This window comes from Hahella ganghwensis DSM 17046 (assembly GCF_000376785.1).
Classification (GTDB): domain Bacteria; phylum Pseudomonadota; class Gammaproteobacteria; order Pseudomonadales; family Oleiphilaceae; genus Hahella; species Hahella ganghwensis.
The window spans coordinates 1-41,016 of sequence record NZ_AQXX01000081.1; the positions used below are offsets into that span (position 1 = coordinate 1).

A 41,016-nucleotide genomic window follows, 5' to 3' on the forward strand; every position below is an offset into this window, starting at 1 on the left:
AGGTCTTGCTGAAAATCCATAAAAAATCCGATGATGTTTCCATCATTGGATTTTCTATTAAGCCCTGCGCTAACTCAAACACTTAAGTGAACAGCATTGCCCTTTTCAGGGGCTTTTTGCTTTTCAGCGTCAGATCACTATCAGGGGCTAGTGGCCGCCCACAGGAGCCGTCGCACCACGGGGAACCCGAATATCTTCAACCAGATGCTGAATATGCTCAGGAGGCTCAGCCGTCAGCTTCGAAACAACGGTGGAAATCACAAAGTTGAAAATCATACCCAGTGTACCGATTCCTTCAGGAGAGATACCGAACCACCAGTTATCAGGCGTATTTCCAGCGGGATTGATGAATTTGAAGTACACGATATAGCTGAAGGTGAAGATCAGACCGGTCAACATACCGGCAATCGCCCCTTCTTTATTCATCCGCTTATAAAAGATCCCCATAATAATCGCAGGGAAGAAGCTCGCTGCCGCCAGACCAAAGGCGAATGCCACTACCTGTGCCACAAACCCGGGAGGATTAATACCAAAGTAACCCGCCACAGCAATCGCACAGGCCGCTGCGATCCGTGCTGCCAGCAACTCCTTTTTCTCCGATATATTCGGCATGAGATTGCTCTTCAACAGGTCATGGGATATCGACGTGGATATAACCAGCAGAAGACCTGCAGCAGTTGATAACGCTGCGGCCAGACCACCAGCGGCAATCAAGGCAATCACCCATCCAGGCAATTGTGCAATTTCCGGATTGGCCAATACCATGATGTCGCGGTCTACATACAGCTCATTGCTATTGTCAGTTGGCGCATTCGTCAACACGCGCTGACCGTGGTCGCCCCGGGCATCTCCGTCGAAAGTCGGTTTGCCGGCAAAGGCTGCGCCTGCTGTATAGGTGATCTTACCGTCACCATTTTTGTCTTGCCACGCCAGCAGTCCCGCGTTCTCCCAATTCTGGAACCAGCTCGGCAACTGTTGATATTCACTCTCGGACACCGTCTCAATCAGGTTAACACGGGCGAATGAAGCAACCGCTGGAGCAGTGGTATACAAAATGGCGATAAAGAACAACGCCCAACCGGCAGACAGACGAGCATCACTCACTTTCGGCACTGTAAAGAAGCGCACAATCACGTGAGGCAGACCCGCTGTTCCTACCATCAAGGCAACCGTAATGGCAAAAGTATCTATGGTCGATTTTGTCCCCGACGTATATTCATTAAAGCCAAGGTCCATCGATATCTGATTCAATTTGTCCAGAAGATAGACATCCGTTCCCTCCACAGTACTTCCGAAACCAATTTGTGGGATTGGATTGCCAGTGACCAGCATAGAAATGAAGATAGCAGGAATCATATAGGCGATGATCATGACACAGTACTGGGCAACCTGTGTGTAGGTAATCCCCTTCATTCCACCAAGAACAGCGTAGATAAACACAATCCCCATACCAATGATAACGCCAGTATTAATAGGCACTTCCAGGTAGCGGGAAAATACAATCCCTACACCGCGCATCTGACCGGCAACATAGGTAAACGAGATAAAAATAACGCAGACAACTGCCACCATACGGGCCGTCTGGGAATAATAGCGCTCGCCAACAAATTCAGGGACAGTGAACTTACCAAATTTGCGGAGATAGGGAGCCAGACACATGGCCAAGAGGACATATCCGCCGGTCCATCCCATCAGATAAACTGCGCCGTCGCGTCCGATAAATGAAATAATGCCCGCCATCGAAATAAAGGAGGCAGCAGACATCCAGTCAGCACCGGTTGCCATACCGTTGGCAATGGGATGAACCCCCTTGCTGGCAACATAGTATTCACTGGTAGAACCGGCGCGCGACCAGATCGCAATACCGATATAGAGGGCAAAAGTTGCCCCGACGAATAGATAGACAAGGGTTTGGGTATCCATTGGAGGCTCCTTCAGTCTTCGTGAACATCATGTTTACGATCCAGCACAGACATCCGCCAGACGTATACAAATATCAGAACCACAAAGGTATAAATTGACCCCTGCTGGGCGAACCAGAAACCAAGGGGAAATCCTCCCACCCTGATTTGATCCAGCTGATCAACGAAGAGAATGCCCGCCCCGTAAGAAACGGCAAACCAGATGACAAGTAAAGTTATAAGCAGTTTTAGATTGTCGCGCCAATAGGCAGCTTTTGGGGATGGATTACTAGCCATTACGACTCCTCCAGATTTGTTATTTTTGTATGCCTATTCACAATAGCACCGTCTTTAAAATGGCAAATCTAGACCTTGGTATAAGGAATAATACCTATATAATTCAAGAGGATAGAAAAAGTGAGTTGTATTTTTTTACATTTCAGACGTGACAATTAGACTTAAGTCTATCCGCTCCTCTCGCTTTTTATAAAAGATCATGGGAGGCTATATCCGGTCGTCACATTGGAAGATTCAAGCGCTACATGATTAATGGCTTTTTACTGTTTATTGTCTCCATAGCCTATATCGCCATACTGTTTGGTATTGCCTATTTCGGAGACCAGAATACCCGGGTATACGCTCAGGAGACCCGACGCCGTGCCATCTACAGCCTGTCGTTAGGCGTCTACTGCACGTCCTGGACATTTTACGGTGCCGTGGGGAGTTCCGCCCAGGATGGATTGGGGTTCATGCCGATTTATCTCGGCCCCATCATTGTGCTGATTTTCGGCGCGCCCTTGATCGCCCGGATCATTCGAATCAGTAAACGACACAACACTACCTCGATCGCCGATTTTATTGCTTCCCGCTACGGCAAGTCCCAGACCCTGGCAGTCATCGTGACACTGATCGCATTGGTCGGCATCGTGCCTTACATCGCCTTACAGCTAAAAGCCGTCTCCATGGGGTTCAATGTCCTCACAGAAGGCGGTCAGGTCAGGAGCATTGCCCAGACGCCCTATATCCAGGACTCTGCACTTTACGTCGCGGGGATCATGGGGTTGTTCACCATACTTTTCGGTACCCGCCATATCGATGCTACGGAACACCATCGTGGTCTGATTCAGGCAGTAGCATTTGAATCGATCGTCAAACTGGTGGCATTTGTCGCTGTTGGTCTGCTGGTCTCTTTAATTCTGTTCGACGGCTGGGGAGATATTACCGCCCAATTACGTGCAACCAATCAGGCTGCGGTATTCAGTTTTGATGCGATTACACCCAGCTCATTCATTGTCCAGACCCTGCTGGCCGGTATTGCCATCGTCTGTCTGCCCAGGCAGTTTCACGTCACCGTCGTGGAAAACTATGAACCTCGAGACATCTATACTGCCCGCTGGGCATTGCCGGTTTATTTACTGGCACTGACCATCTTCGTCATCCCCATTGCTGCCGCCGGCATATTGATTTACCCCAACGGCACCATTGATTCCGATATTTTTGTTCTCAGTATTCCCATGGTGGCGGACTACGAATGGCTGGCCATGCTTGCCTTTATCGGCGGCGGCTCTGCAGCCACCAGTATGGTGATCGTGTCCACCGTCACCTTGAGCACCATGGTCTGCAACGAGATTATCGTGCCTCTTTTACTACGCATACAGGCCCTGGACCTCTCGCGTAAAAAGAATGTCCAGTTCTGGCTACTGACGATCCGCCGGGTCACGATACTCGTCAACCTGCTCGCCGCCTATGGTTATTACCGACTCATGGGTGATTCTTTCTCACTCGCGTCTATCGGCCTGCTTTCATTTGTCGCCGTCGCCCAGTTCGCCCCGGTTCTGATCGGCGGTGTGCTCTGGCGTTATGGGAATCGCCAAGGCGCGATTGCCGGTCTGCTCAGCGGTTTTGCCATCTGGATCTATACACTCTTGGTGCCGACTATTCTGCACGCCACCAACGCAGATTCCACTTTGATTACTGAAGGTCTGCTGGGAATAGACTGGCTGCGCCCCACGGCATTGTTTGGCCTTGAAGGTTTTGACCTGATTACACACGGCACTATCTGGAGCCTGGCCTTCAACATTGTGCTCTATTTTGTTGTCTCTGCCATTACCACGCAGAGGGTCATTGAGCGAATTCAGGTCGCCTCCTTCCTGGATAGCGCTCAAAGCGCCGAAGCCAGCACCACCACCTGGGTCAGCGAAGCCACGATTGAAGATATCAGCGCCCTGTCGGAACGCTTCCTTGGCGCCGAGAGAACTCAGGAAACGCTAAAAGAATACTCGCGCCGCAACCGAGTCAGGCTGTTGCCGAATCGACCCGCCTCAGTTGATCTCATCAAACATATCGAAAAACAACTGGCCAGTGCCATTGGCTCATCAACAGCCCGCGTCGTTCTCAATTCCGCCCTCAAGGGGCAGGACATGCAGATCGAAGATGTGGTCAGCATTGTTGACGAGGCCTCTCAGGTCATCAAGTTCAACCGGGAGCTGCTGCAATCAGCCATCGAGAACATGAACCTGGGAGTTGCCGTGGTGGACGACGCCCTCAATCTGGTGGCCTGGAACAGCCGCTATGTGGAGCTGTTCAATTACCCACAGGGCTTTACCCGGGTCGGACGTCCAATAGCTGATCTGATGCGCTATAACCTGTTAATGGCACATGTCCCGGCCAGACGCGCACAGAAAATCATCTCACGGCGCCTGGAAATGATGAAGTCCGGTGAAGCGCACGAATATGAGCGCACCCGCCCTGATGGAACTGTCTTGCTGATACAGGGTAGCCCAATGCCCGGCGGCGGCTTCGTGACCACCTTCTCAGACATTTCTGCAATGCGCCGTACCGAACTGGCATTGAAAGAAACCAACACCTATCTGGAACAACGGGTCAGAGAACGGACAGAGGAACTCTCCAAACTCAACAAACAGCTGGTAAAAGCCAAGTCCACGGCAGAAAACGCCAACTTGAGTAAGACCCGCTTTCTTGCCTCTGCAAGCCATGACCTACTGCAACCCCTGAATGCCGCCCGTCTGTTTACTTCAGCTCTGGCGAACAAAGTGAAAAACGAAAAGGCATACAATGAGCTGGTTTCCCATATCGACCACTCCCTCAATGCAGCCGAAGAAATTCTGAGCACCCTGCTCGACATCAGTAAACTGGATGCCGGCGCTCTGGAACCCCATTACTCGGTATTCAATATCAATGAATTGCTTGGTCATCTGAATACCGAGTTCACAGTAATCGCAGCCGAAAAAGGTCTCGGATTACGGACAGTACCCTGTAATATTTTCGTCAACTCGGACCATCAGTTACTCCGAAGAGTTATCCAGAACTTCCTGACCAATGCGATTCGCTATACCCGCAGCGGCAGAATCCTGCTCGGTTGCCGCCGCCGAGGTTCGAACATCAGAATCGAGATCTGGGATACCGGCCCCGGTATTCCGGAAGATCATCTGACCTCGATCTTTGAAGAGTTCAAACGTCTAAACCAGAGTACCGAAAAGAACGGTCTGGGGTTGGGTCTCGCTATCGTCGACAGAATTTGCCGAATACTGAATTACCAGGTGGAAGTCAAATCCACCCTGGATAAAGGCAGCATGTTTTCGGTGACCGTACCGATAGTCAGCAAACCGGTGGAACCGGAGGTTGCTCCCCAGAAGGTCGCCAGAAGCCTCGGCAGCTTGCAGGGTGCCGTGGTGTTCTGCATCGATAATGAACCGGTGATCCTGGAAGGTATGCGCGCGTTGCTGGGAGGATGGGGCTGCACCGTATTTACCGCGTCAAACCCGAACGAGGCAATGACCACCTGCATGGCCAATCCCCCAGAAATTATTCTCGCCGACTACCAGTTGGATAACGACGACAATGGCCTGGACACCATGGACATGCTACGCCGCAGCCTGGCCAGAAATCTTCCAGGCATTCTGATCACGGCCGTCAATAATGATGAAGTCAAAATGGAAGTCAGACAACGTGGCTATCAGATACTCCACAAGCCGGTGAAGCCTGCGGCTTTGAGAGCCATGATCAATAAGGAGTTGAGTAAAAACCGAGAGGAAACTTGATTGGGAGTGTGGGTAAAATCCATCAGATAAAGATCGGCGCACTCGAAAGTTCCGCGCGGGAGTCGATAACCACTATGACATGATGGTCATCGCTATAGTGCTTGAGTTTATACTAAGCAACAGGCCCAGGTGTTTCCATCACAGTAAGAACTGGAGGATTCGGAGGTTATTCTAGAGCATCAACGTCTTTAACACGGGCACTTGGTAAGAGCCCTCTCATGATTTAGCTGGTAATCTGTTTCAAAAATAACACTCAAGTTAAGAAACATTAGGCCTCCCAGCCAAGACGCGCTTAACAAGGGCATGCTGCTCTTTCCATTCCTGGGAAGCCTTGAAAACGATACCCTCAATACTTTTAATCTCCTCGGGAGCCCAATCGGAAAGCTCAAGTGACTCTTCGCATTCATGCAATTTTCGAAGATATGCCAGCAAACGCTCTGTTGTCAGCCCTTCAAGATCGTCCAAAGAAAGTGGTTTGATGCCTCTAGCTTTCATCATATTCAAAACTTATAACGCCAAACTGTTGAGTTTTACGGTGTAGCTGGGTCGAAAAGCTTCTACCGGTTTCTTGTTCTACATTAGTTTGCCAATAAAAGCTTTCTGTGAACTTCATGAATTTCATTGTAACTTGGAATGCGTGCAGGTTTATTCAAATACATATAGGCTGCTCTCATATGTGCCGCGCACCTTCTAGGCTCTAAGCTGCCAATACCAGTACCAAGCCCGGGACAAATCAGTGACTTTATTTTCTTATTCGGATTGTTGAAATTGTGAATTTTGACTTCGTTTAGAACAGCTCTAAAAGCGTAATAGGCACTTTCTATTTTCCATAAGTAAAGACTCTATAAATAAGAGCACTCTACTGGGCTTAATTTTTCTATCACTTCAAATCGCTTTCCGTCAGGTTCAATAATGCCGAACGAACTCCAGTTGAATCGATAAGGCCTACCTCGAAGGCATAACGGTTCCTTTGTTATGACAACACTTTCGATTAATTGCTCGATATCCAGCGTATCTGAGATTGGAATAATCGTCTCGCCATTAAGGTCTTTACCTTTGCTTTTTTCGATGGTCAGATGATTGCAGCTTTCACAAGCAAGCATCTCGTATCGGGCGCTGACGACTGTTTCTTCAAGTTGAAGTTTAGATACAGCAAACAACCCAACAACGGCTAGCGTGGCTATTCCCAAAACAATGATTTTGATTTTAATTATTTGATAAGCCCTTGAATTGCATCATGAGAGTAGAATTCCTCGTCCCGCCAGGAACCCCATCCTTCCTGTATAGCAGGATGGTCATCAGAAAAGATACCATCACTGATCTTCAAACGTTGTTAGCAATACTTTTACCTGAGACGAAGACCAAACGTCAGTTGGAAAAGCCTGTTCTGTGTTGGTCCAAATCACAATAATACTTGTATGCGGGACCAGCTGTATCTGATTGCCAACCTTCCTGTATTGCCTTGTTGATACAAGACTCGATAAGTTTTGGCGTTACTGAATTCGGGTAGCTGGAGATAGCAACATCCGGGCGCTGCCATTTGAACTCAATGGACAAAGTAGAACCCTGTTTTCCATAAAGTTCTACCGCTGCCAACATCTTTCCGCCCTGACATGCTTGTGTATATGTCGGCCTGTCACGAACAATCCAGCGGTAGCACTTGCCATTTACTAAGACTTTTCTAGCTCTTTTTATGGGCAAGCTCATGCTCTCTCATTTTCACAATACGCTAAATACTAAAAGGGAACGCAATTGAGGGGCGATTAGGACCATCAGATGCAACGATAAATTTAAAGGAGGGCCCACAGTGTGAAGCAGCAGGTAATGCTTTAATTAGCTATCGCAAAGTCAGCGCCCAAGCACTTGGCCGACTGGAACAGGCACTTCATCTATGAATCAATGCCCGTTCATTCTGCGATTCAGCAGTCAATCATGCTGGATCAGCTCTGCGACGCCTGCTCGACTTCCATTTGCTGTACCGCGATCACAGCCTGGGTTCGGTTACGTACACCCAGTTTGCGGAACAATGCAGTGATATGCGCTTTGACAGTGGCTTCGGAGACATCCAATTCGTAGGCGATCTGTTTGTTCAGCAGCCCTTCCGTCAACATTCCCAGTACTCTGAACTGTTGAGGCGTTAAGGTCGCCAGCCGTTCGGAGAAGTCGGTGTCCTCGACTCTGATAGAATCAATCTTGGCAGCGACTTCCGCCGGTAACCAGACTTCACCGGTGAGAACCTGCTGAATGGCTTTGGATATCTCATCCAAGGCTGAGGACTTGGGAATAAAACCAGAAGCACCATAATCAATGGCACGGCGAATAACCTGCAGGTCTTCACTTCCACTGACAATCACGACAGGTAAACCCGGGTATTGCCCACGCATGAAGACCAGACCTGAAAATCCATGCGCGCCCGGCATATTTAAATCCAGCAGGACAAGATCAGCATCCGGGTTGGCTTCCACCGCGTTTTGCAACCCGGCAATACTATCCACTTCAATGACTTCGACTGACTTAACGGCTTGAGTCACCGCCTGTTTTAGGGCGGCTCTGAAAAGGGGGTGATCATCTGCGATGATGATCTGTTGTGACATTAGCATGAGCCCTCACTTATCCTGCTCATCAAGTTCGATTCGATTATATGACCCTGGTGGCCCGTGCAGAAAAACGCCTTGCCAGAGAAAAAATGGTTTTGAAGAAAGCGACTGAGTTTTCCGCACATCCCACTAGGCTAACATATATTAGCCCCACCGGGACTTTGCACTTTCCGCTATATCTGGCATTTTAGCGCGCGTTCTGCCTTTTTACCTACTTTTTAACTGAAATCTCAGTTAAGCACTCAGGCCAGCGTATCAAGTAGACAGAAAACCACTTCCACCCGCCCCAGATGGAGCACCATGCCGTCCTGCAGTTCAATCTCTGTCAACTTGTTTCCAGCCATTTCGATACCATTGGTGGAGCCCAGGTCCTTCAGTGTCCAATGACCACCCTCATAAGAAAGCACCGCATGGGTATCTGACACACTGGGATCACTGATAACGATGTCTGCGCCCTCACCTCGCCCAATTTCCCAACGTGGATCAGACGTTTCCAGTGAGAGTCCGGTCACTTTCGCTTCCAATTGACTTTTGAACACCACCAATGCAGCACTGTACAGAGTACTGCTACCTGCCAACGCAGAGGATATGGCTTTCTCAAGACTGGCCCGACTATGACTGGCTTCAGAACGACGGAACTCTGTCAGCCTGTCACGATCCAGTGGAGACCAACCTGGAGGCAGAGGGTAACTTTGTTGCAACTGGGTGGCATCCGGATCTTCTTCATCCTCTTCACTGACCACAAGAGAATCCACGTCCGAAGAATCCGCCCCCAAATAACTGGAAATAATAGTGTTGTCTGATTCTTCCTCACTGGAAATCAGAAATGCCTCACTACTGAATTTAACGACATCACCAGGATTCAGAAGCGTAGCCTCCGAGATACGGCGGTTATTTACCGTGGTGCCATTGGTGGAATGTAAATCCTCGACAAACAATCCTTCTTTTCGAACGACCAGTCGGGCATGTTCCCTGGAGGGAAGCCCTTGCTCAAGTGCAATATCACAGGTGTCGCTCCTGCCAACCAACATGGACGGGCGGGATACGGGGAAATCCTTTCCATCATGAACTCGCTTAAGATGGAATTTGGCCAACATATCAGGCGGATCCTCAGTTTTGCCTCAAGTACTTTGAGTCATCTGTTTCAACAGACCTTAGCTTAGCCGGATTCAACCTATTACCCAAGAACTTGCCCGGGATATTTTCATCTAGCTTTTGGCACTTTCCGTACCTGTAGCGGAGATCGACATACCTTGTAACGAGGACAAAAAGTCTGCAACGAGGATCAACAAAGTCTGTAAGAAGGGTGAATACGAGAACCACCAGCCATTAAGCATCATCCTGGGAAAAACGCCAGAAGCCTGCGCAGCCACCGATGAGGGGGTGACGCCTCATCGGTGATTTACACTGAAAATTTTCAGGCTGCCTGACTCTGTTGTTGCTCGATCGTCGTTTTTTTCAGTTTGTAAACCCGACGTGGCTTGAGGGCGTATCGATTCAGTCCGGGAATATGCACTTTTCGAAGGTACATGCCCCAGTCATACTGCGAGGAATCAACCGGAAACTCTTTGGCGTCGTATTCTCCCATCCGTTTGGCCAGAGCCAGCAATTTGGCATTGCTGAAGGTATAAGACGGCGAGGTGTAGAAAGAGAACACGATTGACAGCTTGCGAGTGGCTTCCAGATTGGACAACATCCGCGAGCTGGGTTCGCGCCCCAAGGCTTCCAGTAACTTGAAACCGACTTTGATCGCGTGATAGCCAACCGTCATAACCGTGTTGAACACAGGACTTGGAATCATCATGAATGACTTCTGGGGCTTACGGATAAACAGTCGGTCATGCACCTCATGTTTTTCTTCCGCTTCTGCCTGAACATGGCCGATCACATCCTTGAGCCTGATGGGGTTCGCTTCACTGCTGCTGCACTGATAAATACGTTGCTGGTAAGGATCTAACAGCGCTTCGGCCGCAGACAGGATAATACTGTTGGACACGAGGTCAGCAGGAATAATATCGATGATCCCCTCACGCTTGCCGGGGAAGAAATTCACTTTCTCGCGAGCGTAGGCAAGAATAATCGCATCGGCAACCTTGACCCCTTCAATCCAACCCGGCACAGGTCCTTCAAGGGTACTTTCTACGATGGATGGCCTCAAAATGGTGAGCGTTTTACCATACATCGCCTTCATCAGAAGTTGCTCACCCATCCACTTGGTGAAGGTGTAGGTGTCGTTCCAACCGTAGCGATTGGCTTCTGCAATTCCCAAATCCACCAGTTTTTTCTCGCGCTGTTCATCATCGTTGGTCGATGCAACCACTTCCTGAACTTTGGACTGAAGAAGCTCGATTAAAGGCTCGACTTCGAAGTAACCGAATTCAGAACGCTCAACCGGCTGCCCCGCAGGGATAACGTTATCCTCCTCCATGACGCCTTTGTTATATCCGTTCACATAACAGGTTGACACTTGAACAATGGGAAGGTCTCCACCGGCCTGTGACAGTGCAATCATATTATTCAGGCACAGGGTGTTGATTTTCAGCGCTTGGTCCAGGGGTTCCCGAAAATTCACACTGGCAGCAGAATTGACAATGATATCGATGTTCCCGGCCAGTTCCTGGAACTCACTTTCGGATAATCCGAAATTCTTTTCCGTCATTTCACCACTGACAAAGCGTAAGTGCTCATCACATCTGGCCTGAAATAGCTGAGCATCCTCGCTCTTAAGGGTTTCGAAAATGGAAGACTGGGCGATCTCATTGGCAAAACGTTTCTCGGCAGTGGGATAACTTCGGTTGCCACGGACCAACAAATAGATTTTGCCGATATCAGGTACACTGCGAAGCAGCTTTTCCAGTACAACCTTGCCCACAAACCCTGTGGTTCCCGTAATGAGCACATTTTTTCCCGCAAGAGCGGTGAGTGTTTTGGATTCAATCATATCCAGTTGGCTCCTGTTTTCCATGAATGTTGTAAAGCCGATATTTCTAAGTGACTTTCCCTTTTTCTTTACTGCCTTTCTTTAATAGAGTGTTATTCCTTCACTTTGCCGTTTCGAGCTTGAGCTCTATCAGCCAGACCTGAAAACCATTTAGAAATATCATCTCGCCCGGGGACCTCTACTACCTAAAATTGACCCCAATTTGATAAAAATATTTACATTTGGTTACAAGGCAGAACGTGACTGGTTTCGCAATAACTGCTGTTTTCGAATTCCAATCCGCTCTCCGTGATAAAACTCACAGCAAAAATCTGACCAGCTTTCCAAAAGCTCCGCAGATTGTCTTACAATCTGTTTTTAAACCATTCGCATGTCAGGTGTAGAACGTCCTTTTTCTGGGTATCCATATGACCCATATGGCCGTTCTCCGGAAGAATGTGCAGTGCCTTCTCACCACGCAGCCGGCTAAATAACATTTCAGCCGTTGCCGGTGGATCCACTTCATCCAGGGCACCATGTATCACGCAAACCGGACTGGTGATTCTGTGCACTCTTTTCAGGGTGTCGACCTGAAAACATTCCAGTGATCCCGGCAACGGTAGACGCGAATACGCGCTAATAATGTAAGGGTCTTGTATGACGGCACGATTAACATCATCGTCTACTGCCGCCCTCACCTGACTGAGAGCAAAACCCAACGGGAGTTGCAATTCTCTAAAACCAAGCATCGTTTTGCAGGTTCCCAGCAAACTGGCAACCCGGAAGAAAGGGGCTTCATACCACTTGAGAACGCTTCTGACAGTGGCATCCAGGGTGACCAGGGCTTTGAACGGAAGGCCCTCTGCGGCCGCTTCCAATACGGCAGTACCGCCAGAGGAAAAACCAAACGCACCGATGGCTCCATGCACCACATCGGTGCGTTGCTGGAGATATTTTAGTGCACAACGAAGGTCCTCAACCCACTCTTCCATCCTAACGTGGTAGCGCTGCCCCTCCGACTCGCCATGTCCGTGCATATCCAATACAAGACTGCCAATCCCCTGACCGGCTAATGTTTCTGCAAGCTCAAAAAAATGTTCTTTGTAATCGAAAGCGCCATGACAAATGACGACAACAGGAGAAACCTGTAACTGGCGGGGTAAGAATAAGCGGCCGACGATGCTCGCACCGAGAGACCTGAACTGGATCGTTTCCTGTCTGGGCATCTTTTTGAATCGTGTCCTTGTGGAATGGTGGAATTTGAAGATTCCGAAAATCTGCGCAACCTTCACCGGAGAACCCCGGAAAAAGCCAACAGATGAAAAGTCCTTTTATACAACTCAAAAACTTCAGGATCTGTTGACGTTTTCCTGTCTTGAGAACCCGAGGAGGAGAAGTTTACTCGGAAGTGATTTCAATCAAAAGAGCAAGGCAAATTAATTTTGTGAAACAGGGCACAACCGACCACTTGATTGTCCTACAATCCAATTCATTTTGATGAATTTCATTGGGTTATTAAGCATTTTCGTTAACTTCTGCAAACCAAAAGTGCGGCCTGACGCACAGTCTTGTAACAGTCAGTAAACTACCATTTCGACACAACACGAAAAACAAGAACAAAATTCTAAATAACAAAAAAAGCAGGCAAGAGATCATGACAACAGAAGTCGTAAGCGTGAAAGAATCCGGCAAAGACAATGGCGTCTCCAAGGACAAATATCGCCTGATCGGACCGGTCTATGACTTTCTCAGTGCACTTTACAGCGGCAAGTCGATTCATCAGTGCAAAATCGGCATGCTCAATTCAGATCAGGTTCGTCCCGGAGATAAAATACTTTTCGCTGGTGTCGGTCATGGTAAAGATGCCATTCATGCAGCGGAGCTGGGAGCCGAAGTCACCGTCGTCGATCTCTCAGCCACCATGCTGAGAAAATTTGAAGAAGGCCTGCAGGAACAAAATAAATCCCATCTTCCCATTCGGCAGGTTCATGCCGATATTTTCAAATTTGACGAGCTCGAAGAGTTCGACATGGTTGTCGCCAATTTCTTTCTCAATGTATTTGAAGAAGACACCATGACCAAAGTCCTGGAACACCTGATCGCCTTAACGAAAAAGGGCGGTAAGGTCGTCGTGGGCGATTTCGCCTTTCCTACCGGAAATCTGGTTTCACGCCTATTCAAAAAGACCTACTGGTATCTGGCGGTCTCCCTGTTCTGGCTATTCGCCAATAACGCCATGCACAGTATCTATAACTACCCCGAGCATATGAAAAAGCAGGGACTGATCATCCGTGACCGGAAATATTTCAAGCTGCTTAATGTCAATTGCTATTGGTCGGTCCTCGGCTACAAATCACTGTAATTACAAAACACTCACATATAACGATAACAACAGACGAGGTGTGGTATGACTGATCAGGCACTGGTCCTCGACCGTTACAGCGACGTCAGACAGGGTAACTTCAGCTTCTCAGAGCGTGTCAACTATCTGAAGGAATTCGGACGGCACTCGCAGTCCTTCTCTACCCTGCAACCGGGAATGGATTTTTTTGATCTGGAAGGCATTGGCTACGTCGGCTTTATGCGCAAGTGGGGTAATGTTTTTGTACTGTCAGATCCAGTTTGTGCAGCTGAGAATTTTGACCTGATATTGACTGAATTCCATAAAAAGTTTCCCCGTGCCAGCTATATCCAGGTCAGTAAAGATGTCGCAGATATACTGCACAAGCGCTTTGGTCTCTATGGCACTCAGTTTGGTTCAGAAAGTCGGATTGACCTGCAAAAGTGGAGTCTGACCGGGAAAAAGAAGCAAGTATTGCGCACCGCGATCAATCAGGCTGAAAAACACGGCATTACCGTCAAAGAACGTTTCAGCGATGATCACACCCGGGAAATTTCAGAAGCCTGGATTAAAACGCGGAAGTGCAAAAGCAACGAAATTCGGTTCCTTATTCGTCCAATGAATATGAACTACAAGGAAAACGAGCGTCATTTTTACGCTTATCAGGATGGCAAGGCCGTTGGCTTTATCTACTTTGACCCGGTCTACGACAAAAACAAAATTGTCAGCTACGTGCCAAATATTTCCCGTGCTTCGGCAGATTTCAAACAAGGTATTTTCTATACCCTGATGACTCATGCCATGGAGGTATTCAAGGAAGAAGGCGTCACCTACCTGGATCTGGGTCTGGTTCCGCTGATGCTGACCCGGGAAACAGAACCTCAGGAATCACGGTTACTGAAAAAGCTGCTTCACATGGTCTACGAAAAAGGAAATTTCCTGTACAACTTTAAAGGATTGGAATTCACCAAAACCCGGTTCCGAGGAGAGGTATTTAAAACCTATTGCTGCCACAGCAAACCACTCCCCATGATAGAGTTTCTGGCCATGTTCAAGCTGACCCGATTGATTTAAACCTCGAAGAAAGCCACATAATAAAAAATAAAATAACAAACCCTAGCCCGCAGGATTGCGGGCCTTATTTTTTATAGCAGTGTTCTTAAAGAGCCACTTTTCTTCATCGTTTCCCTATTGGCAAAGTCATGGCCTGATGAAACCCCAGTTTTGCCACCCCCTCACGCCACTGATTGTCCAGGTTCGCCAGAGTTGTCGCCGCGATATGAACAGGCTCTGAGCCAACACTTATCGGGTCAGCCCGATTTCCCAGAAGATCAGCCACCCGGCGGGCAATCGCCTTTCCGGAGTCCACCCAGGCAACCTGTGGAGCCAGTTGAGTCAGATAAGGTTTCAGTAGAGGAAAATGCGTGCAGCCCAGCACCACTTGATCGCACTCTGCCACGAGCACTGGCTCTATTTCCCGGGCAATAGCTTCCGCGCTCACGTGACGCTCACAGAGTACATCTTCTGCCAAGGCGACCAGAACATTAGAGCCAACCCTGACCACCTGGCAATCGGATGCATGAAGTGTTATGAGATTATTCAGGTAGTCGCGCGCAACCGTTCCCGGTGTCGCCAACAACCCAATGCGCCGGTTCTGACTGGCGATAGCCGCAGTCTTGATTGCGGGCACCACTCCCACAACCGGTACAGAGTACAGACGACGTATTTCCTCCAGCACGATGGTGCTGGCCGTATTGCAGGCAACTACGATGACACCCGGCTGAAGTTGAGGCACCAGCGTTGCCAGTATCTCAGAGACGCGTTCAACCAGCGCCCCTTCAGTTTTGAGACCATAAGGATAAGCAGCAAAGTCAGCCAGATAAAACGTATCAAGTAAGGGGGTGAGATGGCAGATTTCCTGCCAGACGGTCAGCCCTCCGCTCCCGGAATCGAGTACCAAAGCGGGCCGGTTCAGAAAAGGTAAAACATCGGCCAACTCTGTGGAATGCGGAATCAATCAGACATTCCTCCTGCAGATTGCGTCAATCACCTTGCTGACGAAGATCATCAACAACCGCCCGGATCAACTTACCGGCAATCGTCTGGGGCGGAGCGATGGTTGGCAGTCGATCCACATCAAACCATTGCGCGTCCCGTAGTTCGGTCGAATCAATCTGTAGCTCGCCGTCCAGGTAATCCGCCACATAGCCCAGCATCAACTGATGGGGAAAAGGCCAGGCCTGAGACAACTGGTATTGGATGTTATGGACCCGGATACCCGCTTCTTCCATGACTTCTCTTTCCAGTCCTTCTTCTGCACTCTCTCCGGCTTCAATAAACCCGGCCAGACAACTGTACATATCAGTACGATATCTGCTGGATTGTGCCAACAGAATCTGGCGCTCTTTTCTGATGACAGTGATGATACAGGGAGACACTTTGGGATAAGAGAGATAACCACAACCGGCACAGGACATTGCTCTGTCCGCGTCGTTGAATTCAAGCGTATGACCACACCGGCTACAGAAATTCTGGGTACTCAGCCAGTATCGCAACTGGGCAGCGGCATTGATCACTTTAAACGACGACTCCGGCGCCCTGAGCAGGTAATCACGCAACAGGATGTCCTGCCAGCCGTCCGGAACCGATTCCAGCTGCACAACCCGGAAAGGAGAACCATTCAGCTCTCCCAGTAATAATGCCAGTTTTGGTTGAACCGGAAGGGTATCATAGGTCCACGGGAAATGGGCCGCCGGATCCGCCAGCACTTCCGGTTTCACCAGCAGACGATCTTCAAGAAAATAGACCGAAAGAGTCTGAGGGCTGTCAACGCCCGCCACCATGGCAGGATGATATTTAAACGTTATCGTCACACTATCTCCTTAAGGTCTGTTGACACCAACAGACCCGGCACGGGCTATTGTAAAGCTGCCAGCGTTGCAGCTGTGGCGTTAGAAAGGGCCTCAAGCGACCCTTTGACTTCTTCTCCAGAGTGCTACAACCAGCGCGATCAGGGTTAATGCCAGAGGAACCAGCACAATATTGATTAACTTGAGCTGGCGTCCAAGGTCTTCAATGTTCTGATCCAGGCTGTGTTGTACATCTCTCAACGCCTTACGAATTTTGAGTTTCTCTTCCTGGAAACTCAGCAACGCCTGCTCCTGCTCCGGAGAGAGCAACGCACTGCTGGCATCTGCCCGCGCCGATTGCAGTTCCGCCAGTTTGGCTTCGGTCTCTTCCAGGCGGGTTTCCAGCTCCCGTTGTTGATCGGCAAACTTTTCTTCCGCTTTACGGCGAATTTCTTCGACCACTTCGAACGGACGTGAGAAACGACCACGAGAACGGATGTTAATCAGATCCGCGTTACCCGAGAGATTATCCAGCGCATTCACCAGTAAGTCGCCGTTGTTCGCCCAGGGACTGGCAATTCTCTGTCCAAAAAATTCCTGGATCTGGACCCACAGACGATCACTCAGAATATCGGTATCAGCAAACACCAGGACATTCAGATTGTCCGTTTCCTTGAGCTCGGACATCACCTTGCGTGTCACTGTTTCCGGTTCTGAGTTTTGCTCTTCAGCGTCGGCCTCTGCAGACACTTCGCTACTCTCCGCTGACGCAACATCTTCTTCAGGCTCAACCACTTCCTCGATTTCGATACCATCAGGAAACGCGGTTGCCGCCTTGCCTTCAATACGAGCGGCGATGGTGTAGCGGTCCCCACTGGGGCTGAATTTGTCGAACAACGCATCAGGGTTCGCCAGAGAGTTAAACAGCGACACTTCCAGTGCACTGGATTCACTGCTTGAACTCATCAGTGGCGTGATCGTGGTGGTGTGGCCTTCCACAGTATCTAGAATTCCGGCCGTTGATATATTGATGGACTCCAGTCCTGACAACACCACATCTTCCGCTGCCCAGTCGTCCTCGGTCATACCTAACAACGCAAGATGTCGGGTCGGCGTTCTCTGCGGACCAACTCCCACGACCATGCTGTTGTCGAAATCAGCCAGAACAGCCCCCTCTCTCAATTGAACACCCCAGGCTTCAAGGAGAGGCCCCAGATCTGAGTTGCGCGGCTGATTGGCAGCCATCATGGGCATGGATGGTTGATCCTGTTCCGCAAATGGATCCACAAACGCCAGGATACGGCCACCTTTAAGTGCAAACTGATCAATGGCCAGTAGCGCCTGGTCAGACAGTTTCTTGGGGTGGACCAACAGTAGAACGTCAATCGACTCATCAATCTTATCCACATCGCTGGAGACCCACTCCACACTGAAAAGATCCTCAAGGTACTGCATGAATACCCATGCCGGGCGTTGTCCCTGACTATAGAAGTCCATACCGCCGTTGATTTCCAGCCCGGAAAGAACACCCACGACGGGCTGTTTTTGCCGGTTCAGACTATAGATCAGCTTGCTCAGGTCATATTCCAGGAATTGCTCTTTATCTGGCTGAAAGAAAGCAATGACTTCTTCGGTGACGTTTAATTCCGCAGAACCTGAGTCAGGAGAATCCTGCTCAGTAGACTCGGAGGATACCTGTTCAGCCTCCGCCGGGTCTTCTGAAGCAGCATCTTCAGACTTCACCTTTCCGACCAGACCAAAGAACACATTCTCACCGGACACACCCACAGGAATGGACTGAAGCCCCGCCAAGGTGGCGTTATCCTCATCTTCGGAAAACGGTGCCGGGTCAATCACATTCAATGTGATCCGGCCGTCAGCCAGTTGTTCAAACTCCTGCAGCAGCTCCTGTACCCGTTTGGCATATGCCCGTAATGCAGGTAAATCTTTGGAAGCCTGATCAGAGAAATAGAGGTTGAGTTCGATATCCTGATCCAGGTTTTGCAAAATTGATCTGGAGCCATCGCTCAGTGTATAGAGCTTGTTCTCAGTAAGATCCCAGCGCAGGCCAGTTAATCCGGAGGACATTAGCAGATTGAATATGACCAGCGCGGCAACGGCGACAATGACGAAAATTCCAGTACGTTTCATATTCTCCTTACCTCTTCACTGTATGCCGAACCAGATGAGCAGTCAGCCAGAGGCCAAATACCATGATGGAAATGAAGTAAAGTGCATCACGGATATCGATGACGCCACGAGATATGGCTTCAAAATGCGCCATAAAGCTCAGGCCGGCCACCAGATCCAGAACCCAGTTTGGCGCCCAGACTGAAAAGGCGTCCAGCACCAGAGGAAACCCTGCCGCAACCAGAATAAAACAAACCACCAGAGTCAGCACAAAGGCAATGACCTGATTCCGGGTTGCCGCAGAAAACATCGACCCCAGAGCCAGAAAGCCCCCAGCCATAAACCAGCTGCCAAGATAACCGGCAAATATCGCACCGTTGTCCGGCTCTCCGAGGTAATTCACCGTCACCCACAATGGAAATGACAGTATCAGCGCACAGCCGAGAAATACCCAGGCAGCCAGAAACTTGCCCAGAACCCAGGCAAAAGGTGATACCGGAAGCGTCAACAGCAACTCAATTGTGCCGCTTTTACGCTCTTCAGCCCAAAGACGCATGGTTAACGCTGGCACAAGCACCAGATAAAGCCAGGGCATAAAATTGAAGAATGAGTTGAGATCCGCCTGACCGCGTTCAAAAAAGCGCCCCAGATAGAAAGTAAAGATTCCACTGAGTACCAGAAAAATTACGGTGAACAGATAAGCCAGCGGTGTGGACAGATAGCTCATCAATTCACGTTTAAATATCGTCGTCACCGTGTTCATGCGGCATCCTCCATCGTCAAGCGACGGAACACATCATCCAGACGCCCTTTCTCCACATGCAACTCCTCCACATCCCAGTTGTGGTCGTGGATCAGTTGATTAACAGCATGCAGCGCCTGCTTGCCCGGTTCTGTATAGAGCAGATACCCCTGGCTACCGCATTCTTCAACTTCGGTAATTTCAGGCAGCTTCCGCAGAGCCTCCAGCGGCTCATATTCTTCGCTGAAGCGCACATACACAGCTTTGTGGTAACGGGACATCTGAGCCAGTTCCAGCGGAGTTTTATCTGCGACAATCTTACCTCTGGCAATGATCACCACTCTGGAGCACAAAGCGTCCACTTCTTCCAGGATATGCGTGGAAATCACCACAATCTTGTCCTTGGACAGATTCTGTATCAGTTTGCGTACTTCATGCTTCTGGTTAGGATCCAACCCGTCAGTGGGCTCATCAAGAATCAGTACCTGCGGATCATGAATCAGCGCCTGAGCCAACCCAACCCGACGTTTATAGCCTTTCGACAGCGTATCGATTGGTTGCCGCAGTACTTTCTGTAGCGAGACCTGTTTGACCACCTCATCGAACCGATCATTCAGACGTTGTCCTGACAGTCCGCGGATCTGCCCGACGAATCGCAAAAATGCGGTGACCGTCATTTCTCCGTACAACGGAGCCCCTTCCGGCAGGTAACCCATGATTTCCTGGGCTTTTTGCGGATCGGACAATACATCCGTTCCCATCACGGAAATACTGCCTTTGGTCGGCTGGATGTATCCCGTGATCATGCGCATGGTGGTGGACTTTCCGGCACCGTTAGGTCCAAGAAATCCCAGCACTTCACCGGGTTTCACTTCAAAAGAGATACCTTTTACGGCATGGAGATTGCCGTAGCTTTTTTCCAGAACTTGGAGTTTGATCATGTGACTAAGCTTCCCGTTTAACGAGCTGCAGGTTTTATTAGTATTAGGGTCTGTTGCAGACCTGATATTCAGATGAAGAACTCCCCTGAAATCACCCTCTTCCAGAGAGGTCCAAGGAAGCAGCGAAAAGAATAAGTAGTCAATTGTAGGTTTGCAAGAACCTATCGAAAACAATCTATTACAGTGTAGCAAGGTTCCTTGTCGGAATCCGAAAAAACCTGGATAGTCGACTAAAGTGAGATTTGCCCCGACCTCCTCGCGAACTACACTTGTCTTCAGGTTATCCGCCCCAACGTCAACTTGACAAGGCATCGCGAGGCGGCGACCATTCGCCAGGGTCTGTTCATAATACCAATAGCAGAACAGACGCCATGTTAACCGAGGCCTGAATGCCTGACCTTCCCTTCAACCGTTGGATAAATCAATGTTTGGGATCAGTTCCTTTTTCTTTACCATTCTTCGCAAAATACTGTTTTTATGGGTTCGTACCGATGTTATCGGCAATAACAGCAAAGACTTGGGTATCGACCCCAACAAACCGGTTGTTTACGTCCTTCAACACAGCTCTCTGAGCAATCGCCTGGTACTGGAACAGGAATGCCTGGAAAATCACTTTCCTTCTGCCCAGCAGCCTTTATCCCTGGGTGAGGATACCATTAGACGCAGTCATTTCTTTATTTACGAAAAACAGGGCCAGCCCTTTCGCAGACGCTATCGCCCGGTCATTAACGAAAGACTGAAACACCTGGCAGCCGCTGCCAAAAAAGATTCATCGCTGGATGTCCAGATTGTTCCGGTTTCACTGTTCTGGGGCCGGGCGCCGGAAAAAGAAAAATCACTGTTCAAGCTGATGCTTGCAGATACCTGGTCTGTCGCGGGACGTATCCGACAGTTCTTTGTCATTCTTTTCCACGGACGCAATACCTTTGTCCAATTCAACAAGCCGATTTCATTACGGCAGATAGTTGACGAGAGCGAGAGCAAGGCAATTGCCACGCGCAAACTGGCCCGAGTGCTCCGAGTACATTTCCGTCTGATGCGACAAGCCATCGTCGGTCCTGATCTGTCCCACCGCCGGACTCTGGTATCCTCATTGATTCGCTCCAATGCGGTAAAAGAAGCGATCAAGGAAACCGCCAGAAAAGAAAAAATCCCCCCACTCAAAGCCAAGCAAAGAGCCCGCAAGTACGCCGATGAGATCGCATCGAACGTCTCCATCGCAGCCGTCCGGTTTCTGGATATTCTGCTGACCTGGGTCTGGAACAAGATCTACAACGGGGTCAAGATCAACAACATTGAGACCGTCAAGGAAACCGCGCAAAAAGGGGCCATCGTCTACGTTCCCTGTCACCGCAGTCACATTGACTATCTATTGCTGTCCTATGTTCTGTACCGTAATGCTTTGATGGTTCCCCACATCGCCGCCGGTATTAACTTGAATATGCCGATTGTCGGCCCGATTCTGCGTCGGGGCGGTGCGTTCTTCATGCGCCGCAGCTTCAAGAACAACAAGCTGTATACTGCCGTGTTCAATGAGTACATGTTTTCCATGTTCACCCGCGGCTATCCTGTGGAATATTTCGTGGAAGGAGGTCGCAGCCGGACCGGGCGCACCTTGCCCCCTAAAGCAGGTATGCTGCTGATGACTGTCCGCAGTTTCCTGCGCGATTCAAAAAAACCGATCTATTTTGTTCCGGTTTATGTGGGCTATGAAAAGATTCTCGAGGCCCGCTCCTATCTGGGCGAGCTGAAAGGCGCCAAAAAGCAGAAAGAAAATGTGTTCGGCCTGTTTAAATCCCTCCGCAGCCTGCGCAGCTCTTTTGGACAGGTCAGCGTTAACTTCGGTACGCCTTTCGCATTGGAAGACTCCCTGAATGCCATCCAAGCAGACTGGAGAGATCACACATACACACAGGACTCCCGCCCGGAATGGCTGCCTTCTGCCATTGACGCTCTATCCAATCAGGTTGCCACCAGTATCAACAATGCGGCAGCGATTAATCCGGTAAACATCGTGGCCACACTGTTGCTCGCCACCCCCAAACAGGCCATGGATGAGAGAATGCTGGGCGATCACTGCGATGCAGTCGTCTCCCTGATGAAACAATTCCCCTACAGCGATGTCATGAGCTTCCCGGAAGGCAAAGGATCCGACTGGATCACCTACATGGAATCCATGGGCCTTGCCGTAAGACAGAAACAAAAACTTGGTGACATCATTGCCCTGGAAGGTGCCAGCGCCATTCTGCTGACTTACTATCGCAACAATATTTTGCACTTGATGGCGTTACCGGCTCTGGTCGCCAGTATGTTCCAGAACAACAGCACCTTGCGCCGAGACAAACTCGTATGGCTGGTGAGTACAGTTTACCCCTATATCAAATCTGAACTTTTTCTGCGCTGGTCAGAGGAAGAAGTTGAGGCGGTCATCGAACGCTGGATTGATACCCTGTGTGCCAATAATCTGCTGTTGAAAGACAACGACAACCTTTACAAGCCTATTGCCGGATCCAGAGAGTTTGTATTGCTGGATGCCCTGGCGAGAACCATCATTCCAACCCTGGAGCGTTATTACATCGCTATCGCGATACTGCGCAGAAACGGGCGAGGCACGATCACAGCCAATAAACTGGAAGAACAAAGCACCATGATGGCAGAACGGATGTCGATCCTTTACGGCCTGAATGCTCCGGAGTTCTTTGACAAATCCCTGTTCCGTAATTTCATCAATAATCTGAAACGCAATGAAATCATTCAGATCGATGACAACGGCAATATTGTCTATGACGAGAATCTGGATAATGTTGCAGAGGATGCCCGCCTGGTGCTCAATGCAGAAATGCGTCAGAGTATCCTTCAGGTTGCTATCGAAGCAGAGAACAAGTCTGAAGCCAAAGAACCGCCTCCGGTGGATAAAGCCGCAGGCCAGAACTAATTTCTCCTGCTTTCTCCGGCCGGGCCTGCCCCGGCCGCTTTCCGCTTTCCGCTTTCCGCTTTCCGCTTTCCGCTTTCCGCTTTCCGCTTTCCGCTTTCCGCTTTCCGCTTTCCGGAAAAAGTGACTTGATGCTATAAATCAGTGCAACTTCACATTACCGGAGTTTCATCTGCGTATAATCTGGTGAGGCTGGTGATTTTGAAGTCCCCCCAGCCTCTCAAATCTCGTCCTGATTGCCGTACAGGGACAATAAAAATAAAAACTTTACGGAGAAGAACATGACTCTGGCCCCCCAACCACAGGCATTGGGTATTTCAGAGCACCTGCGAGTACTGATTATTGACGACCATCAGCTGGTTGCCGAAGGTCTTCGTGCATCGTTAAAACAGCAGGACCTTCATCTGGAAATGGAGATAGCACTGAACTGCGCCCGTGCGACAGAGGTTCTGGCACAGGACCAGAACTTTGATCTGATCCTTCTGGATCTGTCGCTTCCCGACAGTAAGGGTCTCAGATTCCTGCGCAAACTATCTGAGTTGGGGGTAATGATACCCGTCGCTATCCTGTCCGGCTCTGAAGATCCAGAAGACGTTGATCTGGCCCTTGCCAGCGGAGCCTGTGGCTTTATCAGTAAATCCAGTAGCGGTCAGCATATTTTCAGGGATATTTCGGCCATTCTGGAAGGGAAGCTGGTAACCCCCACTTTCTATCCTCGTTATCGACGTCGCCAGCCTCTAGACCTCCAGGTCGATATACAGGCAATCACTCCCAGGCAGATGGAAGTCCTTCAGTTACTGGCACAGGGACTGCCCAATAAGAAGATCTGTTCTCAGCTCAATCTGACAGAAGATACAGTCAAAACCCATCTGAAATCTTTGTTTATGCATCTGAACGTCCATAATCGAACCGAATGTGTTCGGGTAGCGGAGAAGTGGAACCTGATAGATTAGAAATCAGTATTTCCACATCAGGCGGAAACCCTTCCCCGGCGATCTGCGATACGGCCCAGTTGATGGCGTATCGCCCCCAGAAGACGGGCTGGTGTCACAGGCTTGGCCAGAAACACCATGTCCATATTCCCTTCAGAGAGATGGCGCACCTTCTCAACATCTGCTGACAATACGATAGCAGGAACAAAGTATGGCGCCCCCTGGCGGACCCTCTTCACGACACTTAACCCCGTTCTGTTATTGCCTAACCGATAGTCGGTCAACACCAGATCCGGGCTTTCCTTGCTTTCATTCTGATCCAGGAAATCGGAGAACTCTTCATACCCCTCCATTGCTTCCACGATGGCCCCGCATTTACGGATAAACCCTGCCAATGCCTCTCGGTTACTGGCATCATCTTCAACCAACCATATCCTGACCCCCTGCAAAACTAAGGCTTCCTTGGCAGAATGACTTTGTCCCCTATCCGCCGTTGTCAGTTCCGCCGCCGGCAACACCAATCTGAAGAGCGTACCCTTCGCCTCCTGACTATCAAGATGCAGAGAAATATCCAACAAATCGCATAACTGTTTGACGATCGCCAATCCCAGACCAAGACCACTGGCGGGACGCCCATTACTCCTCCGCACCTGCTGAAATTTCTGAAATACTCTTTCCTGGTCTTCCAGCGGGATTCCTCTGCCGTCATCACGAATGGTCAGTACGACGTTGCCTGGCGATACTTCGTTGTTTTTTATGGCCAATTCGGTGTTATCGATAACCAGTTCAGTGCTTACTTTGACCAATGAAGCTTCCGCATGTTTAGCAGCATTAGATATCAGATTACGGATCACTCTTTCCAACAGCACAGCATCAGAACTCACCCCCGTACCGGCCGGCACATTGCAATTCATACTCAGACCGGGCTCCTGATTCATCGCCTGCTCGTCAAGAATCCTGTCGACCACCTCATGTAGATCGAATGTACTGATGTGGGGCTTGATCACACCAAGATTGAGTCGGGAAATATCAAACAGCCCTCCCAACAGCCCGTTCAGCTGATCCAATGATCGTCGCAGCTTCAATCTGATCCTGGCTGATTCGTGGTCATCGGGAGGCGGCTCCGGCATTCCTTCCAGCAACAGGTTCATGGCATTCAGGGGTTGTCGGAGGTCGTGACTGGCAGTGGCAATAAACCGGGTTTTGGCTTTATTTTCACGGTCCGCCTCTATCTGGCGAAGGTGTAATAGCTGATGATTCAGAAAGCTCCCCCGGAGGTTGTGCTCCTGAATATAAGCGCCCACTGAGCCGATCAGATTCGCCCCGGCGAGAAAAAACAGATTCAGGTACAACTTTTCTGGCGGCAGGCCGGCGATAATTTCAGCCATGGCATACAAAATAAATATAAGCCATGAGGAAGCCACCACGTGACGAAATGGAATCGACATGACGAAATAGCCGTAACTCAACACAAGAAACAGGCCGTCGTATGGCACCATCACGCCATTGGAGTGAGCAATCAGAATAATGGCCACTACGGCAAATCCACAGACGATATAACTCAGGGTATAAACGGAGAAAAACATCTGGGGAGACTGCGTCTTAAAGTTGATGATCGTGGAGATAATGATGACCGGGGCCACCAGGAAAAGCCTTATGGGGATGGTCCAACTAGCTACTTCAAATGGAAAAATGAGGTAGTCCAGTAATGAGTAGACGACAAAAAAACCCAGAGCGACCAGGTTAACAATACCCAACCGCCCTCTTAACCGATGAAACAGGAAATCTGCAAACAGCGGTTCCAGTGTCTTCCCGAAATGAAGGTTGTAGTATCCGGATTGACGGGTATGGATGATGGCTTGTTCGTTCATATCAGCTCCAGACGAGCTGATATGTTAGCACCATACTTTGGCGCTCACTGTGGCCTAATTCCGGATTTTGTATAGCGACAAGCTTCCCGCCCCAACAATGCTTGTTGGGGCTTGGAGCGGTTGTGACTGAGTCGTGCAAGTTTTCCCGTATCGTGCAGGCAGACACTTCGAGGCGAACCTACATCATCATTCGGTCTCTCATACGCGCTTTCATACGGTCTTCCTCTTCAGCAAAAAAGAACGTTCTGAGTGATTCCACCTGCGCCTCTTGATCTTCCTCGCTCAAGCCTGCCGCCAGAACCTCATCACGCTTGACCTGGTATTGGCCATAACGAAAATTAAAGATTCTCCGCTCCTCCCATCTATCGGTGATTTCTTCAACTTCCTCAGGTTCATATTCCAGCTCTTTCAAGCCTTTACGCACCTCTTCCTGACTTGTGGCTTTCTGTAGCAATGCCATGGCGTGCTGTGCCCTGGCCGCTGAAAATGCCAGTTCATCGTCTACCGTTCTCAGATCTTCAGGTAGCTGATATCGTTTTTCAGCAATCAACTGTTGCTTTTGCGCCATGGAAAGGTTTGGGTCCCGTTCAATGGTCAGCCTGGCCAGGGTAAAGTCAGCGTATGCTTCCTCCTTGCCAAAAAAGGCTTCCACCGTCTCATCCTTCATCACGTCCCGCCGGATCTGTTTCAATTCCGTCAAGGATTCGCCGAGCATTTTCAGATGATACTCTGGAGTCTGCTGGTCGGCGGGAATCAATGGTTTCTGCATCAGGTCCAGCGCCCTTTGCTTGTATTCCAGATACTGGTCCATCAGGATCATGGCTTCATTGGCCGCCAGAGGGGGCAGGCTGGTCCGGGCCAAACGTTCACTTTCAGCCAGAGCCTGTTCCGGCGCCACTTCTCCGACAGTATTGAAAAAGTAATCAAAGAAATCCTTAACATCGATACTCACGACCAGATGACCTGATTCATCCACTCTGAGTTCACCGTCAATATCGGTACCGGCAAGGCTCGAAGCAAAAGCTTCTCCGTCATACTGCTTGGGAGTCACCCCGGGAAAATCGTCAAAGTTTTCCTCTTCATCTTCCTCGGCAGCGTCACTGGTTTCAGAAATAATCACCGACGTGTCGGCTTTGGCTGGCTCAGCGGCTTTATCCGTCAGACTCTGTTCTGCAACTCCGGTGCCGACTTTCGCTGCAGCATCAGCAACGTTTGGACGATCCTGCCATAGCCAGCAGGCTGTAAAAATCAGCAGCGACGTCACTGGCAGAAATAATGAGGATATTCTTGGCGGTTCAGTTATCTGTGTGCTCATGGATCCCTCCAAAAAACCCGGCGCACCTCAGATGGCCGGGTTCGGTGATAATGGCAGATGGGTTTACAATCCTGCTTTCTTCAGGCGATTAGCCTGGGTCCGATACAGCGACACAGGATTGGTCCACAAAGACCTTACAGAAAACAAATGGTTGATGGCGTCCAGGTGATTCATCGCATAGTGAGTACCAATCACTTTGCCCAACTTACTGGAACAGGCAGACACAAAACCGTCATTCCTTTCATGCCCGTACACCAGAGAGGTCACTCCCAGAAATGCATCGGAAGGATCCAGAAGGTTGGTGACAGCCCGTTTGCCCGTCCATGAGTAGAACTTCACCAGATCATCCCCATACCAGACTTCCTCTTCCCCGGTTTCACAGTTGTCAGGACTGACGCCTTTCCACTCCAGGTCATTGTTCAGCTCCAGCATGTCAGGTGTCGTCAGAGCATCAAGTGCATGCATGCCATCCTGAGGATTACTGTTACCGGCCAACACATCAACCAACCCACCCATGGCTCTGGCAATCGCATCCACACCGCCTTCGATCGGCGTATTCGGCGGAATAACACCTCGGACAATATCTGCCACTTTGGATCCTTTGTTCACACCAGCGACGGAAGTCACCGATGCCACATGGCAGGAGTTAAAATGTGTTGCTACACGAGCCGTCGGCGCGCCCTGACCATGGGCCATGATATTGACCTTGGGGTATCCCAGACAGTCGATATACTCTTCCAATTGCTGGCCTCTGTCCCAACTGCTGTGAACGAATGAAACATTCGCCACCTCAACCTTGGCCCCGGAACGGGCAAGGTTATAGGGAATGGTATGGAAATAGCCGATCAGGCCGCCAAGATTGTCAAAGCCGGCAAAGCCATGCACCAACAGAATCGGATATTTTGTTTCTGTATAACCTCCCGCCTGCGCGGCGTTACCAGCCATCAACATACAACACGAGGCTGCTGCAACCAGCAGTTTCCCCGTAAGACTGCGCGGCTTCAGTTTGTTCAAATTAAACGTCTTATTCGCAGCCATCTTCCCAGAACTGGGTTGTTGCTCCCGGCGGCAAAACAGTTGCTTGGTGAGTAGCGATTTCATAAAAGCTCTCCAGACTTATTCCTTTGTCAGGTATCCGTTATCAGAATGCGTGGCTGATACTACGAGCAAGCAATCTGGAAGCAATTATGACAAAACCGTCATTTCTTAAAATCGACTTAAGGGACGATATTTCAGGCAGCACATCGGCCGAAGGATGATAGCCTTTTTCCCTGAAGCAGTAGGCTTGGACTAGGCCCCGTAACGCTACTGAGCATCGCATTGCCACGAAGTTCTCAGGGAATTAAGGCTAATACAGGGCTATAGAGACATATCTCGTAATCTGGCTTGTATTAGTTCTTCTTCCGTAGGAAAAAACTGTTCCCGTAACATTACCACCTGCTTTTCCTGATCTTTTGTTGCTAATCCGGAAGACATGACCAGCTCTCGTTGTTTCATATACTCAGAATAGCGGGTTTCAAACTGGCGTTGAGCCTGCCAGTGCTCAACCATATCCTGAATCTGGTGATCACTGAAACTCAGCGACTTCAGTTCTTTGCGTAACACTTTTTCATTGGTGGAGGTCTGCAGCAGCTCGGTTGCCTCGCGCGCCCGAACGGCAGAGTTTTCCAGGTTTTCATCGACAACTCTGAGCTCCCGGGGTAGCTGCTGACGTTTTTCCGTCAACCATTGTTGTTTTTGCTCCACGGTCAAATCAGGGTTTTGTTGAATGGCCAACTTTTCCAGCGTGTAGTCTGCATAGGCCTCTTCCATTCCAAAAAAGGCATCGACCACTTCCTGATTCATAACCTGCCGACGGATCTGTTTAAGTTGGTCCAACGATTGGGTCAGAACACTCAGGTGGTACTCCGGAGTCTGCTGATCTGCCGGTAACAATGGCTGCTGCATCAATTGCAGCGCTGCCTGCTTGTATTCCAGGTATTGATCCAGCAACTCCAAGGCCTGCGCTGCCGCAGCGGGAGGCAGGTGCCCCCTTGCCAATCGTTCAATCTCAACCAGGGCTTGCTCTGGTGTGACTTCCCCTACGGTATTGAGAAAATAATCAAAGAAGTCCTTCACCTCAATGGAAACAATCAGGTTTCCTGCCATATCCGATCTCAATTGTCCGTCGATATCGGTTCCCGCCAGACTTCCGGCAAAGGCCTCACCTTCATATTTTTTCGGAGTCATGCTTTGGAAACCTTCGGCACTCTGAGATATTTCAGACTGAGTATAACCGGCGACAACAGCGCCCTCAGTAACTGTCCCCCCTGACGCCAAAGCCTCGACATCACTGACTTCACGCTGAACATTATCTTGATGGGAAACAGATAGATCCGGGGCACGCTTTTGCCATAGCCAGACGGCGACCACTAGTAACATTACACCGCTTAGAATAACGAAAACCTGAACAGGCAACTGATTGCGATTCACTATTTGCATACGGTTTTTCTCTTTATACAGGCTTCTTTTGCGACATTCGACATAACAGAGCTTGGGTCTGTTGACGCTTCTGATAGCGCACATCCCTGTGCGGCAAGGCCTTGTCTTCCTTGTACCTGTGAGGAACTACAGACCCCGATTTTTCAACCGGTTGGCATGGCTCCGGTATAACGACACCGGATTTGTCCAGAGAGATCTCACGCCAAACAAATGGTTAATCGCGTCAATGTGATTCATTGAATAATGAGTGCCAATCACATTTCCCATCTTTGTAGCACAGCTTGCGACCAGCCCGTCATTGGCCTCGCCACCAAACACCAGTGACGTCACTCCCAGGAACCCGTCCGACAGATCCAGGATGTTGGTAATGACATTACTTCCGGTCCAGGAAAAGAATTTCACTTTATTGGCACCGTACCAAACATCTTCAGACTTTGAGGAGCAATAGGTCTGACTGACTCCCTTCCAGTTTAATGCCGAGTTCAGATCCGTCGTTCCCTGCGTTGTCAGCGTTTCCAGTGCGGCGATACCGTCCTGAGGATTGTTACTACCGGATAACAGATTAATCAATCCTCCCAAAGCAACAGCAATCGCGTCAGCACCACCTTCCACATGAGAACCTGGTGGAATAACACCACGAAGGACATCAGCCACTTTAGACCCCTGGTTCACCCCGTTAATGGAAGTGATGGATGCCACTTTTGATGGATTAAGATGCGCCGCGACCCGGGACGTAGGCGCTCCCTGACTGTGGGCCATGATATTCACCTTGGAATAGCCGAGGCTGTTGATGTAATTCTTTAACTGAATACCTCGCTCCCAACTGCTGTTCACAAAGGAAACATTTGCCACTTCAACCGTTGCGCCAGAGCGGCTCAGGTTATAGGGAATGGTATGAAAATATCCAATCAGGCCGCCGAGATAATCAAATCCCGTCACACCATGGACTAGCAGGATAGGATGTTTGGTTTTGGTATAGGTGTCCGCCATGGCAGTCGATCCAAACAGGATCAGACCGCAGGACAGAACTGCGGTGAGTAGTTTTTTCATTTAGTGCTCTCCAGTTTTGTTTTTTTTGTCAGGAATCTTCGCTGTAACTGCGAGCGAACACTGGTGGCACTATATCAAAGCGTTTGACGGTGAAACTCACCTGAATGGGTGATTCTTAACCAAAATTGTCAGCCGTTTGGGTGAGTACAATTGGATAGATAGATAGAAAATAAATAGATCGTAGATAGAGAATAAATAGATCGAAAGTAAAAATCCTGTAGAAAATAGAGTAGAAAACCTGCTCGGTATCACAATTCATTCAAGCAACCGCAATAGCATCACAGATGAATTTTCAGAGGGCTTTGGCTATTGCTTTGTTTCCGGGGAAGACTTTATTTCCGCGGGTACGGTTGTTTCCCAGGGGGACTTGGCATTGGAAGAAGCCAACTTACGTTTCTGGTAGTCGGTCGGCGATTCGCCACTCCATCGTTTGAAAGCTCTTCCGAATGACGCAACGCTGTTATAGCCCAGCTGATAACCCACCTCACTGACGGAATGCACTCCCAGTTTCAGTATCCTTTTGGCCCGGCGGAACCGTATACCGTCACTAATTTCCTGATAGGTGGTGCCTTCCAGATTTAACTTCCGCTTAAGAGAGCTGGCACTCAGTCCAATCGCTGTAGCGGCCTGCTGCAGGGTCGGCCAACTGGTCCATTCATTTTCTGAAACCAGATACCAGTTGACCTTACTGCTATAAGTCCCCTGGTGCTTATCCATCCGATAAATATTGTCTACCTGGGTGAGAAATAGATGAAACAGCCCCTTGTTTGGCGCATTTGTCGATAGTTCTACGACGTCTTTTCCAATCACCAACTCATTATGTGGCTGATCAAAATTTGGCACGATGCCGAAGATCCGCTTGTATTCGCTTAGTGAGGTCATAGGCTCATGGGCAAAATTCACTTCGCGAAATACAATTTTATCCCGGTGTTGCCTGGCAACCAAATCTCTCCCCAGTTGAATAATGGAAGCGAAATGAAATTCCACCGACTGATAGCCGGCAGGATGGGACAACATGAAATCCAATGCGTATCGAACCACCGAACCGGTTTCGGTCATCGTGTTGGCCGCCGCCTCATTCATCATGTGACAATACCGGCAAATCAGCGACAACGCCTCTTTCAGATTGGAACAATTCATGAGCAGGTGGGCGAATATTCCATAACTGGTCAGATGGCAACTTTCACCAATATGCAGTCCCAGCACCGGATCGTCACATAATCGTGCGGCATCCTGCCAAAAGTCCAATATGGCGGAGAGGGATAATTTATTATTGTCAGACCCCAGCGCTTGCAGCAATTTTTGGTGCGAGCGGTCTTTCAACAAGTCTGAAAGAGAGTATCCCCTGGCCTCCAGTGATTGTCGTAATATCTTGATGTACAATACTGAAGCCAGAAAGTCTCTCTTCACCATTCATAACCGCCTTAGACTACGCCCTTTTAGTTGATCATGCTTTGGCCGGATAGTTCCGTCAATCGTTGGAGATACATCAACTCAGTCTATACACACAATCTAATTTTTTGCTCCAAACGATCAAATTTTTGATCCATTTAATCAATTCCCTTACTCCGGCCTATGCTAGATTCAAGTCATTGGCAGATAAGCCATCCCCTTGAAAATTAAAATAAATCGTGGGCCAGTCATGTTGTATCCAGCTCCCTCAATAATAAGATCAAGGATATGTCACTCGTTGCTACCGGTCTCTTCGCACTGTCGAGAGATAACTAAAAAGATAATGCAGGTTAGCAATGAAGGCCATATAAGCACACCCAACCATTCTCTCTGCCTGAATCAGTCAGCCGGAAAACTGTCTACTGTCCTGCTGTTGGACACGGATTGCCGGTCGACTGATGACTCCCTTTTCAAGTCAGAGGAAACGCATCATGCAGAATCATCTGTTCCCAAGTTTTGGCATCCTGATGATCGGCAACGGAACCACTCCCTATGGCAATGTTGCAGCAACCTTGGCAAATCAAGCCGACATCAATCACCTTTACCATTGCCACGATGGACACCATGCAATAGAGATCATATCAAGTCACTCTATCGGTCTTGTCCTGCTTGATCTGAGCTTACCCCTGGAATCAGGAAAAGACCTGCTGAAACAGATTAACCGGCAGTTTCCGGAAGTCCGAATTCTGGTCATCGGTGATATGCATCAGTTAGAGGCAGCCGTGCATTGTGTTCAGCTCGGCGCATTTGATTACATCATCAAAACCCCGGAAGAGAGCCAGTTGATCGATGCTATCCACCGGGCAGTGGCTCTGCTTGAAATGACACGCAACAACCACATCCGTGTCTCTGAGCGCCTGCGCGAATCCCTGAAGCATCCAGCGGCATTTCAAAAGATCCTGACCCAGAACGGCCAAATGATGGCGATCTTTCAATACCTCGAGTCTGTCTCTGTGAGTAATCAACCCGTGTTGATTACCGGAGAAAGTGGTGTCGGCAAAGAATTGATAGCCAATGCGATACATTCGGTGAGCCAACGGGAAGGACCCATTGTGTGCCTGAATGTTGCCGGTCTTGACGACAACGTATTTGCCGACACATTGTTTGGGCATAAAAAAGGTGCGTTTACCGGAGCCGGAAGTGACCGGGCCGGACTCATTGAACAGGCTGCAGGAGGCACTCTGTTTCTTGACGAAATCGGCGATCTCAGCCCGACCTCCCAAATCAAATTGCTGCGCCTGCTGCAGGAAGGTGAGTTCTTTCCGCTTGGCAGTGATACCCCCAGATACTGCCAGGCCAGGATTATTGCGGCAACACACCAGGATCTGGCAGCAAGACTGGAAAGCCGGCAGTTTCGTACCGACCTGTACTACCGGCTGAGAACGCACCAGGTCGACATACCTCCGCTACGTCTACGCAAGGATGATATTCCATTATTATTCAGGCATTACGTGAAGGAAGCGGCAGAGAACATGAGTAAACCCGCTCCCAGGATTCCGCGGGAATTACTGGTGCTACTGGCCAATTACCACTTTCCCGGCAATGTCAGAGAACTCAGGGCGCTCGCCTATGATGCCGTCAGCCGACACAAATCCAAAGTCCTTTCCATGAAAAGTTTTCGGCACCTCGTGGACGGAAAAGCTCCCGCCAACCATCTCTCCTTCCTGGACAATAAAATCCACTTTAATCCCGAACAACCGCTCCCCTCACTTCAGGAAGTCGGTGACCTGCTGGTTCTCGAAGCCATGCACCGAACCGAGGGAAACCAGACCCTTGCATCAAGAATGTTGGGAATCTCCCAACCAGCACTCAGCAAGCGTTTGAAGAAGGTCAACAAACTACGCTGGATGAATCCCTGCACATCCGACACCTCACTCAACCAGGCAATGTAATGACTGGTGTCCGGGGAGTATTCAAACAGAAATATCAACAGTAAACCTTGTAGACGATCCCCAGTAAGATAGCCTGGCTCTTACTGGGCCGCCGGCCTGTCACTCTTGGCCATTCTCTCCTTGACCCGAATCCCCCTGAATAAGGAGCGGCGATAAAAAAAGCCGGGGCAATTCTTCATTCTACCTATATAACCATTTTTATAACTATAACCTGGGTTATAAACACATATAATCATATGATTTTATTATCTTTTTTATAGAAAGCATCTCCTGACTGAAAACCACGGTTATACCCCACCTAGCACTCTCCTCCATTTTAATTCCTATTTTTCAAGCACTTACAAATGTATTAGATGGCACTTCACTTGCAATGACTCTTATACAACAAATAAAAAAGAATGAGGTTTGCATGACGACACACCCAAAGGATGCTCTGGTGAGAAGCGTCCGTACCTCAGACGTACATCAGTTAGCCCCGAGGTTAAGGATGATTGACAGAGAGGAAGCCAGTGCTGCCACAGGAAAATCCCCACTTGAAGCGCTTCTGATAGGAGTAGCCCGGTCTCCAGCCAGCTATAGCGTTTTATTGAACGGCAAAGTGATCTGCATCTTCGGAGCCTCCATGTCCCATATTCCCGGATTGGGGATTCCCTGGCTTTTGGCCAGTGATGATTTTTATGAGTTACCTCTGAGACTGATGAAGGAAACACCACTCTGGTTGAGCCGAATCAGTCAGCCCTATTCCAAATTACAAAACTACGTTTCTGCCGAGAATCATAAAGCCATCCGCTGGCTTCAATGGCTCGGTTTTGAATTCCAACGAAAAGTGGAAAATTTTGGTGGAGGACCTACCACCTATTGGGAGTTTTGCATGGAAGTCAGACAACCATCTGCAAAAACTCTTATTCGATCCATTTAAAACTCTGGAGATTATCCAATATGTGTGGAACAGAAATACCTGTCATGCCCGATCATTCCGGACATGACATAGCACATGCCGTCGACATCGGTACATTCAGCAATAAGGGACAGTCGATATCCACGCCCTCGGATTATATTGGCAAAGACAAATCGGGAACTGTGGATTACAGTGACTACTGGTCTTTTAGACAAAATATCAGTGCAGGTGCGACCTTACGTATCACCACTTCTGGCAATGGCGCCAGTTCCATTGAAGGGTTAAACATTTATCAGGTTAACAGCAATGGCAGCAATCAAGCCATTGCCAGTGGACTATATCAAGGAAAGGAGTTCGGCGTTCGGCAAAACCTGGTCGAAGAGCAAATACAACACTTTGTGCTGGAGGTCACCAGTAGCGACAGCCGGAGTAACAATGACCAACCTTACGTGATTACCCTGGAAGTTGTCGAGCCGGGCGACTATACCACTACTGCGGTTGATCATGGCGTACCCTGGACGCATACAGATTCCGTCACCTACCAGGATCAACTCTCCGCCGGAGATACCGATGTCTTCAAGATTCCCATGGAAAAGGGGCATGGCTATGAAATTGAGTTTGATCCTCAAGGTGCCCCATTTACCGATATATCGATCTGGGAGCCTGGCGCGTCTTCTCCACGAAACCTGAAAATTGCCACCAAGAAAACCCCGTATAAAGTTGAATATACGGCGACCCACGCAGGCGAGCATTTTATCGCATTTCATGAAGTCAGTAGTGGTAGTCCTACACTATTCAACTACCAATACACACTCAGACATAGCAGCAATAGTGCAGACTCACCAGCTAGCATATTTGTCGGGAATCCCTACGACTATAACTGTGGTACGGGGCTGGGAGGCACCGGCGAAAATCCGAGCAGCGACCCCAATCTGTGCTATTTGGAACGAGGACTGTTCAACCGTCAGGCACCTAACTCAGGTGCGGTGTATTTCTACAAGGAGTCTTTCGGCAAGTGGCAATTGGAGGACTATCTGAAGGCTCCGAACCCGGATATGCAAGATCGGTTTGGTACCTCGGCGTCACTTGGAGTCAACGGCCTCTTACTGGCGGTTGGTGCTCCAGGGGAAAGCAACTGCGGTAAAAACATCGGCGGTATGGATAACAATGGGGAAACCTGGTGTTCCTTCCCCAATCCTCATGACAATCAGGCTCGTGAGTCGGGCGCAGTATATCTCTACAGCAAAGATACCGGTAACTGGCAGCGCACTGACTACGTGAAGTCTCCCAACTCCAATACTGAAGATCACTTCGGTGACGCTCTTTACCTGGCCACTAAGTACACGCCTTATCTGTTTGTCGGTGCTCCGGGAGAAGATAACTGCGGTGCCGGTATCGGAGGCACGGAGTTCAATCCGAACTGGAATCATCCTGATTACCAGAACACCAATGACTGTAACGGCCACCCAGACGATAACGGGATGAAAAGTGCCGGTGCCGTGTACATCTACAAACGGGATAACTACAACCGTTGGCCGAATCCGGTCTACCTGAAATCCCCCAATCCGGACGAGGCAGACATCTTCGGCACCAGCCTGCGCTCCACACCCGATGCCCGTACACTTGTGGTTTCCGCTCCCCAGGAAGACAACTGCGGCTCTGGTGTTGGGGGTCAGGGCACCACGAATACTCAAAGCCAATGCGAAAACCCGGGTTACACCAATAATCAGGCCATGGATGCCGGAGCGTTGTATGTGTATGGCAGAAGTGGAGACAGCTGGGCATTGGAAGCTTATCTGAAAGCGCCTAATCCGGACATCTACGATCAGTTCGGTGCCGCTTTCAACATGAACAGTCGAGGGGACATGATCGTGGTCGGAGCCCCCAACGAAGATGGGTGTAGTCCCACATCCCCGGGTTGTAGCGGTAATCTTTCAGATAACAGTATCCCGGACTCAGGTGCAGCCTATGTATACCGCAAAGTAAACGGCACCTGGCAATACGAAGCCTACCTGAAAGCGCCCAATCCGGATCAGGCGGATAGCTTCGGCAACGGAGTTTTCATTGCTTCAGACACCCGCATACTGGTAGGAGCCCCAGGTGAGGATAACTGTGGCGCCGGTACCGGAGGAACAGACGATCCGCAACTAAACAATCCTCAACTCATCAGTTGCACAGAAGAACGGGGTCCCCAGAATAATGAAGGCCTGGATTCCGGTGCCATGTATGTATTTGAGAAAGAAAATGGGAATTGGATATTCAAAGACTATATCAAGGCCCCCAATCCCGATATCGCCGATCGTTTTGCGACTTCAGGATACTTTCTGAGTGAAGACCGTATGATCGTCAATGCCCCCGGAGAAGACAACTGTGGTCTGGGGGTCGGCGGAACCGGCCAGTCGCCTGAATTCAATTGCTACAATCCAGGCGCTTTAAACAATGACTCAACAGACTCTGGGGCTCTTTACATTTTCAGTAAGGAAAGTGGCAACTGGACACATCAGAGTTATTTAAAAGCCCCCAATACCTATCCGCAAAACTTCTTCGGAGGTGGCTCCATTGGCTCTGATGATAGTGGCGGAAGTGAGGAAGTGGCAGAGGAAGATCCCCTATGCCCGCCTGAAAAAGGGGCTAACTGGCGTCATACACTTTTGAATCTGATCGTCTGTGTCGGCAGCTACGGACCTAACTAATAGGTAGCTACGCGCCTAATGAATAACATACCAAATGAGAGGCTTGGCCTCTCATTTTTCTCAGCTTGCCCCAGCCCGAATCAAACCTCCAAGTCCCATGAGATCCAGCTCCTTTTCCAGCATTCTGCGAATTCTGTGTTCGTCAGATTTACGCTTGGCTTTGGTCCAGAGCTCCGCTGCCCGCTCTTGGGTAATGGTTCGAATAACGAGTTTGGTCTTCGGCAGGTTGTAGGCGGAGAGACTAAGCATTTCAACGCCCATTCCCAATAACAGAATCACGGCTGCAGGATCTGCCGCCATTTCACCGCAGACGCTGACTGGCAGATCATACTTCTGAGCGCTCTGTACCACATGTCCGATAGAGCGAATAACCGCCGGATTCAGCCAGTTATATAAATCAGAAACCTTCGGATTATTGCGATCCACGGCGAGAATGTACTGCGTAAAATCATTACTGCCGATCGAGACAAAATCGGCTATTTTGGCAATATCCCTCAACATCACCATGGCTGAAGGGACTTCGATCATCGCGCCGACCTGTGGCCGCTGCACCTGTATCCCCGCCTCCCGCATCTGCAGCATGGCCTCGTCAAGCAGCCCATGAAAGGCTTTGACTTCATCAAGATGACTGACCATGGGCAGTAGGATCTTCAGGTTGTCCAACCCTTCGGAGGCTCTTAACATCGCCCGGATCTGGCTGAGAAAAATACTGGTGTTATCAAGCGTAAACCGGATTCCCCGCCATCCTAGAAAAGGATTTTCTTCCGAAAAACTGAAATACGGCAGGTTCTTGTCTCCACCAATATCCAGCGTCCGCATGTGCACCGGATTTGGCGCATAGGCTTCAAGAATTTTGCGGTAGATCTGCACCTGTTCGTCCTCGGAGGGAAAGGACTCGTGCAGCATAAAGGGGATTTCTGAGCGATACAGACCGACCCCTTCCGCACCTCTCATTAAACCAGGTGATATATCCGCCACCAGGCCAGTGTTGGCATATAACTTAATGCGAAAACCATCAGGTGTCTCCGCCGGAAGATCACGAAGTCCGTCCAGCCCCTGAATAAACTTGGCTTCCTGACGCGCCAGCCGGCGATATTCCTTGCGCAGGTTTGGTACAGGGTTGAATATGACCACCGCCCGGTAACCATCAATCACGGCTTCTGTATGATCAATCTGTGACGGGTTGATATCCCCAATCCCCATCACCGCAGGAATACCCAACGCATTGGCCAGAATCGCAATATGTGAAAGAGACGAACCGCTGGTACAGACAATACCCGCCAGATATTTCGGTGGGAACTGTGCAATATCAGTAATGCTGATATCTTTTCCGGCCAATATGGTCGGTTCAGTGATCTGAAGCGAATCGGTCCCGTCGTCACCCTGCATATTGGCGTAAACCCGGTTACCGATATGGCGAATATCATCGGCCTTGGCCTGCAGGTATGGGTCATCCATTTTGGCAAAAACCCTCGCATGGGCTTCGACGGTTTTACGTAACCCTGTGGCAGCCGACCATCCATCGCGGATGAATTGCTCCGTTTCCGAGGACAGCTCCCGGTCCTCCAGAATCATCTTATACACACTGAACAATGCCAGTACATCTTTCGGTAGCGAGCCTTCCATACGCCGGCCGCTGTTGCGCAGTTCTTCCTTGGCCAGATTCAGCGCACGGGTAAATTTCTCCAATTCAGCATCCGGATCTGTTGCCAACCGATCAGGCACGGATGCCAACTCATAGGTGCTGAGCAGCCAACGCACTCGCCCGATGGCCATGCCGACAGCCCCCTTGACCCCCTGAAACTTCAGATTGGATTCAATGGGAACATCCGGTTGCGCCAGGAAAGTTTTAACATCCTCCGCATGCACCCACTGACTCAAAGGACCAGCCAACTGGGCGGCAATCGTGATCACAAAGGCTTCTTGTTCATCACTGAAATAGGACGCATCTTCTTTCTGGACCGCAATAACACCAATCAGCTTACGAAAGCTGATAATCGGCACGCCCAGAAAAGCGGCGTAACGCTCTTCACGGGTTTCAGGAAAATACCGGAATTTGGGATGTTCACTGGCATTGTCGACATTCAACAAGGACTGGTGCTGAGCGATATAACCAACCAGACCACTCCCCACCCGCAGTCGAACCTGGCCTACCGATTGCTGATCAAGGCCCCGGGTGGCCACCAGTGCCAACTCGGCGGAATCCGGCTCTAGCAGATAAATACTGCAAACATCGGCTGCCATGGACTGCTGCACCCGATCGACAATAAGTTCCAGAAGATCCTTGGCTGCTTTGAGATCAGCAGCATCCTGAAAAATATCTCGTAATGTCTTTAACGGCTCCAGCATCTAATAACTCTGAGGTACGGCAATTGGAGGGAAGCGTTCAAACGCAGGTCTTACTACTATACTGATCGTTAGCCAATCCACCAAGAGGGATTTGGGGTTAGCTGGCCAAAAAGAGGGAGAAATTTTGGGATTCAATAAAGGGGTCTGACTCAGAGAGTCAGACCCCTATAATGCTGACAGTCTAGTTACCAGGCGTTATTGATCTCGACCTGGATGGTATTCCACTCATCATCACTGACAGAAAGAACACCGTTGGATGGCGCCGGGTAAGAGGACATAACAGTCGCCAGGGATCTTACTGATTCAACCGCAATTGTCCCGTCACTCGCGACTATAGATTCAATCGTGTTGCTTCCTTCAATGAAGACACCTGTCACGGTGACCATTCGTAAGCGTCCGGCTATCACAGGTTGACCGGACCGCTCCAGTTGTGAGGCAGTAATTCAGCAATGGCACTGTTCTTCTGCGTCGGCAGACGCGCCAGTACATCTTTCAGATAAGCATAGGGATCATGTCCGTTCAGTTTGGCCGATTGGATCAGACTCATTACTGCCGCTGCCCGCTGACCACTGCGCAGCGATCCGGCAAACAACCAGTTGGAACGACCCAGCGCCCAAGGCCGGATCTGGTTTTCCACCCAATTATTGTCGATGGGCACGGCGCCATCCT

31 protein-coding genes are annotated in these 41,016 nt (G+C 49.6%); 8 read left to right on the forward strand and 23 right to left on the reverse strand.

Features of this window, described 5'->3' with window-relative positions; translation table 11 throughout:
* Positions 1-147: 147 nt before the first annotated feature.
* Both F566_RS0105225 and F566_RS0105230 read right to left on the reverse strand, forming a co-directional pair.
* The gene (locus F566_RS0105225; protein WP_020405924.1) at positions 148-1,923 is read right to left on the reverse strand and encodes a sodium:solute symporter family protein; all 1,776 of its coding nucleotides are present in this window, start codon (positions 1,921-1,923) and stop codon (positions 148-150) included.
* Between the two features lie 11 nt (positions 1,924-1,934).
* Positions 1,935-2,198: a DUF4212 domain-containing protein gene (locus F566_RS0105230; protein WP_020405925.1), complete on the reverse strand. Its 264-nt coding sequence runs from the start codon at positions 2,196-2,198 to the stop codon at positions 1,935-1,937.
* Positions 2,199-2,443: 245 nt separating this feature from the next.
* On the opposite strand from F566_RS0105230, the gene F566_RS0105235 reads away from it, so the two are divergent.
* A complete protein-coding gene (locus tag F566_RS0105235) occupies positions 2,444-5,962 on the forward strand; it encodes a PAS domain-containing hybrid sensor histidine kinase/response regulator (RefSeq protein WP_020405926.1) in 3,519 nt (1,172 codons plus the stop codon).
* Positions 5,963-6,220: 258 nt separating this feature from the next.
* Here F566_RS0105235 and F566_RS0105240 read toward each other — a convergent pair whose 3' ends face one another.
* The 7 genes from F566_RS0105240 to F566_RS0105270 form a co-directional block, all read right to left on the reverse strand.
* On the reverse strand, positions 6,221-6,460 hold the full coding sequence (locus F566_RS0105240; protein WP_020405927.1) for a hypothetical protein: 240 nt from the start codon (positions 6,458-6,460) through the stop codon (positions 6,221-6,223).
* Between the two features lie 344 nt (positions 6,461-6,804).
* Positions 6,805-7,152, reverse strand: a complete 348-nt coding sequence (locus tag F566_RS0105245) for a hypothetical protein (RefSeq protein WP_169334434.1) — start codon at positions 7,150-7,152, stop codon at positions 6,805-6,807.
* Between the two features lie 178 nt (positions 7,153-7,330).
* Complete coding sequence (locus tag F566_RS37140) at positions 7,331-7,669, reverse strand: hypothetical protein (RefSeq protein ID WP_169334435.1); 339 nt, start codon at positions 7,667-7,669, stop codon at positions 7,331-7,333.
* Positions 7,670-7,902: 233 nt separating this feature from the next.
* Complete coding sequence (locus F566_RS0105255) at positions 7,903-8,562, reverse strand: response regulator (RefSeq protein ID WP_245555152.1); 660 nt, start codon at positions 8,560-8,562, stop codon at positions 7,903-7,905.
* 239 nt (positions 8,563-8,801) lie between these two features.
* Positions 8,802-9,656: an FHA domain-containing protein gene (locus F566_RS35250; RefSeq protein ID WP_020405931.1), complete on the reverse strand. Its 855-nt coding sequence runs from the start codon at positions 9,654-9,656 to the stop codon at positions 8,802-8,804.
* A gap of 320 nt (positions 9,657-9,976) precedes the next feature.
* A complete protein-coding gene (locus F566_RS0105265; RefSeq protein WP_026179775.1) occupies positions 9,977-11,500 on the reverse strand; it encodes a fatty acyl-CoA reductase in 1,524 nt (507 codons plus the stop codon).
* A gap of 344 nt (positions 11,501-11,844) precedes the next feature.
* Entirely contained in the window at positions 11,845-12,705 is an 861-nt protein-coding gene (locus tag F566_RS0105270; protein WP_157496671.1) for an alpha/beta hydrolase, read from the reverse strand.
* 428 nt (positions 12,706-13,133) lie between these two features.
* Here F566_RS0105270 and F566_RS0105275 point away from each other — a divergent pair, with 428 nt between their 5' ends.
* Together F566_RS0105275 and F566_RS0105280 are read left to right on the forward strand one after the other, a co-directional pair.
* A complete protein-coding gene (locus F566_RS0105275) occupies positions 13,134-13,841 on the forward strand; it encodes a class I SAM-dependent methyltransferase (RefSeq protein ID WP_020405934.1) in 708 nt (235 codons plus the stop codon).
* A 45-nt stretch (positions 13,842-13,886) separates the two neighbouring features.
* Positions 13,887-14,894 carry a DUF2156 domain-containing protein gene (locus tag F566_RS0105280; protein ID WP_020405935.1) on the forward strand — a complete coding sequence of 336 codons (1,008 nt, stop codon included), beginning with the start codon at positions 13,887-13,889 and terminating at the stop codon, positions 14,892-14,894.
* Positions 14,895-14,997: 103 nt separating this feature from the next.
* On the opposite strand, the gene murI is transcribed toward F566_RS0105280, so the two are convergent.
* From murI to F566_RS0105305, 5 genes are all read right to left on the reverse strand, one after another.
* Positions 14,998-15,837 (reverse strand): glutamate racemase, encoded by an 840-nt coding sequence (gene murI / locus F566_RS32020; protein WP_020405936.1) that lies wholly within the window; start codon positions 15,835-15,837, stop codon positions 14,998-15,000.
* A 25-nt stretch (positions 15,838-15,862) separates the two neighbouring features.
* Positions 15,863-16,693 carry an NAD(+) diphosphatase gene (nudC, locus tag F566_RS0105290; protein ID WP_020405937.1) on the reverse strand — a complete coding sequence of 277 codons (831 nt, stop codon included), beginning with the start codon at positions 16,691-16,693 and terminating at the stop codon, positions 15,863-15,865.
* Positions 16,694-16,783: 90 nt separating this feature from the next.
* A complete protein-coding gene (locus F566_RS0105295; RefSeq protein ID WP_020405938.1) occupies positions 16,784-18,820 on the reverse strand; it encodes a GldG family protein in 2,037 nt (678 codons plus the stop codon).
* A 7-nt stretch (positions 18,821-18,827) separates the two neighbouring features.
* A complete protein-coding gene (locus F566_RS0105300; protein ID WP_020405939.1) occupies positions 18,828-19,562 on the reverse strand; it encodes an ABC transporter permease in 735 nt (244 codons plus the stop codon).
* A complete protein-coding gene (locus F566_RS0105305; protein ID WP_020405940.1) occupies positions 19,559-20,482 on the reverse strand; it encodes an ATP-binding cassette domain-containing protein in 924 nt (307 codons plus the stop codon). Before F566_RS0105305 ends, F566_RS0105300 begins: the two co-directional genes overlap by 4 nt.
* Positions 20,483-20,906: 424 nt before the next feature.
* On the opposite strand from F566_RS0105305, the gene plsB reads away from it, so the two are divergent.
* Both plsB and F566_RS0105315 read left to right on the forward strand, forming a co-directional pair.
* Positions 20,907-23,417 (forward strand): glycerol-3-phosphate 1-O-acyltransferase PlsB, encoded by a 2,511-nt coding sequence (gene plsB, locus F566_RS0105310; RefSeq protein ID WP_020405941.1) that lies wholly within the window; start codon positions 20,907-20,909, stop codon positions 23,415-23,417.
* 278 nt (positions 23,418-23,695) lie between these two features.
* On the forward strand, positions 23,696-24,367 hold the full coding sequence (locus tag F566_RS0105315; protein WP_020405942.1) for a response regulator: 672 nt from the start codon (positions 23,696-23,698) through the stop codon (positions 24,365-24,367).
* 17 nt (positions 24,368-24,384) lie between these two features.
* Here F566_RS0105315 and F566_RS0105320 read toward each other — a convergent pair whose 3' ends face one another.
* From F566_RS0105320 to F566_RS0105345, 6 genes are all read right to left on the reverse strand, one after another.
* Positions 24,385-26,217, reverse strand: coding sequence for a hybrid sensor histidine kinase/response regulator (locus F566_RS0105320; protein WP_020405943.1), 1,833 nt, complete (start codon positions 26,215-26,217; stop codon positions 24,385-24,387).
* A gap of 178 nt (positions 26,218-26,395) precedes the next feature.
* A complete protein-coding gene (locus tag F566_RS32025) occupies positions 26,396-27,532 on the reverse strand; it encodes a lipase secretion chaperone (RefSeq protein WP_020405944.1) in 1,137 nt (378 codons plus the stop codon).
* A gap of 63 nt (positions 27,533-27,595) precedes the next feature.
* Positions 27,596-28,633, reverse strand: coding sequence for an esterase/lipase family protein (locus tag F566_RS0105330; protein ID WP_020405945.1), 1,038 nt, complete (start codon positions 28,631-28,633; stop codon positions 27,596-27,598).
* 258 nt (positions 28,634-28,891) lie between these two features.
* Positions 28,892-30,013: a lipase secretion chaperone gene (locus F566_RS32030; protein ID WP_051085270.1), complete on the reverse strand. Its 1,122-nt coding sequence runs from the start codon at positions 30,011-30,013 to the stop codon at positions 28,892-28,894.
* Between the two features lie 126 nt (positions 30,014-30,139).
* Entirely contained in the window at positions 30,140-31,063 is a 924-nt protein-coding gene (locus F566_RS0105340) for an esterase/lipase family protein (protein ID WP_020405947.1), read from the reverse strand.
* A 306-nt stretch (positions 31,064-31,369) separates the two neighbouring features.
* Positions 31,370-32,476 (reverse strand): AraC family transcriptional regulator, encoded by a 1,107-nt coding sequence (locus F566_RS0105345; RefSeq protein WP_020405948.1) that lies wholly within the window; start codon positions 32,474-32,476, stop codon positions 31,370-31,372.
* Between the two features lie 470 nt (positions 32,477-32,946).
* Here F566_RS0105345 and F566_RS32035 point away from each other — a divergent pair, with 470 nt between their 5' ends.
* From F566_RS32035 to F566_RS0105360, 3 genes are all read left to right on the forward strand, one after another.
* Positions 32,947-34,407: a sigma-54-dependent transcriptional regulator gene (locus F566_RS32035; RefSeq protein ID WP_020405949.1), complete on the forward strand. Its 1,461-nt coding sequence runs from the start codon at positions 32,947-32,949 to the stop codon at positions 34,405-34,407.
* Positions 34,408-34,816: 409 nt separating this feature from the next.
* Positions 34,817-35,326: a hypothetical protein gene (locus tag F566_RS0105355; RefSeq protein ID WP_157496672.1), complete on the forward strand. Its 510-nt coding sequence runs from the start codon at positions 34,817-34,819 to the stop codon at positions 35,324-35,326.
* 20 nt (positions 35,327-35,346) lie between these two features.
* A complete protein-coding gene (locus tag F566_RS0105360) occupies positions 35,347-37,998 on the forward strand; it encodes a hypothetical protein (RefSeq protein WP_020405951.1) in 2,652 nt (883 codons plus the stop codon).
* Between the two features lie 60 nt (positions 37,999-38,058).
* On the opposite strand, the gene ptsP is transcribed toward F566_RS0105360, so the two are convergent.
* The 3 genes from ptsP to F566_RS0105375 all read right to left on the reverse strand — a co-directional run.
* On the reverse strand, positions 38,059-40,347 hold the full coding sequence (gene ptsP, locus F566_RS0105365) for a phosphoenolpyruvate--protein phosphotransferase (protein WP_020405952.1): 2,289 nt from the start codon (positions 40,345-40,347) through the stop codon (positions 38,059-38,061).
* Between the two features lie 185 nt (positions 40,348-40,532).
* Complete coding sequence (locus tag F566_RS0105370) at positions 40,533-40,733, reverse strand: hypothetical protein (protein WP_020405953.1); 201 nt, start codon at positions 40,731-40,733, stop codon at positions 40,533-40,535.
* 17 nt (positions 40,734-40,750) lie between these two features.
* Positions 40,751-41,016, reverse strand: a 266-nt coding sequence (locus F566_RS0105375; RefSeq protein WP_020405954.1) for a transposase domain-containing protein, incomplete at its 5' end; no start/stop codon positions are given.

Bases quoted from the DNA above. Each gene is read 5' to 3' on its own strand.
- F566_RS0105300 (WP_020405939.1), bottom strand. From the start codon at position 19,562: ATGAACACGGTGACGACGATATTTAAACGTGAATTGATGAGCTATCTG.
- F566_RS37140 (WP_169334435.1), bottom strand. From the start codon at position 7,669: ATGAGCTTGCCCATAAAAAGAGCTAGAAAAGTCTTAGTAAATGGCAAG.
- F566_RS0105295 (WP_020405938.1), bottom strand. From the start codon at position 18,820: ATGAAACGTACTGGAATTTTCGTCATTGTCGCCGTTGCCGCGCTGGTC.
- F566_RS0105315 (WP_020405942.1), top strand. From the start codon at position 23,696: ATGACTCTGGCCCCCCAACCACAGGCATTGGGTATTTCAGAGCACCTG.
- F566_RS32035 (WP_020405949.1), top strand. From the start codon at position 32,947: ATGCAGAATCATCTGTTCCCAAGTTTTGGCATCCTGATGATCGGCAAC.
- F566_RS0105230 (WP_020405925.1), bottom strand. From the start codon at position 2,198: ATGGCTAGTAATCCATCCCCAAAAGCTGCCTATTGGCGCGACAATCTA.
- F566_RS0105240 (WP_020405927.1), bottom strand. From the start codon at position 6,460: ATGATGAAAGCTAGAGGCATCAAACCACTTTCTTTGGACGATCTTGAA.
- plsB (WP_020405941.1), top strand. From the start codon at position 20,907: ATGTTTGGGATCAGTTCCTTTTTCTTTACCATTCTTCGCAAAATACTG.
- F566_RS0105355 (WP_157496672.1), top strand. From the start codon at position 34,817: ATGACGACACACCCAAAGGATGCTCTGGTGAGAAGCGTCCGTACCTCA.
- F566_RS0105235 (WP_020405926.1), top strand. From the start codon at position 2,444: ATGATTAATGGCTTTTTACTGTTTATTGTCTCCATAGCCTATATCGCC.
- F566_RS0105265 (WP_026179775.1), bottom strand. From the start codon at position 11,500: ATGATTGAATCCAAAACACTCACCGCTCTTGCGGGAAAAAATGTGCTC.
- F566_RS0105345 (WP_020405948.1), bottom strand. From the start codon at position 32,476: ATGGTGAAGAGAGACTTTCTGGCTTCAGTATTGTACATCAAGATATTA.
- F566_RS0105320 (WP_020405943.1), bottom strand. From the start codon at position 26,217: ATGAACGAACAAGCCATCATCCATACCCGTCAATCCGGATACTACAAC.
- F566_RS35250 (WP_020405931.1), bottom strand. From the start codon at position 9,656: ATGTTGGCCAAATTCCATCTTAAGCGAGTTCATGATGGAAAGGATTTC.
- F566_RS32030 (WP_051085270.1), bottom strand. From the start codon at position 30,013: ATGCAAATAGTGAATCGCAATCAGTTGCCTGTTCAGGTTTTCGTTATT.
- F566_RS0105305 (WP_020405940.1), bottom strand. From the start codon at position 20,482: ATGATCAAACTCCAAGTTCTGGAAAAAAGCTACGGCAATCTCCATGCC.
- F566_RS0105370 (WP_020405953.1), bottom strand. From the start codon at position 40,733: ATGGTCACCGTGACAGGTGTCTTCATTGAAGGAAGCAACACGATTGAA.
- F566_RS0105280 (WP_020405935.1), top strand. From the start codon at position 13,887: ATGACTGATCAGGCACTGGTCCTCGACCGTTACAGCGACGTCAGACAG.
- F566_RS0105340 (WP_020405947.1), bottom strand. From the start codon at position 31,063: ATGAAAAAACTACTCACCGCAGTTCTGTCCTGCGGTCTGATCCTGTTT.
- ptsP (WP_020405952.1), bottom strand. From the start codon at position 40,347: ATGCTGGAGCCGTTAAAGACATTACGAGATATTTTTCAGGATGCTGCT.
- F566_RS0105270 (WP_157496671.1), bottom strand. From the start codon at position 12,705: ATGCCCAGACAGGAAACGATCCAGTTCAGGTCTCTCGGTGCGAGCATC.
- F566_RS0105330 (WP_020405945.1), bottom strand. From the start codon at position 28,633: ATGAAATCGCTACTCACCAAGCAACTGTTTTGCCGCCGGGAGCAACAA.
- F566_RS0105225 (WP_020405924.1), bottom strand. From the start codon at position 1,923: ATGGATACCCAAACCCTTGTCTATCTATTCGTCGGGGCAACTTTTGCC.
- F566_RS32025 (WP_020405944.1), bottom strand. From the start codon at position 27,532: ATGAGCACACAGATAACTGAACCGCCAAGAATATCCTCATTATTTCTG.
- F566_RS0105275 (WP_020405934.1), top strand. From the start codon at position 13,134: ATGACAACAGAAGTCGTAAGCGTGAAAGAATCCGGCAAAGACAATGGC.
- F566_RS0105360 (WP_020405951.1), top strand. From the start codon at position 35,347: ATGTGTGGAACAGAAATACCTGTCATGCCCGATCATTCCGGACATGAC.
- F566_RS0105255 (WP_245555152.1), bottom strand. From the start codon at position 8,562: ATGCTAATGTCACAACAGATCATCATCGCAGATGATCACCCCCTTTTC.